Annotated in this window: 49 protein-coding genes and 3 pseudogenes (1 of these 52 only partly in view); 31 read left to right on the forward strand and 21 right to left on the reverse strand. The window is 63.1% G+C overall.

Translation table 11 applies throughout. The annotated features are described in order from the left end of the window. Positions 1-195 precede the first annotated feature (195 nt). Entirely contained in the window at positions 196-942 is a 747-nt protein-coding gene (locus AC2W7L_RS07065) for an MgtC/SapB family protein (protein WP_062241758.1), read from the forward strand. A gap of 31 nt (positions 943-973) precedes the next feature. Here AC2W7L_RS07065 and AC2W7L_RS07070 read toward each other — a convergent pair whose 3' ends face one another. Beyond that, a complete protein-coding gene (locus tag AC2W7L_RS07070) occupies positions 974-1,576 on the reverse strand; it encodes a TetR/AcrR family transcriptional regulator (RefSeq protein ID WP_083532605.1) in 603 nt (200 codons plus the stop codon). Positions 1,577-1,667: 91 nt separating this feature from the next. Between AC2W7L_RS07070 and AC2W7L_RS07075 the strand changes: the two genes are divergently transcribed. Both AC2W7L_RS07075 and AC2W7L_RS07080 read left to right on the forward strand, forming a co-directional pair. After that, on the forward strand, positions 1,668-2,852 hold the full coding sequence (locus AC2W7L_RS07075; RefSeq protein WP_486003879.1) for an ABC transporter permease: 1,185 nt from the start codon (positions 1,668-1,670) through the stop codon (positions 2,850-2,852). A gap of 105 nt (positions 2,853-2,957) precedes the next feature. Next, on the forward strand, positions 2,958-3,785 hold the full coding sequence (locus AC2W7L_RS07080; RefSeq protein ID WP_486003880.1) for an MBL fold metallo-hydrolase: 828 nt from the start codon (positions 2,958-2,960) through the stop codon (positions 3,783-3,785). An 84-nt stretch (positions 3,786-3,869) separates the two neighbouring features. On the opposite strand, the gene AC2W7L_RS07085 is transcribed toward AC2W7L_RS07080, so the two are convergent. The 4 genes and pseudogenes from AC2W7L_RS07085 to AC2W7L_RS07100 form a co-directional block, all read right to left on the reverse strand. Beyond that, the gene (locus tag AC2W7L_RS07085; protein WP_486003881.1) at positions 3,870-5,027 is read right to left on the reverse strand and encodes a fatty acid desaturase family protein; all 1,158 of its coding nucleotides are present in this window, start codon (positions 5,025-5,027) and stop codon (positions 3,870-3,872) included. Positions 5,028-5,149: 122 nt separating this feature from the next. Beyond that, positions 5,150-5,799 (reverse strand): annotated as a pseudogene (locus AC2W7L_RS07090) (response regulator transcription factor). Continuing rightward, positions 5,796-7,061 carry a sensor histidine kinase gene (locus tag AC2W7L_RS07095; protein WP_486003882.1) on the reverse strand — a complete coding sequence of 422 codons (1,266 nt, stop codon included), beginning with the start codon at positions 7,059-7,061 and terminating at the stop codon, positions 5,796-5,798. The pseudogene AC2W7L_RS07090 and the gene AC2W7L_RS07095 overlap by 4 nt, the downstream one beginning before the upstream one ends. Positions 7,062-7,205: 144 nt before the next feature. Beyond that, positions 7,206-8,579 (reverse strand): purine-cytosine permease family protein, encoded by a 1,374-nt coding sequence (locus AC2W7L_RS07100; protein WP_486003883.1) that lies wholly within the window; start codon positions 8,577-8,579, stop codon positions 7,206-7,208. Between the two features lie 307 nt (positions 8,580-8,886). Here AC2W7L_RS07100 and AC2W7L_RS07105 point away from each other — a divergent pair, with 307 nt between their 5' ends. Continuing rightward, a complete protein-coding gene (locus AC2W7L_RS07105) occupies positions 8,887-10,152 on the forward strand; it encodes an SLC13 family permease (protein ID WP_486003884.1) in 1,266 nt (421 codons plus the stop codon). Between the two features lie 30 nt (positions 10,153-10,182). On the opposite strand, the gene scpC is transcribed toward AC2W7L_RS07105, so the two are convergent. The 3 genes from scpC to AC2W7L_RS07120 form a co-directional block, all read right to left on the reverse strand. Beyond that, positions 10,183-11,688 (reverse strand): succinyl-CoA:acetate CoA-transferase ScpC, encoded by a 1,506-nt coding sequence (gene scpC / locus AC2W7L_RS07110; RefSeq protein WP_486003885.1) that lies wholly within the window; start codon positions 11,686-11,688, stop codon positions 10,183-10,185. Between the two features lie 113 nt (positions 11,689-11,801). Beyond that, positions 11,802-12,713, reverse strand: a complete 912-nt coding sequence (locus AC2W7L_RS07115) for a formylglycine-generating enzyme family protein (RefSeq protein ID WP_486003969.1) — start codon at positions 12,711-12,713, stop codon at positions 11,802-11,804. 199 nt (positions 12,714-12,912) lie between these two features. Beyond that, positions 12,913-13,200 (reverse strand): GPGG-motif small membrane protein, encoded by a 288-nt coding sequence (locus tag AC2W7L_RS07120; RefSeq protein WP_486003886.1) that lies wholly within the window; start codon positions 13,198-13,200, stop codon positions 12,913-12,915. 30 nt (positions 13,201-13,230) lie between these two features. Between AC2W7L_RS07120 and AC2W7L_RS07125 the strand changes: the two genes are divergently transcribed. Both AC2W7L_RS07125 and AC2W7L_RS07130 read left to right on the forward strand, forming a co-directional pair. Beyond that, positions 13,231-13,605 (forward strand): 3-keto-5-aminohexanoate cleavage protein, encoded by a 375-nt coding sequence (locus AC2W7L_RS07125; protein ID WP_486003887.1) that lies wholly within the window; start codon positions 13,231-13,233, stop codon positions 13,603-13,605. Positions 13,606-13,650: 45 nt separating this feature from the next. Then, positions 13,651-14,439 carry a fructosamine kinase family protein gene (locus AC2W7L_RS07130; RefSeq protein WP_062241695.1) on the forward strand — a complete coding sequence of 263 codons (789 nt, stop codon included), beginning with the start codon at positions 13,651-13,653 and terminating at the stop codon, positions 14,437-14,439. 2 nt (positions 14,440-14,441) lie between these two features. Here AC2W7L_RS07130 and AC2W7L_RS07135 read toward each other — a convergent pair whose 3' ends face one another. Further along, positions 14,442-15,257 carry a DUF4352 domain-containing protein gene (locus AC2W7L_RS07135; protein WP_486003888.1) on the reverse strand — a complete coding sequence of 272 codons (816 nt, stop codon included), beginning with the start codon at positions 15,255-15,257 and terminating at the stop codon, positions 14,442-14,444. A gap of 159 nt (positions 15,258-15,416) precedes the next feature. On the opposite strand from AC2W7L_RS07135, the gene AC2W7L_RS07140 reads away from it, so the two are divergent. Beyond that, a complete protein-coding gene (locus AC2W7L_RS07140) occupies positions 15,417-16,838 on the forward strand; it encodes a sensor histidine kinase (RefSeq protein ID WP_486003889.1) in 1,422 nt (473 codons plus the stop codon). Between the two features lie 68 nt (positions 16,839-16,906). Next, positions 16,907-17,572, forward strand: coding sequence for a response regulator (locus AC2W7L_RS07145; protein WP_410710382.1), 666 nt, complete (start codon positions 16,907-16,909; stop codon positions 17,570-17,572). Positions 17,573-17,793: 221 nt separating this feature from the next. Here the strand turns inward: AC2W7L_RS07145 and AC2W7L_RS07150 are convergent, their stop codons facing one another. Further along, a complete protein-coding gene (locus AC2W7L_RS07150) occupies positions 17,794-18,591 on the reverse strand; it encodes a PaaX family transcriptional regulator (RefSeq protein WP_486003890.1) in 798 nt (265 codons plus the stop codon). 149 nt (positions 18,592-18,740) lie between these two features. Between AC2W7L_RS07150 and AC2W7L_RS07155 the strand changes: the two genes are divergently transcribed. The 6 genes from AC2W7L_RS07155 to AC2W7L_RS07180 are packed head-to-tail and all read left to right on the forward strand — an operon-like array spanning position 18,741 to position 26,470. Next, positions 18,741-20,114, forward strand: coding sequence for an MFS transporter (locus tag AC2W7L_RS07155; protein WP_486003891.1), 1,374 nt, complete (start codon positions 18,741-18,743; stop codon positions 20,112-20,114). Beyond that, a complete protein-coding gene (locus AC2W7L_RS07160) occupies positions 20,111-21,688 on the forward strand; it encodes an acyl-CoA synthetase (RefSeq protein WP_486003892.1) in 1,578 nt (525 codons plus the stop codon). Before AC2W7L_RS07155 ends, AC2W7L_RS07160 begins: the two co-directional genes overlap by 4 nt. Beyond that, a complete protein-coding gene (locus tag AC2W7L_RS07165; RefSeq protein ID WP_486003893.1) occupies positions 21,685-22,509 on the forward strand; it encodes a crotonase/enoyl-CoA hydratase family protein in 825 nt (274 codons plus the stop codon). Before AC2W7L_RS07160 ends, AC2W7L_RS07165 begins: the two co-directional genes overlap by 4 nt. Before the next feature lie 2 nt (positions 22,510-22,511). Beyond that, positions 22,512-24,578 (forward strand): acetoacetate--CoA ligase, encoded by a 2,067-nt coding sequence (locus AC2W7L_RS07170; protein ID WP_369865352.1) that lies wholly within the window; start codon positions 22,512-22,514, stop codon positions 24,576-24,578. Continuing rightward, complete coding sequence (locus AC2W7L_RS07175) at positions 24,575-25,543, forward strand: 3-hydroxyacyl-CoA dehydrogenase NAD-binding domain-containing protein (protein ID WP_062241679.1); 969 nt, start codon at positions 24,575-24,577, stop codon at positions 25,541-25,543. Before AC2W7L_RS07170 ends, AC2W7L_RS07175 begins: the two co-directional genes overlap by 4 nt. A gap of 42 nt (positions 25,544-25,585) precedes the next feature. Continuing rightward, on the forward strand, positions 25,586-26,470 hold the full coding sequence (locus AC2W7L_RS07180; protein WP_062241730.1) for an amidohydrolase family protein: 885 nt from the start codon (positions 25,586-25,588) through the stop codon (positions 26,468-26,470). Positions 26,471-26,527: 57 nt separating this feature from the next. Here the strand turns inward: AC2W7L_RS07180 and AC2W7L_RS07185 are convergent, their stop codons facing one another. The 4 genes from AC2W7L_RS07185 to AC2W7L_RS07200 form a co-directional block, all read right to left on the reverse strand. Further along, positions 26,528-27,109 carry a PadR family transcriptional regulator gene (locus AC2W7L_RS07185; RefSeq protein WP_486003894.1) on the reverse strand — a complete coding sequence of 194 codons (582 nt, stop codon included), beginning with the start codon at positions 27,107-27,109 and terminating at the stop codon, positions 26,528-26,530. 78 nt (positions 27,110-27,187) lie between these two features. Continuing rightward, the gene (gene ligM / locus AC2W7L_RS07190; protein WP_486003895.1) at positions 27,188-28,591 is read right to left on the reverse strand and encodes a vanillate/3-O-methylgallate O-demethylase; all 1,404 of its coding nucleotides are present in this window, start codon (positions 28,589-28,591) and stop codon (positions 27,188-27,190) included. Positions 28,592-28,726: 135 nt separating this feature from the next. Beyond that, positions 28,727-29,602, reverse strand: a complete 876-nt coding sequence (gene purU, locus AC2W7L_RS07195) for a formyltetrahydrofolate deformylase (RefSeq protein WP_486003896.1) — start codon at positions 29,600-29,602, stop codon at positions 28,727-28,729. A 12-nt stretch (positions 29,603-29,614) separates the two neighbouring features. Further along, complete coding sequence (locus AC2W7L_RS07200; RefSeq protein WP_157070531.1) at positions 29,615-30,520, reverse strand: methylenetetrahydrofolate reductase; 906 nt, start codon at positions 30,518-30,520, stop codon at positions 29,615-29,617. A 258-nt stretch (positions 30,521-30,778) separates the two neighbouring features. Between AC2W7L_RS07200 and AC2W7L_RS07205 the strand changes: the two genes are divergently transcribed. Continuing rightward, positions 30,779-32,095 carry an MFS transporter gene (locus AC2W7L_RS07205; RefSeq protein WP_486003897.1) on the forward strand — a complete coding sequence of 439 codons (1,317 nt, stop codon included), beginning with the start codon at positions 30,779-30,781 and terminating at the stop codon, positions 32,093-32,095. Positions 32,096-32,147: 52 nt separating this feature from the next. Here the strand turns inward: AC2W7L_RS07205 and AC2W7L_RS07210 are convergent. Continuing rightward, positions 32,148-33,167 (reverse strand): annotated as a pseudogene (locus AC2W7L_RS07210) (acyl-CoA dehydrogenase family protein); the annotation flags it as partial. Positions 33,168-33,635: 468 nt separating this feature from the next. On the opposite strand from AC2W7L_RS07210, the gene AC2W7L_RS07215 reads away from it, so the two are divergent. Then, positions 33,636-34,370: a phosphatase PAP2 family protein gene (locus AC2W7L_RS07215; RefSeq protein WP_486003898.1), complete on the forward strand. Its 735-nt coding sequence runs from the start codon at positions 33,636-33,638 to the stop codon at positions 34,368-34,370. Positions 34,371-34,376: 6 nt separating this feature from the next. Here AC2W7L_RS07215 and AC2W7L_RS07220 read toward each other — a convergent pair whose 3' ends face one another. After that, positions 34,377-36,203 (reverse strand): acyl-CoA dehydrogenase, encoded by a 1,827-nt coding sequence (locus tag AC2W7L_RS07220; protein ID WP_486003899.1) that lies wholly within the window; start codon positions 36,201-36,203, stop codon positions 34,377-34,379. A gap of 204 nt (positions 36,204-36,407) precedes the next feature. Between AC2W7L_RS07220 and AC2W7L_RS07225 the strand changes: the two genes are divergently transcribed. From AC2W7L_RS07225 to rraA, 6 genes and pseudogenes are all read left to right on the forward strand, one after another. Beyond that, positions 36,408-36,635: a hypothetical protein gene (locus AC2W7L_RS07225; protein ID WP_167194996.1), complete on the forward strand. Its 228-nt coding sequence runs from the start codon at positions 36,408-36,410 to the stop codon at positions 36,633-36,635. 167 nt (positions 36,636-36,802) lie between these two features. Beyond that, a pseudogene (locus AC2W7L_RS07230) lies at positions 36,803-37,522 on the forward strand (dicarboxylate/amino acid:cation symporter); the annotation flags it as partial. A gap of 71 nt (positions 37,523-37,593) precedes the next feature. Further along, the gene (locus AC2W7L_RS07235; RefSeq protein ID WP_486003900.1) at positions 37,594-38,121 is read left to right on the forward strand and encodes a dicarboxylate/amino acid:cation symporter; all 528 of its coding nucleotides are present in this window, start codon (positions 37,594-37,596) and stop codon (positions 38,119-38,121) included. A gap of 202 nt (positions 38,122-38,323) precedes the next feature. After that, positions 38,324-38,764: a hypothetical protein gene (locus AC2W7L_RS07240; protein ID WP_486003901.1), complete on the forward strand. Its 441-nt coding sequence runs from the start codon at positions 38,324-38,326 to the stop codon at positions 38,762-38,764. Positions 38,765-38,847: 83 nt separating this feature from the next. After that, positions 38,848-39,870 carry a D-cysteine desulfhydrase family protein gene (locus AC2W7L_RS07245; RefSeq protein ID WP_486003902.1) on the forward strand — a complete coding sequence of 341 codons (1,023 nt, stop codon included), beginning with the start codon at positions 38,848-38,850 and terminating at the stop codon, positions 39,868-39,870. A 38-nt stretch (positions 39,871-39,908) separates the two neighbouring features. Further along, positions 39,909-40,376: a ribonuclease E activity regulator RraA gene (gene rraA / locus AC2W7L_RS07250; protein WP_486003903.1), complete on the forward strand. Its 468-nt coding sequence runs from the start codon at positions 39,909-39,911 to the stop codon at positions 40,374-40,376. Between the two features lie 12 nt (positions 40,377-40,388). On the opposite strand, the gene AC2W7L_RS07255 is transcribed toward rraA, so the two are convergent. Next, positions 40,389-40,898, reverse strand: a complete 510-nt coding sequence (locus tag AC2W7L_RS07255; RefSeq protein WP_486003904.1) for a hypothetical protein — start codon at positions 40,896-40,898, stop codon at positions 40,389-40,391. Between the two features lie 184 nt (positions 40,899-41,082). Here AC2W7L_RS07255 and AC2W7L_RS07260 point away from each other — a divergent pair, with 184 nt between their 5' ends. Further along, the gene (locus AC2W7L_RS07260) at positions 41,083-42,042 is read left to right on the forward strand and encodes a VOC family protein (protein WP_486003905.1); all 960 of its coding nucleotides are present in this window, start codon (positions 41,083-41,085) and stop codon (positions 42,040-42,042) included. Positions 42,043-42,134: 92 nt separating this feature from the next. Here AC2W7L_RS07260 and AC2W7L_RS07265 read toward each other — a convergent pair whose 3' ends face one another. After that, on the reverse strand, positions 42,135-44,294 hold the full coding sequence (locus AC2W7L_RS07265; RefSeq protein ID WP_486003906.1) for a heavy metal translocating P-type ATPase: 2,160 nt from the start codon (positions 44,292-44,294) through the stop codon (positions 42,135-42,137). A 172-nt stretch (positions 44,295-44,466) separates the two neighbouring features. On the opposite strand from AC2W7L_RS07265, the gene AC2W7L_RS07270 reads away from it, so the two are divergent. Continuing rightward, positions 44,467-45,528: a 2,3-butanediol dehydrogenase gene (locus AC2W7L_RS07270; RefSeq protein WP_486003907.1), complete on the forward strand. Its 1,062-nt coding sequence runs from the start codon at positions 44,467-44,469 to the stop codon at positions 45,526-45,528. A 123-nt stretch (positions 45,529-45,651) separates the two neighbouring features. Here AC2W7L_RS07270 and AC2W7L_RS07275 read toward each other — a convergent pair whose 3' ends face one another. Beyond that, positions 45,652-46,365 carry a CPBP family intramembrane glutamic endopeptidase gene (locus AC2W7L_RS07275; protein ID WP_486003908.1) on the reverse strand — a complete coding sequence of 238 codons (714 nt, stop codon included), beginning with the start codon at positions 46,363-46,365 and terminating at the stop codon, positions 45,652-45,654. A 77-nt stretch (positions 46,366-46,442) separates the two neighbouring features. Next, positions 46,443-47,279 carry a MerR family transcriptional regulator gene (locus AC2W7L_RS07280; protein ID WP_486003909.1) on the reverse strand — a complete coding sequence of 279 codons (837 nt, stop codon included), beginning with the start codon at positions 47,277-47,279 and terminating at the stop codon, positions 46,443-46,445. A gap of 309 nt (positions 47,280-47,588) precedes the next feature. Between AC2W7L_RS07280 and AC2W7L_RS07285 the strand changes: the two genes are divergently transcribed. The 6 genes from AC2W7L_RS07285 to AC2W7L_RS07310 all read left to right on the forward strand — a co-directional run bounded on the left by AC2W7L_RS07285 (position 47,589) and on the right by AC2W7L_RS07310 (position 55,838). Then, the gene (locus AC2W7L_RS07285; RefSeq protein ID WP_486003910.1) at positions 47,589-49,034 is read left to right on the forward strand and encodes a GntP family permease; all 1,446 of its coding nucleotides are present in this window, start codon (positions 47,589-47,591) and stop codon (positions 49,032-49,034) included. Next, complete coding sequence (locus AC2W7L_RS07290; RefSeq protein ID WP_486003911.1) at positions 49,031-50,440, forward strand: four-carbon acid sugar kinase family protein; 1,410 nt, start codon at positions 49,031-49,033, stop codon at positions 50,438-50,440. The genes AC2W7L_RS07285 and AC2W7L_RS07290 overlap by 4 nt, the downstream gene beginning before the upstream one ends. 65 nt (positions 50,441-50,505) lie before the next feature. Further along, positions 50,506-51,552, forward strand: a complete 1,047-nt coding sequence (pdxA, locus tag AC2W7L_RS07295; protein ID WP_025777715.1) for a 4-hydroxythreonine-4-phosphate dehydrogenase PdxA — start codon at positions 50,506-50,508, stop codon at positions 51,550-51,552. 69 nt (positions 51,553-51,621) lie between these two features. After that, the gene (locus AC2W7L_RS07300; RefSeq protein ID WP_486003912.1) at positions 51,622-52,347 is read left to right on the forward strand and encodes a DeoR/GlpR family DNA-binding transcription regulator; all 726 of its coding nucleotides are present in this window, start codon (positions 51,622-51,624) and stop codon (positions 52,345-52,347) included. A gap of 360 nt (positions 52,348-52,707) precedes the next feature. Beyond that, the gene (locus AC2W7L_RS07305; protein ID WP_486003913.1) at positions 52,708-54,090 is read left to right on the forward strand and encodes an MFS transporter; all 1,383 of its coding nucleotides are present in this window, start codon (positions 52,708-52,710) and stop codon (positions 54,088-54,090) included. Positions 54,091-54,221: 131 nt separating this feature from the next. Further along, positions 54,222-55,838: an NERD domain-containing protein gene (locus AC2W7L_RS07310; RefSeq protein ID WP_486003914.1), complete on the forward strand. Its 1,617-nt coding sequence runs from the start codon at positions 54,222-54,224 to the stop codon at positions 55,836-55,838. A 69-nt stretch (positions 55,839-55,907) separates the two neighbouring features. On the opposite strand, the gene AC2W7L_RS07315 is transcribed toward AC2W7L_RS07310, so the two are convergent. After that, positions 55,908-56,879, reverse strand: a complete 972-nt coding sequence (locus AC2W7L_RS07315; protein ID WP_062241624.1) for an NADPH:quinone oxidoreductase family protein — start codon at positions 56,877-56,879, stop codon at positions 55,908-55,910. Between the two features lie 174 nt (positions 56,880-57,053). On the opposite strand from AC2W7L_RS07315, the gene AC2W7L_RS07320 reads away from it, so the two are divergent. Continuing rightward, positions 57,054-57,231, forward strand: partial view of a phosphotransferase family protein gene (locus tag AC2W7L_RS07320; RefSeq protein ID WP_062241622.1) — the beginning only. Its footprint extends 845 nt past the window's final position; 178 of the gene's 1,023 nt are visible here — the first part of the coding sequence; its start codon is at positions 57,054-57,056; its stop codon lies beyond the right edge, outside the window.

Genomic DNA, 57,231 nt, shown 5'->3' on the forward strand with positions numbered 1-57,231 from the left:
GCGTTTGGCTAGTGAGAGGGCTTCAGGCATGGCCCGAAGTGTGTCAACAACGTATTGAGACATACTGTCAGCAACGTAATGAGTCAGGTTGTCAGCAACGTAATGAGACAACACAGCCCAGCAACCTGACGCGAGGTTGCTGGGCCGCCGTCAGGTAGTAACTAGGGGGTTGGGTGGGGCTATGGTGAAGTGACTATGGTCAACTCCTCGTCGTTTGAGAACATCCTGGGCAGCGCAGGACTGCTCCAGGCCGGTCTGCTGCTGGCCAGCTTCGTCCTGTGCTCATTCATCGGCTTCGAACGACAGTTCAGGCAGAAGGCTGCTGGTTACCGCACCCACGTGCTCGTCGGCATCGGCACCTGCGCCTTCACGCTGATCTCCGCCTATGGGTTCGAAGGCGTGCTCGACAATGACGTCCGCCTCGATCCTTCACGGATCTCCGCGCAGATCGTCTCCGGCATCGGCTTCCTCGGCGCCGGAGTGATCTTCAAGGGACGCAACATGGTCCGCGGGCTCACCACTGCCGCGACGATCTGGGTCACGGCCGCCGTCGGTATGGCCTGCGGCGCCGGGATGCTGCTCTTGGCGACGATGCTCACTGCCCTCCACCTGTTCACTCTCTTCGTCATCGCTCCCCTGATCCGCAAGATCCCCAACAGCGACCACCGCAAACTGCTGCGGGTGTCCTACCGCGACGGAGCGGGAGTCCTCCGCGAGATCCTCGCCCTCGCCGGCCAAATGGGATTCCAGAACACCATCGTCGATTCGCGGCGGTTCGAGTCCGCCGACGGGACGCGGATGGTCCAGGTCGACGTGAGATTCGACGGAAAACGACCCCTGCACCTGCTTGTGGCCCCGCTCATGGAGCTGAACGGAGTCGAAACGGTGAGCATGCGCGAAGACCGCGTCCATTCGGTCGATGACGACGGCGACTCCGTCTGAGCAGCGGAGGAACGAAGAAGTCGACGCTGACTCAGAACTCGATGCTGGAGAGCACGGCTTCGATTCCGGCACGGACTCGCACTCTGGAGGGTTCGCCGAAGACGGTCGACTGGACGACTGCGCCCTGGATCATGGCCAGCAGGCCGGGCACCAGAACCGCGGCCCGAGCCCGCGCGGTCTCTGCATCCACTCCCCGTTGGTCCTGCAGGTAGAGAGCGAGGTAGTCGGTGAACTCTGCGATGAGCGTTTCGAAGGTACCCCTGGCGAAATTCGCGAACTCCATGTCGTAGGAGGACTCACCCCACACCTGAACCATCACCGGTGAGAACGGGTTGTCGATGAGCAGTGAATCGATGATCTCGACGAACACCTCCGCAGGAGCCGTCACCTCACCACCGGATGTGGCTGCATCGAGCACCGCCATGCGCGGCCCCATCACCCGGCGGGCGACGTCGATCATCAGGTCGGCCTTCGACGCATAGTAGACATAGACGGCTCCGGCCGACAGCCCCGCCTCCTTGACGATATCGGCCATCGACGCACCGGCGAATCCTTTGCGGGCAAAGCATGTCAGAGCCGCATCCTGGATCCTGGTACGCATCGCGGCCTTGTGCTCCTCGGTGACCTTCGGCACTTCTCCCCCTAAAAACGAATGGCCATTCTTGATATATCCTAGCCGACGGTTTCATAATGAACGAGTATTCGTTTTCGATGATTGGACAGACATGCCGACTCAGATACTCAGCCGAGAAGACGCGGCCGACCGTTCGGCCGCGAGCACGACACCGGCGACGACAGCCCAGGATGCTCCCCCGCAGTTCGGACGGGCCGTCCTCGTCGCCGCCCTTGCCGCAGCCGTCGTCAGCCTCGTACTGCTCGCCTTCAGCTGGCCGACCGTGACCTCGGATCCCAAGGATCTGCCGATCGCCGCCGTCGGTGATGAAGAGCAGATCGACCGGATCTCCGGCAACGCCCCCGACGGCATGCTCGATCTCAAGCGCGTCGATTCCCGCGCCGAGGCGGTGCAGCTCATCAAGGAGCGTGAGGTCTACGGAGCCTTCGTCCTCGAGGACGAACCGGAGATCCTCATCGCCAAGGCCGCCTCCCCAGCAGTCGCGCAGCAGCTCAGCGGAATCGGCACCCAGATGCAGCACAACATCGACCAGCAGGCGATCTCGGGCCTTCAGGAAGGCACGAAGAAGATGCAGGAGCAGATGCAGAAGGCCCTCGAAGCCGCGGCCGCCGGCCAGGCCCCACCCCAGGGCAACCCGGCGGGAGAAGGCGCCGATCCGGCCGCCTCGGCGATGGAGATTCCGCAGGTGAAGATCACCGACGTCGTTCCGCTCTCCGATGACGATCCCTCCGGCGCGGGACTGGCCATCGCGGGACTGCCCCTGACCCTCGGCGGAATCGTCGGAGGTGTGCTCACCAGCATGGGCATCCGCTCGCGGCGGATGCGCCTGGTCGGCACCGTCGTCTACGGAATCGTCGGCGGACTGGCTCTGGCGCTGATCATGCAGACCTGGTTCGGGATCCTGCAGGGGAATTTCGGCCCCAACGCACTGGCGATCGGGCTCTCGATCGCGGCGACGGTCGGGCTGATCAACGGCTTCGTTTCGCTCATCGGTCCTGCCGGCATCGCCATCGGTGCGGTGCTGACGATGCTGATCGGCAACCCGATCGCCTCGCTCAACCAGCCGAAGGAGTTCCTCGCCGGTTCCTGGGGTGACATCGGCCAGTTCTTCGTCCCGGGCGCGGCCGGCACGCTCCTGCGCAATCTCTCCTACTTCCCGGACGCGTCCATGTCGCTCCAGTGGTGGGTGCTCAGCGCCTGGCTCGCCGGCGGCATCGCGCTCATCCTCGTCGGCCATGTCATCGCCCACAGGAAGGCGCACGCCGCCGCACACTGACGGGCCGCGCAGCGGTGGGACTCCCACCGATCCTGGTCTTCACTTCATGTGAGGACTAGGCTCGGTGGGAGTCTGTGGTTTCACGTGTGGGACCGAGAGGATGACATGGTGGCATTATCCGATGTGACGATCTGCCGCACCTGCGGGGTGGAGACGACGACCCCTCTGCCCGACTTGTGCCCGATCTGCGAGGATGACCGGCAGTGGGTCCCTGCCTCCGGCCAGCAGTGGACGACGCGGACGGAACTCGAGTCCGAGGGCCACCGCCTCACCATTTCCGAACGCGAACCCGGCCTCTTCGCCATCCGCGTCGAACCGAAGCTCGGAATCGGCCAGACCTGTTATCTCGCCTGCACCGATGCCGGCAATATGCTCTTCGACGTGCCCGCCTATATCGACGCCGAGGCGGTTACAGCGGTCCGTGACCTCGGCGGAGTCGCCGGCATCGCCGCCAGCCACCCGCATATGTTCGGCACCCAGTTGGAGTGGAGTGCCGCTTTCGACGATGCCCCCGTCTTCGTGTGCCGAGCCGATCTCGACTGGGTGCAGCGGACTGGGCGGGCCATCTGCCCCTATTTCCACGAGGCGGAACCGGTCCCCGGAGTGAGGCTCCGACGCACCGGCGGTCATTTCCCGGGCAGCGCTGTAGCGGTATGGACGGGCGCCGACGGCACCGGGGTCATGCTCAGCGGAGATTCCATCGGTCCGGTGGCGCGGTCGGGATGGGTGACATTCATGCGCAGCTTCCCGAACTACCTGCCGCTGTCGGCGGCAGTCGTTCGGCGCATCGCAGCCTCGGTGAACGATCTCGACTTCGACCGAATGTACGGCAACTTCGGCCAGTCGATCGCCTCCGAAGCTCACTCAGCGGTGCAGACGTCGGCCGAGCGCTATGCCGAATGGGTCTCCGGTGAACACGATCGGCTCACCTGAGCTTCTTTCTCGTCCGGCCCGCAGCGCTGGAGGTGACTGTGAGGCCTTCAGCCTGCGGGACCGCAACTGAATGTGCCTCGCCAGTCAGCGAGACCGGAACTGCGCGGTGACGGGGCAGTCGAAGGGATCGGCTTCCCCGAGGCCCACTCGGTTGAGGTAGGCGATGATGATGCGGAAGGACTCGAGCAGAGTCGTCTCCGTGTAGGCGATGTCCTTCTGGCGGCAGTATTCGCGCACCATCGGCTGGACCTTGTGGAGGTTGACGCTCGGCATGCTGGGGAACAGGTGGTGTTCGATCTGATAGTTGAGTCCGCCCATGAGGAATCCCATCGGGCGCCCTCCGGAGATGTTGCGTGACATCAGCGTCTGCCGGCGGAGGAAGTCGATCTTCACGTCCTTGGGAACGATCGGCTGACCTTTGTGGTTCGGAGCGAAGGACCCGCCCATGTGGACTCCGAAGACCGCGACCTGAACGATGACGAAGACGCTGCCGATGAGTGGGCCCGCCGCCCAGATCGCCACCAGCGGAAAGCCGATGAGGCGGACGGCGATGAAGACGCCCTCCATCCACCGACGTTTGATCGAGGACTGCCCTTTGACGATGGCCTTGACCGAATTCACGTGCAGCTGCAGGCCCGCCAGCGTGAGCAGAGGCAGGAAGAACCAGCCCTGGCGGGCGGCGAACCATTTGGCGATGCCGGTGCGTTCCCTCGCGTCTTCAGGGGTGAAGACGAGCGCACCGGGAGCGATGTCCCCGTCGACTCCGGCCTTGTTCGGATTGGCATGGTGAAGCGCATTGTGCTTCTTCAGCCACCATCCGTAGCTCAGACCGATGAAGAGGTTGCCGATGATCGTCGACACCCACTCCCCTGTCTTTCCATTGGTGAAGATCTGGCGGTGCGCCGCGTCATGGGCGACATAGGCGGTCTGAGTGAACAGTGCACCGAAGACGACCGCAGTCGCCATCTGCCACCAACTCTCACCGATGAGGAAGAGCATTCCGAAAGCCACAACGTAACCGAGCCCGAGGAGGACGAAGCGCAGCGTGTTCCAACCCGGCCGCCTGGCCAGCAGTCCCGCTTCCTTGACCTGAGCCATCAGCGCGCTGAAGTCGCTGGTGAATTCCTGTTCGGCGGTTCCCCTCTTCGCTCGCCTGCGTTCGAGCACCTCGGCCCGGGACGCGCGATCCGGTGCCGGAGTCGACAACGGCGTCGCAGCTGGGGAAGTCGGTTCAGATGTCATGAGGTCAGACGGGTTCATGGTTCCCACCGTATGGAGATCCGCCCGGTTTTTCGTCACCCCAGGGAGCCGTTCTTCACCCCCTACTCGGGTAGGGGGTGCGAGACGAAGACAAGCGCTCGGACTCAGCTGTTGGGAATGACGAGACCGGATTCGTAGGCGGCGATGACTGCTTGGGCACGGTCGCGGGCATCGAGTTTGTACAGGATCCGGGAGACGTGGGTCTTCACGGTCTGCACCGCGATGTGCAGGCTCGACGCGATCTCTGTGTTCGAAGCTCCGCGTGCGACTTGGATGAGGATCTCGCGTTCCCGGTCCGTGAGTTCGGGCAGCGCTGTGCGGTTGGCCGTCTTCCCACCGGTAGCGAAGTGCTCGATGACTCGCTTGGTCACGCTCGGGGCCAGCAGCGCTTCGCTCCCGCGACGATGCGGACCGCCTCGGCGAGTTCAGCGGGCGGAGCATCCTTGAGGAGGAATCCGCTGGCCCCGGCACGGATGGCGTCGAAGACATAGTCGTCGATGTCGAAGGTGGTGAGCATGATGATCCGGGTCGCGGCATTCGCGGCGACGATCGTGCGAGTCGCTTCGATTCCGTCCATGAGCGGCATCCGGACGTCCATGAGGACGATGTCGGGGGCAAGGTCGGCGACGAGATCGACGCTTTGTGCACCGTCTTCGGCCTGTCCGACGACCTCGATATCGGCATGGGCGTTCAGCAGTGCGGCGAAACCGGCGCGCACCATCGTCTGGTCATCGGCGATGACGATTCTGATCATGGGGTCTCCTTGTCCGTCACCGGTGCGTCGGTGGTCGATTCGCTGCCGTCGGTGGGGCGTTCGCGGGGCGCGAGCGGCAGCACCGCTTCGACCTCGAATCCTCCGTCGGCTGTGGCCCCGGTGCGGATCTCCCCGCCTACGGAGGCTGCGCGTTCGCGCATGCCGATCAGTCCCTGCCGGTCGTGCTTGTCGTGCTTCGCCGCTTCGCTGGGACCGTCGCCGTGGTCGTTGGTGACGCTGATCCAGACGGCTGAGCTGGCCCCACGAATGCGGATGGCGATGGCGGAGTTGCGGGCGTGGCGTATCGCGTTGCTCAGGGCCTCTTGGATGATGCGGTAGCCGGCGAGTCCGGTGCTGTCGCGCATGAGGTGGTCGATCGGTTCGCCGCTGCGTTCAACGCTGACCTGCACTCCGGCCTGTCGGGCCTTCTCGATGAGAGCATCGATCTCGGAGAACTTCGGCTGCGGTGCCAGTTCGCCTCCGCCCTCATCGTTGCGCAGGACGCTCAGCAGTCCGCGCATCTCTGTCAGCGCGGTGCGGGCGGAAGTGGAGATGTCTTCGAACTCTTTGGCCACCTCCGCGTCGATTCCGGAGTGGCGGAACGGTGCGCTGGAGGCTTGGATGTTGATGATCGACATGCTGTGGGCGACGATGTCGTGGAGTTCCCGGGCGATGCGCGCCTTCTCCTCGATGGTCACGCGTTTGGAGTGCTCCTCCGCGGTGTTCTCCTTCTCCTGGACCAGTTGGGAGCGGATGAGCTGCCATTGCTGGACGATGACTGCGGCGAGATACACGCCGCCGGCGATGCAGGAGTAGATGAGGATGTTGACGATTGCGCCGTCGGTACGGGTGTCTGCCACCAGCAGATGAGTGATGAGCACCGCAGCTGCCGAGCCCCCGATGCTGCCGAGCAGTGCGGCCAAGGCCACTCCCCAGTGGGCCCGGAGTCCGATGATGAGGATGATGACGATCTGCGTGATCATCATCGGAACCATCCACGGCCACGGCACACCGGACACGTGAGGCCCCAACAGCGGCAGCACCGTGCAGGCGCCGATCGACATGAGCGTGCCGAAGAGCGGGCGCAGCATCGACAGCGGCATGGATCCGACGTGGACGATCGTGACGACGAAGGCCAATGCGACGGGAGCCTCGTTGACCGAGACGGCGATCGACGATTCCACCGCGAGCATGACGATGGCGAGAACGATCACCGCAACCCAGGCCAGCGCCTCGGGATTGAGTCGACGGTTCGGTGGCATGAACCTGTCGAAGATTACCATCACAGACACCGGGTTCCCTTCTGTGATTCCGGCCGACCGGTGCGATCATAGCGTGTGGACTGCTTCATCACCTGGGAACGGCACATGGTGGTCAGGCCACGACCGTAAACAGACAGGCCGCGTTCAGTCTCCGCGGATCCCTTCGGACAGGTGCGCGTGTTCCGTTCTCGCGAACTTCTCCCGACTGCTCCAGGACAGCGCGAGGTAGAGCACGAAGGAGCTGGCGAAGGACGGGATCGTCGCTCCTATCGGGCTCGGATAGGCGTAGGTGAGCACGTAGGAAGCCAGTGCCCCGAGGACCCACACGCCGACGGCCACCCAATTGATTCCGCGCGTGTAGGAGTAGATCCCGCCGGAGTCCTTGAGGATGTCGGGTGAGTAGGCACGGCGTTTGATGATGTAGTAATCGACGATGAGGATGGCGAACACGGGGACGAAGAACGCTCCGATCATCACCAGGAAGTCGGTGTACTGGTCGAGCAGGGCCAACCATGTCGAACCGATGATCGAGATCGCGCCGAGGATGAGCGCCGTGGGCAGGAACTTCAGCTTCGTTCGGCTCTGTGCGCCGACGACGGAGTTGACCATTCCGTAGACGACCATCGTGTTCGTGGCCATGACGGAGAGGAAGATGACGATGGCCAATGCCCACCCGAACTCGGCGGCCAGCGCAGTCGGGTCGAACGCGGCCGGGTCTCCCCCATCGAGCAGGATGAAGCTGAAAGCGGTGAGCCCCAGCAGCATCGCCAGCACGGTCGAAGTCAGGTAGCCCAACCCCGATCCGACGATTCCGGCTTTCTGGGTGCCGGCCAAACGGTTGAGGTCACCGGAGAGCACGGTCCAGGAGATGGCCGTGGAGATGACGATGTCGAGTGCGAGGACCGGAGTGAACTCGAGTGCCGGGAGGCTTTCGATTCCCGCGTACTCGCTCGGTGCATGTCCGGTGAAGGCGATGACGAAGACATAGGCCATGACCAGCAGGATGAGAAGAGCGAACCACGGTTCGGCCTTCTCGATGCCCTCATGGCCGAGAATCGCCAACCCGACAACGAGCGCTTGGCAGAGCACCGAGAAGAGGATCGGATTGGAGAACCCCGTCGTCTGGGCGACCACATAGTTGACGCTGATTCCCGCCAACATGGCCTGCACCCAGCTCCAGCCCATGAGGATGATGACATTGGCGGCGACCGGCAGGAAGCTGCCCTTGGCGCCGAATGCACCGCGGGTGATGGCCATGGTCGCCAAGCCCGTACGGGTGCCGATGTTGCCGATGAGCGTGAGCACGATGGTGCCGATGACCGTCCCGAGAATGATGACGATGACCGCTGTGGTGAAGTCGATGCCGGGAACGAACAGAGTTCCGGTCAGCAGGGTCGTGACGACGAGGTTCGCGGCCAGCCAGATCATGAACATCCGTCCCCCGCTCAGGGTCCCGCGGATGACTCCGGAATCGTGCCCGGATTCCAATCGCTGTTCAAGACGGCGGTACCAGTTCACAGTGCGGCCTCCTGGGTGTCGTTTGTGCCCCCTGCGGCAGCAGGTTCAGTGTCGATGATCGTCAGCGACCAGGGCTGAATGACACACTAGCGAGTCTGTGGCCCGGCGCACTATCCATGATGGACGCTTTCGAAGCACCTCTGTACACGCCGGCCGGTCAGCGGTCATTTCGCTCCTCATTGACGACCTGATCAGCTCATATGCCGAATGCGGCCGATCCTTCCAGATGGCATGCACTAGCTTAAGGTGCGTGTCCCAGTTGCCGGCGAGAAGAGACCGGCGGTGGATCCAAGGAGGAGCTGAGCCCATGAGTGCGGAACTGATCTGCGTCGTCGTCCTCGGACTGATGTTCATCATCGGAACCTGGCGAGACATCAACATGGGACTCCTCGGCTTCCTCGCAGCCGCCGGAGTCGGCGGCCTCGTCCTCCACCAAGCACCCGACGCGTTCCTTGCAGGATTTCCCGTTGATCTCTTCCTCACCCTTGTGGGCCTGACCTACCTCTTCGGATTCGCCCAGAACAACGGTGCCATCGAAGTGATCGTCCATTGGTGTGTGAAGCTCGTCGGCGGGCGCGTCGGACTCATGCCGTGGATCTTCTTCGCACTGACGGCTGTCCTCATCTCGCTGGGGGCGCTCTTTGCGGTGGCCATCATCGCCCCGCTGGCGCTGACATTCGCACGCCGGCACCGGATCAATCAGTTCATGGTCGGTCTGCTCGTCGTGCACGGAGCATTGGCCGGCGCGTTCTCCCCGATCAGCGTCTACGGCATCTTCATCAATGACTATCTGACCACGAACGGTCTCACACCGACGCCGCTGACCTTGTTCCTCGCTCCGTTCGTGTTCAACGCCGCCTTCGCTGTCGTCGTCTGGTTCGTCCTCCATCGCAGGCCCGGATTGCGCGCCGAAGCCGACGACGCACTCACCCAAACCGAGTCCGTCGGCAACGACGGAACCACCATCCGGCTCACACGCTCTCAGATCCCGACCCTCATCGGGCTCATCGCCATGGCGCTCTCAGTGATCATCTTCAGCTGGGATGTGGGCCTGGTGACCATCACGATCTCGGTGATCCTCGCCGCCATCGATCCCGCCGCAGGCAAAGCCGCGATGTCGAAGGTCTCGTGGTCGATCGTCATCCTCATCTGCGGTGTGCTCACCTACATCGCAGTTCTTCAGGAAGCCGGAACCGTCGAATGGGTGTCGGCCGGAATCTCAGCGATCGGCGTACCGCTGTTGGCGGCGCTGCTCCTGTTCTACATGTCGGGTCTGATCTCAGCGCTGGCGTCGTCTCTGGCGATCATCGGGGTCGTCATCGCTCTGGCGGTGCCGTTCCTCGAATCGGGAGACGTCCATGTCGGCGGATTCGTCGCGGCTCTGGCGATCGCCGCGACCATCGTCGACATCAGTCCGTTCTCCACCAACGGCGCCATGCTCCTGGCGAACGTCCATCCGAGCATTCGCGACCGCTACTACAGGCAGATGATCGGCTACGCCGGTCTCATGTGCCTCATCGGGCCCGGGCTCGCCTGGGTGGTCGCGGCAGCACCGACCATCATCGGCAGCTGAACCGGCGGGGCCGTACGGCCCCGCAGCTGATCACATGTGACCGGTCGTGAGGAAATTCTCGTGCCAGGACAGAGCCTCGGCGAGGATGTGCGGGGTGTGTCGACCGGTCGGGTTCGCCGCGAGCGCCCGCTCGAGGTAATCGGTGAGACGATCTCGGTAGTCCGGGTGGGCGCAGTTGTCGATGATCCTCCGTGCCCTGGCCACCGGCGGCAGTCCGCGCAGATCGGCCAGGCCCTGTTCGGTGACGAGGATCTGAGTGTCGTGTTCGGTGTGGTCGATATGGCTGGCGAACGGCACGATCGCAGAGATCGCTCCCGCTTTGGCCTGCGAGTTCGACACGAAGAAGTTGAGGTAGGCGTTGCGGGCGAAGTCACCGGAGCCGCCGATGCCGTTGATGATCGACGATCCGGTCACGTGCGTGGAGTTCACGTTGCCGTAGATATCGGCTTCGACCATTCCGTTGATGGCGATGATGCCGAGCCGGCGGATGGCTTCTGGGTGGTTCGACATCTCCTGGGTGCGCAGCAGGATCCTGCCCTTGTACGACTCGATCCGGTCGTTGAAATCCGCCGCCCGCTCGGCAGACAGCGAGAACGCCGTCGCCGACACCGAGGCGAGCTTTCCGCTGTCGATGAGGTCGAGCATTCCGTCCTGGATGACTTCCGTATAGGCGGTCAGCCCCGCGAACTCGCTGTCAGCGAGATTGCCCATCACCGCGTTGGCGACATTGCCGACTCCCGACTGCAGCGGCAGCAGCTCCGGCGGCAGCCGATCTGCGGCGATCTCATGACGAAGGAAATCAACGAGGTGGCCGGCAATCTCCTTCGAGTCCTCGTCGGCAGGTTTGAACGGCAGGTTCCGGTCCGGAGCGTTCGTCTCCACCACTGCGACGACCTTCGCCGGGTCGACACGCAGATAGGGGTCACCGATGCGCTGCATCGGCTCGAGCAGCTGGATCGGCAGCCGCTCGGGCGGGCGCCGGGTTCCGTAGTAGACGTCGTGGAAGCCTTCGTACCCACGCGGGTGCCAATCGTTGACTTCGAGGATGACCTTATCGGCCAGGTCGAGCCACGTCTTCGAGTTCCCGACGGAGCTGCCGGGCACCAGCAGACCGTTGGGCAGGATCGCCGCGACTTCGACGACGGCGACGTCGAGGTTGCCGTAGAAGCCGAACCACGCCTGCTGCGCCGCATGGCTGAGGTGAGTATCGACGTAAGCGGTGTCGCCAGAGTTGATCGAGGCCCGCATCGCCGGATCGGATTGGAACGGCAGACGCTTGCTCACCGCGTTCGCTTCGGCCAGCACTCCGTCGAGTTCCGGAGCCGTCGAAGCTCCCGTCCACAGTTCGACGCGGAAGTCTGCGCCCTTCTCGTGTGCGGCCTGAGCGCGTGCGGCCACTGCCCCCGGCACTGCCTTCGGGTAGCCCGAACCGGTGAATCCGCTCATGGCCACACGTTGGCCATTGTCGATATGGCGGGCCGCAATGTCTGCGGTGACGATCTTCGTGCTCAGTTCGGGACAGGTGATTCTCGACATGATTTGAAGTCTATCGGGCGGCAATATGCTCGGCCGAGGCGGTCCCGCTGTCGATCGAGACGAAGCACCTGATGAGCCGCCTCGGTGCGGAGCTCAGGGACTGAACTCAGCGCTCAGAGCGCCTCTCGGACGACGCGGAAGCCGATGTTCGAAGCCGAGGAATCAGGAGTGTTCGACGAGCGGGCGGCCACCCGGTAGCGATTGCAGTAGGAGTCGTGGCACAGGAATGACCCACCGCGCATGATCCGCTTGTCTCCGGTGTCCGGGCCTTGCGGATCGGACTGCGGGGAATGCTGGTAGTAGTCGCGGGCGAACCAGTCGGCGCACCATTCCCAGACATTGCCGACAGTGTTGAACAGGCCCAGACCGTTGGGGGCGAAGTGCCGGGCCGGTCCGGTGCCGACGAACCCGTCGTCGAGGGTGTTCGTGCGCGGGAATTCGCCTTGCCAGATATTGCAGTTCCACTCCCCGTCGATGAGCAGCCGGTTGCCCCACGGATAGCGACGGCCTTTGAGGCCGCCGCGGGACGCGAGCTCCCACTCGGCCTCGCTCGGCAGCCGAGTGCCGGACCACTCGCAATAGGCGCGGGCATCGTCCCAGCTGATGTGGACGACGGGATGGTCTCGTCGGTCGTCGATGGTCGATCCGGGACCCTCGGGTGCCGCCCAGTTCGCGCCGGAGACTTCGACCCACCAGGGCACGCCCGGGGCTTGCCCGAGCACATGAGCGCGTGCTCCCGGATTGGTCTCCAGGAGCATGGCGAACACCGCCGAGGTACCCAGTCGTTCCGCCGTTGTGACGAATCCGGTGTCGGCGACGAACCGGGCGAAATCGTCGTTCGTCACGCTTGTCGTCGCGATGTCGAATTCGGTGAGGTCGACCCGGTGACGTGGTCCCTCCCCATCGGCGGGATGACCGTCGCCGAAAGGATCTCCCATATCGAAGGTGCCGCCGACGGCGACGAAATCGAAGCTGAACTCAAGGTTCGACTCGGAACTCACGGCACGACCAACCGCAAGATCCATTGGTTGGCTGTCCCCCGCCTCGGCGCGGTTGGTCGCTGGAGCGCAGCATGAGTGGCCGTTCTGCGCTTCGGCGGCGCCGTGATCTCCGTTCTTCGTCACGTGTGGGTGCCCCTTTCGTACCGGGTCCGCCTCTGAGCGGTGCGGACTCTGGGAACACCCTATGACGTCGGCCGATGCCGGGGACAGCCCGGTCCGATAGTCAGGCGAAGAGGCTGACTCCGCCCGGTCCCACGAGGCAGCCGACGACGATGAGGACGATGCCCCACAGCAGCTGCTTGCGGAAGAGGGCGAAGATGCCGGAGATGACGAGGATCGCCAGACCTTCGACGACGTGGCGGTCTCGGCCACTCTCCGAGAGGTGCGTGCCGTGTGTCCGGGGATTCCGATCTCCTTGAGCACCTCGGCCGAGATCGAGCCGGATCCGCAGAAGCGCCTGACGCTCATTGCCGGGTGGACGGAGTTGCCCGACCTCGTCAGTGCCAATCAAGGTGAGGCGGGAATTCGCGAGGTGTGCGAGATGCTCATCGGTCGCGGCGTCGGCATCGAGGCGGGTCTGCTCAGTGTCGACGATGCGACGTCATTCGTCGGCTCGGGCCTGACAGACCGCTGCGAACGCGTACTCGTCGAAACCACCGAGACCGATCCGGATCGTGCCCTGACGGACGCCGCCGCGATCGAGCGGGTCATCGCCGAGGCGGACATCGAACTGCCGCAGGTCCATCATGGGGAGGGCATCGCCTCCTGGGTCGTCAATGCCCGAGCCATTCGGCGCGGCCATGGCATCCGCACCGGTTTGGAAGAGACTCCGGTCCTCATCGACGGCAGTCAGGCAGCGGGCAATGGCGAGCTCGTCGCAGTGGCGGCTGGCCTTCTTGCCGAGCCCGGGCCCTGATCTGAGATCACGCGGCCGATCGCGCAATCCGGTTAGCCTGGGGCCATGACTGATTTCCTCAAACTGCGGAAGTCCGCCCCGGACGGGTTCTTCGCCGCCGAGGCCGCCGGGCTGAGATGGCTGGCCGAACCGGGTGTGGTCCCGGTCGTCGACGTTGTCGAACATGGTGCGGATTTCCTGCGGCTGCGCCGCCTCGAAGAGACCGGTCCTTCCGCCGAGGCGGCCGCCGCCTTCGGTCGCGACCTCGCTCGGCTTCACGATGCAGGTGCTCCCGGTTTCGGATGGGCACCGGCTCCGCAGTCGTTCTTCGGCCCCCTCGACAATCCCTTCGAAGTCCCGGCCGAGCCTGTCAGCGACTTCACCGAGTACTGGGTCGAGCAGCGCCTGCGCCCTTTGGTCACGGCGGTTGCCGGGGACCTCACGGGTGCGGATCGGGCCACGGTCGCCTCGGCAATCGATGCGATCTCATCCGGAGCCTTCGCCGGGATCTGCGGCGAAGGCGAGGAGGCACCGGCACGCATCCACGGTGATCTGTGGGCGGGCAACCTCATGTGGACTCCCGACGGCGTCACTCTCATCGATCCGGCCGCGCACGGCGGTCACCGGTTGGAAGATCTGGCCCTGCTCGGCCTCTTCGGAACCGCACATCTCGACGAGATCTATTCCGGCTACGAACAGACCCATCCGATGCCGGACGGGTGGCGGGATGACCTGCCGGTTCACAGCTTCTTCGCTCTGCTCGCTCATATCCGTCTGTTCGGTCGCGGGTTCCTCGGGCAGACGGTCCGTGCCGCCCGGTCGATCATCGCCCGGGCGGACCAGCTGGACCGGTGAGGTCACTTCAAGGAGATCTCCACCGGGTCGGAGAACAGTCCGCCGGCGAAGGTCAGCTTGCTCGGATCGACGTCTTCGGGAACGTCGAAGACGAGGACGCCGTCGGCGGTGTTTCCGGGATTGATCTCTTCGAGGAAGAGGATGTTGTTCTCGGCCGCATAGATACCGGCTTCTGAGTCGGCAGAGTAGGTGTTGCCGGCATCATCACCGAGTTTGATGTCGTCTTCGAAGAAGAAATTCGGTTCCGATCCGGTGTTCTTCACCGACAGTTCGATCTGGACGAACTGTCCCTGAGCCTGCGCGTTGAGGAATTCGTCGCCGACCTGTGAGACTCCGTCTTCGACCTTGGCGACGGTGATCTCCCAGTCATCAGCAGCCACAGTGTCTCCGATTCCATAAGATGCTTCCTCCGCGGCCTTGTCCGCAGCCTCCTTCTCCGCTGGCTTCTTCTCCGCGGACTCCCCCGACTGCTGGGCGTCGGACGAGCCGCTCTCCGAGGTGCCGGTGTCCTCTCCCCCGCCGCCGAGCGCGCTGGCAATGGCGATGACGACGATGACGACGAGCAGCCAGAACCACCAGCGTTTGAGCAGCGGTTTCTTCTGTTTCGGCGGCTTCTGACTGTAGGGCTGCTGCGGGTAGCCGCCAGTCCCGTAGGCCGGTGCGTTCTGTGCCGGTCCCCACTGCTGGGGGCCAAAGTTCTGCGGCGAGGTCTGGTGTTGGCCGTTGTGAGGGGGCTGGTGCTGCGGGGACCACTGATGCTGGGGCTGTGGAGACTGCGGCTGCTGCGGGGTGTTCTGGGGATTCTGGGGATGGGACATGACGCTCCTTCGAAGCTGGATCTGGCTGACTGCTCCAGCTTCGTCCCGTCCGCGCTTCAGCGCGTCCACACTCGGGCTGGATCCTGCCAGCCGATCGGTTGACCTCCTCCAGCCTGAAGGCGGACTACGCGTGTCAGCCCCCGCGGTTACGATTCTCTTGTGTCAGAACAAACCGTCCCTCGCCGCAGGATCCCGCGCGGTGTGCGCATCGCCGGCAGCATCCTCATCGGTGTCATCGCCTATCTCTTCGGGTTCTTCACCTCGTCGATGGCGCTGACCGCGAACGCCTGGGCTTTCTCCGACGGGGAACTCAATGACACGGGGCTCGTGGCCGTCCTGCTGCTGTTCCTCGTGTGGGGACTCGTCTTCCTCCGACACAGATGGCCCTGGGTGCCCTTCGTCGCCGGAGCACTGCTCACAGCGGGGTGGGGCGATGCGCTGATGCTCCTCATTGCGGTCTTCCACCTCGTCATCCGAACACCCCGGCGGCAGGCGATCATCGCCTCGGCGGTGAGTACCGGACTGATGGCGTTCTCCACGGTGAGGATGTGTCTGGCACCGCCGGAGCACAATCCGTTCAGCATCTTCTTCCTGCCCGACCCGGCACAGGTCACGGGACTCGAGGCGACCATCCCTCCGGAGGATTCGCACCTGGCGATCAGAATCATCACGATCGCAGCCGGCGTCATCGGATTGTGTACGGCGCTGGGGGTCGGCGCACTTCTGCGTCGGACGCGGAGGATGAGAGCGGTCGAGTCGATCGCCGAACGGCAAGCACAGCGCAATGAGTCGCTCACGGCCGAGATCGCGCGGCAGTCCGAACGAGAGCTCTTGGCACGCGAACTTCACGACACGCTCTCCCACCGCCTATCGGTGATCTCGCTGCACACCGGCGCCCTTGAGGTCGGAGCACAGACCGACCCCGAGGTCGCTTCGACGGCGTCAGCTCTGCGGGAGGAGGCCCGCGCGTCACTGGAGGATCTGCGTCATCTGGTGGGTGGCGTGAGGAACGGCGATCTGGCTGATCCGCGGCCGGGCCATGAGAACTCGTCCCCTCCGAGCCGCGCAACGATGGCTGCGATTCCCGAACTCATCTCCTCCGTGGCGTCCACCGGCACGGTCATCCGTCCACTCATCGTCATCCAGGACGTGGACTCGTGCCCGCCCGCGCTCGACCGTGCGGCCTATCGAATCGTCCAGGAGGCAGTGACGAACGCGATGAAACATGCGCCGAATCTGCCGGTGACGGTGGACATCGCAGTCTCGGCGGCCCGCGGCATCCGGATCTCGGTGAGCAATCCGCTCCCCAGCGCTCCAGGCCCAGTCGATGTTCCGCCGCGCCCACGATATGCGCCGGGACCGGCGCGAGGAGCCGGTGCCGGCGCGCCCGATCACGGACCGGGACCGGCCGGTCACCGCCCGGGTCCGCAGGACGCTCAGTTGGGATCGACCGGATCGGGATCCGGTCTGGTCGGCATCCGCGAGCGCACCGAGATGTTCGGCGGCGAAGCGTCGATCGGGGTGTTCGGCAATGAGTTCCGTGTCCAGGTGTGCTTTCGATCCCTCTCACCCCAGACCTGAGGCGATGCGGAACAGGGACTTCCGCGCCGCGCCGGTCCGTGTCATGGGCCTCGGGTATTGTGACGATCATGAACCAAGCCGCCCCGATCCGAGTCATGGTCGTCGATGACGATCCCATGGTCATCACCGGGATCCGGGGAATCCTCCAGGCCGCCGACGGTATCGACGTCGTCGTCTCGGCGCTGAGCGGGGAAGAGTCCATCGAGAAGGCGTCTCTGCACTATCCCGATGTCGTGCTCATGGACATACGGATGCCGGGAATCGGCGGGATCGAAGCCACCCAGCGTCTGCTCAACAGCGTCCGGCCGCCGAAAGTGGTGTCCCTGACGAGCATGAGCAGCGACGACTACCTCTTCAGGGCTCTCGAGGCAGGTGCCGCCGGATACCTCCTCAAGGACATCGGCCCTGTGGATCTCGCCGCTGCGGTACGCAAGGTCCACGCCGGTGAGCCCATTCTTGCTCCGCAGTCGATGCGACAGGTCATCGCCAAGGTCAGGTCGAACTCCGATCATCGCCTGCAGCGGGAGGCTGTGGAGCTGTTGGCAGGGCTCACCGACCGCGAGCGGCAGATCGCCGAACTCGTGGCCGACGGCCTGTCGAATCAGGAGATCGCCGAGGAGACGTTCATGAGTCTGGCAACGGTCAAGACTCACCTCAACCGGATCAACGTCAAACTGGACACGAACAATCGCGTGCGCATCGCCACGATGGTCGTCAGAGCTCAGAGGAACTGACGCTCCCCCGGCATGCCCGGCCCCAGCAGGTTCGGCTCGGCCGATTCAGCGTTGCGCGATCCGCCACGTCCCGGCACTCTGCTCATTTTCGTTCGCCACCTGGCCTGCGCATTCCACGATCGCGCCTAGGGTGCAGGCACTCATCGAATTCGCGCTGGCGCAGGAGTGGATCTGACCGGAGACGATAGGACTACATCGGCAGAACCTTCATCAGGGCGCGTCTACTCGAGCGTGCCGGCGAAGAAGTCGTCGAGGACAGGCGCTTCTCTTTTGCCAAGGCGCTGGTCGAGCTCGCCGAACAACTGAGCCTGCATCGTTCCTGGCCAATCCTGCGGCAGGAGGACGGCAGGCAGCTGCGGGTCCAACCGGGTCAGGCCCAGCCATTCACATTGCAGCTTCACTCGCGCCACCAAAGCCTCCACTGGCGCCATAGCGTCGGAGTCGAAAACCTGCCACCGGTCGCCGAAAGCAGCGTATTCAGCGGAGAGAGTATCAAGATCGAAGGCCCCCACAAGGTCGTCGTCAGTCGTAGGAGGTTGAGGTCGGCCGCAGATGACGATTGGGGAGACTTCGAGCTGCTCGGCGTCCAGCACAGACATCAGCTCCCGCTCCCCCGGGGCCACCCAAGTGCCGCCGTCGACCTGACCGAAACCCGCCCACGACAGCTGGGACCAGATCTTCTGCCGCAGTGATCTCCGCGACTCAGGCACCTGAATCCTGACCATCGTCCAAGCGCCATCCCAGTCCTGTGACCGCCATCCCGTGAACATTTTGCGGCCACCTTCACCGAGGATCTGAGACCCGGTCTCGGTCAACGCGTAGAACGTCTTCCTACCCTCCTTGTGACGGGATACAAATCCCTTGGCAGTCATTCGCTGCAGCACCGACCTCGCTGCGGTCTCACCGACGCCGAGCCTATTCATAACGAAGACGATCGAAGCTCCACTGAGGGGACGAGTCGATCCAAGCAGGTGTTCACCGACGAGGGCGAAGAAAAGCGACTGCGGGCGAAAGTCCATACCCCGATTCTATGTGCACCCTCCACTCGAAAGCGCATATATACCGCAATCTATTGACGCTCCGTCTGCACATTGCATAGTATCGAACCGGTTCGATCACCGCCGATCAAACCTTCAGCCAAAAGAGCCGTTCAGTCAGCGAGGATTACATGGCTTCCGCGAACTCCACCTCAAGCAAATCGACACCGATGCTCAAGCGAGCTGCCGCATCGGCGTACCTCGGCAGCGTCATCGAATACTATGACTTCTTCGTCTACTCGGTCTGCGCCGCCCTCGTATTCAAGGACGTGTTCTTCTCCAACCTCTCCCCTGCGGTCGGCACTCTCGCCAGTCTGGCCACATTCGCAACCGGCTATCTGGCCCGCCCCCTCGGAGGCATCGTCTTCGGTCACTTCGGGGACAAACTCGGCCGCAAACGCATGCTCGTGCTCAGCATGTTCACTATCGGAATCGCCTCAACTGCGATCGGCTTGCTGCCGACATACGAACAGGCGGGACTCATCGGTCCCGTTCTCCTCATCCTCATCCGTGTCGTCCAGGGCGTTGCCATCGGAGGCGAATGGGGCGGAGCCATGCTCATGTCCGCCGAGCACTCAACGAAGAACCGCGGCTTCTGGGCCAGCTTCACCAGCGCCGGTGCTCCCACCGGGCAACTTGTCTCCGCGCTCGTCATCGCCGCAGTCCTGGCGCTCATGGGCCCCGAGGCCTTCATCGCCTGGGGCTGGCGGCTGCCATTCCTCGCCTCGATCCTTCTGCTCGTCGTCGGCATCATCGTCCGCTCGGCAGTCGACGAATCTCCTGAGTTCCTCGCTGCAAAGACACGCGCGCCCTCACGGCGCATCCCGATTGTCGCTGCTCTGCGCGACCAACCCGTGACCCTGCTGTTCGCCGTCGGAGTCGGCTTGTCCGCGTTCATGTTCCAGGGCCTGCTCACAACCTATTCCGTGGCCTACGGCGTGCAGATCGGTGTCGAACAGCAGACGATACTCAACGCCTTGTCATTCTCCTCGTTCTTCGCGATCTTCGGGATCATAGGCTGGTCCCGACTGTCCGATACGATCGGTCGGCGACCATTGGTCATCGCCGGCGCCGTGCTCATCGCCGTGTGGAGCTTCGTTCTCTTCCCAATGATCGAGACCAAGGACGGTCTCATCATCACCATCGGCATGATCATCGGCCAGGGCGTCATCCACCCGATGATCTATGGACCTTTGGCCGGTCTCTACTCTGAACTCTTCGACACCGAGCACCGCTACACCGGGGCATCTCTCGGCTACCAGATCGCAGGTATCGGCGCAGGCATTTCACCCGTCCTGTTCGCCGCAATCATGAGCTCGGCCGATTCTCCCTCCACGGTCCCGCTATCGATCGTCATCACGGCCGTCGCCGCCATCAGCATCCTGTGCATCTGGAGGCTCGGCGAGACGAAATCCCGCAACCTGTCAGAACAGTACCCCGGCGAGACACCTACCAACTCCAAGAACGGCACTCCGCCTGCAGTAACGGAAGGACCAACCCTGTGACCTTCTCCCACCCCACTCTGACCCGACTCTCTGAAATCCAGGCCACCGATTACGGCAACAAGGTGGCAATCAGCTTCGACGGCATCCAACACACTTACGCCCAGATGCACGAACGCACCCTGACCTGTGCGGCAGAGCTGCACGCGCAGGGAGTACGTCGTGGTGATCGCGTCGCCTACCTCGGCCCCAACCATCCGGCCCTGATCGTCGTCCTGCTCGCCTGCCTCCGCCTCGGCGTGATCTTCGTCCCGCTCAATTGGCGACTTGCGCCTCCCGAACTCGACTACCAGCTCACACTCGCCGAAGTGTCTCTGTTGTACGTGGCGCCCGAATCGGCCAACACGGCTGACGGTCTCAGTACCGACGTGGCCCAGGAGACGGTGCAGTGGCACGATACGCCCACCTCGCCGACGGGTCCCCTCGTGCCAGCGGCCGACGTCGACGGCGAGCAGCCAGCGCTTCTTCTCTTCACCTCAGGGACGACCGGACGCCCCAAAGGTGCGGTCCTCTCACACGCCAATCTGATGTGGAATTCTTTCAATCTTCTCCTCAACACGGACCTCACTATCGACGACGTCACCCTCGTCGTAGCTCCCCTCTTCCACGTCATCAGCCTCAACCAGCAGGTGATGACCAGCTACCTGCGCGGTGCGCACATGCTCATCGAGTCGAGGTGGGACGTCAATCGAGCCTTCGACGCCATCGAACACGAAGGACTGACCTGGATGGCCGGAGTCACAACGATGTTCGCAGACATGTTGCAGTCGCCGAGGTGGGAGAGCGCTGACCTGTCGTCACTGAGATTCGTCAATTCGGGCGGTGCCCCGGTCCCGGTCTCTCTGATCCAGAGTTACCAGGCGAAGGACATCATGTTCTGCCAAGGTTACGGACTCACCGAGACTTCTCCTGGATGCACTTTCCTGCCAGCTGCACACGCCCTCGACAAAGCCGGATCGGCTGGACGAGCCGTTCCCTTTACCGAAGTCGAAGTCCGCGACGTCGCCGGAAATGCCTGCTCCCCCGGTGTCAAGGGCGAGATCGTCGCCCGCGGCCCCAACGTCACCGATGGCTACTGGAACAACCCGAAAGCCACAGATCAGGCCTTCTCCCCTGGCGGGTGGTTTCATACAGGCGACATCGGCTACCTCGACGACGACGGATTCCTCTTCATTGTCGACCGCCTCAAGGACATGTTCATTTCCGGAGGTGAGAATGTCTATCCCGCCGAAGTGGAGTCTGCTCTCTTCGAGCATCCTGGTGTCAGCGAAGCAGCGGTCGTCGCCGCAGCCGATGAGAAGTGGGGAGAGGTCGGACACGCCTTCGTCGTCTCGGCCGGATCGGACGCCTTGCCAACACCGGATGAACTGAGCGACTTCCTTCTCGCTCGCCTCGCCAAATACAAGGTCCCCAAGTACTTCGACCTCGTCGATGAACTCCCACGCACCGGCTCGGGAAAGATTCACAAGGTCTCCCTGCGCACCGCTGATGCGCTCGGCGCACACTCGAATCCTCCGGCGACGACCACGACCGAGGACAAACCAGCACCAACCGCACCATCAAAGGACCATAAATGACCAACCTCCCCTCGTCCCACCTCACAGACGTCTCCGACCAGCCGAAGACGACCGACATCTCCGAGTCCCTTCGGTTCACCTCCGAGGACGACATCGGCATCCTCACACTCGATCGACCTGCCAAGCGCAACGCCCTCGACGATGCGACGGTTGCTGCTCTCGGCGAATTCTTCCGCACCCCACCTGAGGTCTCCGCCATCGTACTGACCACCGTCGGCGAGCATTTCTGCGCGGGGCTCGATCTCTCCGAGATGGCCGAGCGCGACGCGGTAGGCGGCCTCCGCCACTCACGTTCCTGGCACGCGACGATGAATGCGATCACCGAATCCGAGATCCCCGTCATCGCCGTCCTCCAGGGCGGAGTAATCGGCGGCGGCCTCGAACTCGCGACTGCGGCTCATCTGCGGGTGGCCGAGGAGTCCGCGTATTTCGCCCTGCCCGAGGGCAAACGCGGCCTCTTCGTCGGCGGAGGCGCCTCGGTACGGGTGCCCCGCCTCATCGGACTCAGCCGAGTCCAGGACATGATGCTCACCGGCCGCCGCTTCGACGCCGCTGAGGCCGAGAGCATCGGACTTGTCAACTACCGCGTCCCCTCCGGCGAAGGACAGGCGAAAGCCCTTGAACTCGCAGCCTCGATCGCTTCGAACTCCCCGGTGACGAACTATGCGATCACCCAGGCGCTTCCACGCATCGCCGAAGCCGGCCGCGACGAAGGCTACATGTTGGAGGCCCTCATGGCATCCGTCGCCCAGTCGAGTGCCGAGGCGAAAGAGCTCATGCGGGCATTCCTCGATGGCTCCGGGCCCAAAGTGAGGAAGTGAACATGTCGACGATCATTCGAGAAGTTCCTGCCGGCGCCATCGGAGACAGCAGAATCGGTGACTTCCTGTCCTGGGTCAACGAAAAACACGGAATGTCTCTCACCAGCTGGACCGAGCTCTACACCTGGTCGGTCACCGACGTCGAGGACTTCTGGGAATCTGTGTGGATCTATTTCGGTGTCACAAGCCACACTCCATATGATTCGGTGCTCGAAGCGCGCATCATGCCCCATGCGAAATGGTTCACCGGTGCCACGCTCAACTATGCCGAGCACTCCCTTGGCGCCCCCGAACAGGCAGACGACCTCGCCGTCACCGCAGTCTCTCAGACCCGCGACGATTTCGCTCTGACCTTCAACGAGCTGCGCTCCGAGGTCGCCCGAGTCCGTTCCGGTCTCATCGCACTCGGGGTGACCAAGGGAGATCGTGTCGTGGGCTACCTGCCCAACCAGCCCGAAGCGCTCGTGGCGTTCCTTGCCGCTGCGAGCCTGGGCGCGATCTGGGCCAGCTGCGCCCCCGAATTCGGCACCCAGTCGGTCATCGACCGCTTCTCCCAGGTCGAACCCACCGTCCTCCTGGCAATCCCCGGCTACAGATACGGGGCCAAAGACGTTGAACGCACCGACGAACTCGCCGAGGTAGTCGCCGCCCTCCCGAGCCTGACCCACCTCGTATCCGTCGACTACGGATCCTTCAGTCTCGATTCGGAGCTGCGCGAGGCATTCACGACAGGGGCTGGACTCGACCATCCGATCGACGTCGTCGACTACATGGACCTCGGAACCACCTCGGCGAGAGATAACGGGACGAATGCGGACGGCAGTGCTCCGGACACAGTACTCACCGAGCTCGAATTCGAACCGGTCCCCTTTGACCACCCTCTGTTCATCCTCTTCTCCTCCGGAACGACCGGGAAGCCGAAAGCCATCGTGCACAGCCACGGCGGCATCCTGATCGAGACGATGAAGAATCACGGCTTGCATTTCGACCTCGGCCCAGGCAGTCAGTTCTGCTGGTTCTCGACGACCGCCTGGATGATGTGGAACGCTCTGGTCGGCGGACTCGTCGTCGGATCATCCATCGTCATGATCGACGGCAACCCGAACTACCCGGATTCGAAGGAACTGTGGCGCATCGCCGCGAGTAGCCGCACCACGCTCATGGGCATGGCTCCCGGAGCGATCATGAGCGCGCGCAAGGACGGCTTTCGGCCTACGGAGGAATTCGATCTGTCCATGGTCGAACAGTTCGGCGCAGCCGGTTCCCCGCTGCCGGCCGAGGGCTTCGAATGGCTTGTCGAGCAGTTCGGGCAGGATGTGTTGGTCAATGTGGGGTGCGGTGGCACCGATGTGTGCACCGGCATCCTCCAGGGCTCACCTCTGGCTCCCGTGTATTCCGGTGAGATGACCGCGCCTTCGCTCGGCTTTGCGGCCACAGCCTTCGACTCGGACGGTCAGGAGATCCTCGACGAGCTCGGAGAGCTCGTCATCACCCAGCCCGTTCCCTCGATGCCTGTGACTTTCTGGGGAGAAGACGGCGACGACCGATTCGAGAAGGCGTACTTCGAGAAGTTCCCAGGCGTTTGGCAGCACGGCGACTGGGTTCGGTTCTCCTCTGACGGCGGAGTCGTCGTCACGGGCCGATCTGACGCCACCCTCAACCGAGGCGGGGTGAGGCTGGGCACCGCAGACTTCTATTCCGTCCTCGACACCCTCGACGAGGTGGCCGATGCCCTGGTGATCCATCTCGAGGATCCCGATGGCGGCATGGGAGAGCTCGTGGTCTTCGTCCAGACCGAATCCGACGTGTCCTTCACCGATGATCTCTCGGCCCGAGTCAGCCATGAGCTCAAGACCCGACTCTCCCCACGGCACATTCCTGACGAGATCGTTCCCGTGGCGAAGGTCCCTCTCGGTCGGACGGGCAAAAAGCTCGAAGTCCCGGTCAAACGCATCGTCCAGGGTGCCGCACTCGACGAGGTCGCGAGTCCCGGTGCTCTGCAGGATCCGCTCTCGCTTGATGAGTACGTCGCTTTTGCCGAAGCGCGGAGGGAGAGGGAGTCAGCATGAGCGCTGGGAAGAACACGAGTCCGTTCAATGATGCGAGTGAAAGACTTGCAATAGCCGTCATCGGCACTGGAGTCATCGGGGCCGCCTGGGTCTCGGGCTTCCTCGCCGCCGGCCACAGCGTCACTGCCTTCGACCCGGCTGACGGAGCGGAGAAGCGGTTGCTCGAGCAGGTGAAGGCCAACCTGGAGGTGACCGCCGGAGTCAATGACTCGCAGCTCAATCGTTTGGCCTTTGCGCCCACCCTTGCCGAGGCAGTTGCCGCAGCCGACTTCGTCCAGGAGAACGGTCCGGAGCGCCTCGAGGTCAAGCAGGCGATGCTTGCCGAGGTCGACGCCATGGCACCCGAGACGGCAATCATCGCCTCGTCGACGTCGGGATTCTCTCCGAGCGAGATTTCAACTGAAGCGACGAAGGCTCCGGGCCGCATCATTGTCGGACATCCTTTCAACCCGGCGCACCTCGTCCCTTTGGTGGAGGTGGTCCCCACCCCCGGGGCTTCCGTAGAGCTCGTCGATCGGGCGATGAAGATCTACCGGTCTATCGGGAAGAAGCCCATCCTGGTTCGAGCAGAGCTTCCCGGCCATGTGGTCAACCGCCTGCAGGCCGCGCTGTGGCAGGAGGCATACTCATTGGTCAATGAGGGTGTGGTCTCAGTGTCTGACATCGACACTGCGATCTCATATGGCCCCGGGCTTCGGTGGGCGATCCTCGGACCCTTGGCTCAGCAGTCGCTGTCGGGAGGTGCCGGCGGAATGCGTCACGTCCTCGACCATTTGGGACCGCCGCAGGAGGTGTGGATGCACGACCTCAAGCAGGTTCATCTCGACGAGGTTCTCAAGGAGAAGCTCATCGCCGGCGTCGACGACGAACTCGCGGGCAGGGACTCCACCGCCATCGCTCGACAACGTGACGAGATGCTCATCAGCCTGCTCGAACTGAAGTCCCGCTACGAGGAGCTTCCCTAAGCTTCGTATCCATTGTTCAACCCATGACTAGGAATTATGACGATGATCTACCAGCCAGCCATCGACACCGAGACGATCACGGCCATCGACGTACACACCCACGTCGAAGCCGACGACCACCATCACACCTCGCTCGACCAGGAGCTCCTCGATGCTTCGGCGGGGTACTTTCGGGCGTCGGTTCCCCGCACCCCTACCGTTGCCGATCTCGCCGACTACTACCGTGAGCGGAAGATGGCGGCAGTGATCTTCACGGTCGACGCCACAACAGCGCTCGGCGGACATCCGCCAGTTTCATCAGAAATGATCGCCGGACAAGCCGCGGAGCACAACGACGTCCTCATCCCCTTCGGGTCCGTCGATCCCCGCAAGCCAGCAGAAGCGGTCGACCGCATCCGCGACCTTGCGACGAACTACGGAGTGAGGGGCATGAAGTTCCACCCCAGTCTGCAGGGATTCGACCCGAGCCACTCCGACTACTACCCGATCTACGAGGTGTGCGCCGAGCACGGACTCGTCGCGCTCTTCCATACGGGCCAGACCGGAATCGGCGCAGGATTGCCAGGAGGCCGCGGGATCAAGCTGAGGTACTCGGACCCGATGCTCCTCGACGACGTCGCTGCTGACTTTCCGGAGCTGACTATGATCCTCGCGCACCCGTCCGTACCCTGGGCGGATGCATCGATCTCGATCGCCACGCACAAGGCCAATGTCTTCATCGATCTCTCAGGATGGTCGCCGAAGTACTTCCCGCCGCAGCTGACCCGGGCCATCGGATCGATGCTCAAAGAGAAGGCTCTGTTCGGCTCCGACTTCCCTCTCATCACTCCCGAGAGGTGGATCAGCGACTTCGAGAAGCTGGACGTCAGGGAAGAAGCAGTGCCGCTGATCATGAAGGAAAATGCGCTGCGCGTGCTGGGCCTGTGAGCGTATGATCGAGCTGGCGTCAGCCCGGACCGGCGCAATCGGTCGAAGAGCGTGTATTCACCCCTCGAGGTGCTCGGTCAGCTTCAGCCCGCGCTGTGCCCACGCGATCTCACTGCGGGCACGGTCAGCGAGTCCTTCGTAGGCGAATCGCTTATAGGTGATTGTCATCTCACGGTCCTTGTCGGCTGTGACGGCGAGTCGACGGTTGAGCATCGGTGATTCGAGCGCATCTATGTTGGCTATCTCGTCTTCGATGTACTCGAGCTCCCCCCTCCATACTTCGATGTGATTGCGAAGGAATGATATCCGCGCTTCGTGGTTCGCGGATTCGAGGTAGGCAGCTTTCAGATGAGCGGCATCGCGTGTGCGCTGATACTTCAGCGGAGAATTCATCCAATCGATGAACGATGATTCCCCCGCATCGGTGACGTGGTAGACCCGACGCATGCCGGCGGTCCCACGCGCCTGCTCCTCAGGAAGGATGAGTCCTTCTTCGGCCATCTTGCGCAGTTCGGGATAGATCTGCGAGTCGGGGGCGTGCCAGACATGGCCTACAGACTGTGAGAATTGTTTGGCCAGGTCATAGCCCGACATCGGTTCGATCCGGAGAAGCGCGAGGATGGCACTTCGTAGACTCATCTCGTTGGTCCTGTTCTGTTTGTCTGAAGACGAGGAGGGTCCGGGCTGTGCAGCCCGGACCCTCTCACATTACCGTTCTCAGGCTTTGTAGCCGGTACGCCATCCTCCCTGGTAGGTCTGGCGCGCAACAGTCGAGTACGGCACGGGGCTGACTACCGCGCGAACCTCGGTCTGCTCGTGAGGCTCGACGGATGCTTTCTTGGTTCCGCCACCCGGCTCGCCCCAGACGACCTTGAGTTCGGCACCCTCGGGAACGTCAGGATCGACGACGGCCAAGGAAAGCCCGCGACGCTCGTTCGCTGAGTAGCCTGTGAACATCGAGAAGCCGACCGTATTGCCATCGGCGTCGACGACCTTGTCGTAATTTGCCGAACCGTAGTTCGCCAGCGGAAGGTCGAAGTACTTGTAGTTCGGGCCGTCGACATTCAGAGGTGAGGAGAGCACCTTGCCGAGGTCGTCTGCATCCCACGCGAGAGTGACCTTTCTGCGCTGCGCGGCCGGATCCATCTTCTCCAGGGAGCTGCGGCCGATGAAATCGTGGTCGAACCTGATGAAAGATCCGTAGCCGAGCTCCCAAGGTGTCAGGTAGTAGTCCTCGATGTTTTCGGAGACGAACGAACCTGCAAGAGTGCCGGTCGCCTCGTAGCTGTCGGCTCCGAGCCATTCGCGGAATGTCCGTTCTTCCTCGCCGGTGTAGATGGCGGGCAGCGGAGAGGGAATCCATCCCGATTCGAGGGTGTTCGATGGGTAAGCGCGCGAACCGACCTGGAGCATGCCGAATTGACTGCCGGCCTCGACGATTGCGTCACGGATGACTTTGTGGTCATCATAAGGACCCCAAAGCTCTAGGCCAGGAGCACCCGCCATGCCGTGACGCAGTGTGCGCACCTGCTTGCCGGCGATGGTCATCGACGCCATGTTGAAGAAGCCGATCTTCTCCAGCGGACCGCCGTTGAGCTTCTCGATGATGTCCCATGCCTTGGGGCCTTGGATCTGGTAGCGGTAGTACCGACGGCTGACCGGATCACCGTAGGGGCGCGAAGGCGAACGACGGTCGACCTCGATGTCGAGGTCCTTGTAGTCGCCCGTCTCCGCGTGGAACATCAGCCAGTTCGAAGCTGGCGCACGACCGACGTAGACATACTCGTTTTCAGCCTCGTGGAAGAGGATGCCGTCACCGATCACATGTCCCGACGCCGTAGTCGGCACGTACTGCTTTGCCTTGTTCACAGCGAACTTCGCAACCGAGTTGATTGCGGTGTCGGAAATCAGTTTGATGGCGTCCGAACCGCGCAGGAAGACATTGTCCATGTGGTGCGACTGGTCGTAGAGGACTGCCGTCTCTCGCCAAGCGCGCTGCTCCTTGATCCAGTTCGAGAAGTCCGCAGGCACAACAGGATAGATATAGGATCCGATCTGCGAGTTGCGGAGGAGTTCGACAGGATTGCTCTTGTCGAGAATCTGCTGGAGATTGTCAGTCATCGTCGATGAACCTCTCTTGTTGTCAGGGATGCTCCGCTCTGAAACATCCGGTCTTGTGTGATGCTGGTCGGGAGTTGATGCATTGATGCGGCCGACTTTGACGTGTAGGTGAAGCACTGGAGATAAGACGCCGGATCAGTCGAATACGATGGTTTGGTTACCATGCCGGATGACTCGGTCTTCGGCGTGCAATCGGACTGCCTTCGAGAGCACCGCCCGTTCCACGTAGGCTCCTCTCGCCTGCATGTCGCCGGCGGACATCTTGTGGTCGACTCGGGTGACGTCCTGCTCGATGATCGGACCTTCGTCGAGATCCCTCGTCACGTAATGGCTGGTCGCTCCGATGAGCTTCACGCCGCGTTCCTTGGCTTTCCGGTATGGCCCTGCACCGATGAAGGCGGGTAGGAACGAATGGTGGATGTTGATCACTGGAACTTGGACGTCATCGAGGAATTTCTCGGACAGGATCTGCATGTACCGGGCGAGGACTACGAGATCGACGTTGCCGGCCAGCAGATCGATGATGCGGGCTTCTGCTGCGGATTTGTCTGGCCCCTGTGAAGGTACGTGGAAGAACGGGATTCCGAACTGGCGCACTGCTTCCGCGACGTCTGTGTGGTTCGAGATCACCAGGGGAATCGATACTGGCAGTTCGCCGCGCTGGTGCCTCCACAGCAGTTCGAGCAGGCAGTGATCACTCTTCGAGGCGAGCACCGCCATGCGTTTGAGAACCTTCTGCTCCTCGAGGCGGAAACGCATTCCGAGGGGTTCGAGAGTTGACGCGATGTCAGCCCGGATATCTGGAAATGTGGCAGAGAGACCCTCCTTGCGGAAGACGACGCGCTGAAAGAAGTCTCCTCCTTCCGGATCGGTCGTGTACTGGTCGAGGGAGACGATGCTGCCGCTGTTCCGAGCAATGAGCGAAGTGACTGTCGACACCAGTCCCGATTGATCAGGGCCAGTGACGATCAGGGTTGCGCAGTCTTTGCGCTGTTCGGCGAGATCGGTCATTTCATCGCCACCTCACTTTCGGGCAGTGAACTTCTGCGTCCACTCGGCAGTGGCCAACAATCCACCGAAAGTGTAGAAATGTGTTTTCAGGGTCTCCGGTGATTCCGGTTCACCTGCCTGGTCAGTCAGGTCTCGGACGAATCTGTCTGGCCCGGCGGTGCCGACGAGATTCGTCAGTGAGAATCCGTATTTCTTCACGATTCCGGCGCTCGTGCCCACACCGAACCGTCGGGCATAGCCGAGAAGTCTTTTGATACCCGCCGGGCCTGGTGTGCCAATCCGGATCACCGATTCGATGCCACGGTCGCGAACCTCACTGACCCATTCACTGACTCGCTGCGCGTCGAATGCGAACTGGGTGAGAACGACCTGGTCCAGATTCTGCTCTGCCAACGCAGAGACCTTGGCACTCAGGTGATACCAGAGATCGTCGTCACTGATATCGGGATGGCCCTCGGGATAGCCGCCGACTCCCACTTCGGCGACCCCGTAGTCGTGCAGGATTCCGGTGCGAATGACCGACAGCGAATCTTCGTACGGCCCCTCCGGCGTCGCAGGATCGCCGCCGACGACGAAGACGTGTTTCGTCGCATCAACTTGCTGCAGTGCATCGAGAAATTCTCTGAGCTCCCGTTCGGACTTGAGCCGACGGGCGGAAATGTGAGGAACCGGAACGAAACCCAGATCAGCTACAGCTTTCGACGCTTCGACTCGCATCGGGAGGTCTTCATTGCCGAGGAAGGTGACATTGATCCGCGTCCCCGGCGGGATCGCATGTGCTGCTTCTCTGAGATTGGGAATGTCCTTTCCGGTCATCTCGAGTGAGAAGTCGTCCAGTAGGCCCGTTGCGGTAAGTGACGCCACGGTCAGATTCCTTTCGTAGACACTGCTTTGTGCTCTCCAGATGACTATATGCATAGGTACTTGCCTATGTCCATAGGTAAATTACCGGGCGAACGATTCCTGCTTGGTTCACACACAAATGGGGGCCTGCCGTCACCGCTCGCCGTCGCATTCAGGCGAAGGGAAGGCATTGCCTACACGACAGGACGCTGATAATGTGCAGCACATCACCATTTACCTATCGATATAGGTATGCCGCAGCGAGGCGGCCCGGCCGACACATCTGAATCGGAGAAATGCGTGGATCTACGAGAACGAATCAACACTTCCCATATGTCGTCCTATCAATGGCTGATCGTCGGCATCTGCACTTTCCTCAATGCACTAGACGGGTACGACGTCCTGGCTATCTCATTCACATCGAATGAGGTCAGCGATGAGTTCAGCCTGTCAGGGACCACGTTGGGACTTGTCATGAGCGCGGCGCTCCTCGGCATGGCGGTCGGCGCACTGGTTCTCGGGCCGGTAGCCGATCGGATCGGACGTAAGAAAATGATGATGATTGCGCTCATCGTCAATGCCGTCGGGCTGTTCTTCACCGCAACCTCGACATCGGCTGCCGAACTCGGCCTCTGGCGCGTCGTCACAGGGTTGGGAATCGGCGGCATCCTGGTCAGCACCAATGTCATCTCGGCCGAATACGCATCACGCCGCCGTCGCGGACTGGCCATCAGCATCTACGCCGCCGGTTATGGAATCGGCGCTGCCGTCGGCGGCAGCGTGATGATCAGCCTCATCGGAGCATTCGGATGGCGGTCAGTCTTCGTCTTCGGCGGCAGTCTGACCGTAATGTCCTTGTTCCTTGTCATTTGGCTGATTCCAGAGTCCGCTTCGTACCTCTACAACCGGAAGCCGACCAACGCGCAGAAGCGCCTCGACGCCATCGCCGCGAAGCTCGGACACAATGAACCGGTCGACCTCTCTGCAGCAGAATCGGACATGGAATCCGGTGCAGGCACCGGCAAAGGCGTGAGCTCACTGCTTAACCGCCGCAATCGTCGAGTCACCCTCGTCGTCTGGGCTACCTTCTTCATCGTCATGTTCGGGTTCTACTTCGTCAACTCGTGGACTCCGCGCCTGATGAATGAGACAGGACTCAGCGAGTCACTGTCGATGGTCGTCACTGTGGGCCTGACGGTGGGCGGGGCCATCGGCTCTGTGACATTCGGACTCTTCACCTCGCGCTGGTCGACCCGTTCCGTCCTGATGAGCTTCTCTGTCCTGGCCGCGATATTCATGGCAGTCTTCGTCTTCACCGCTCAGTGGCTGGCGATCGTCATCATCTTCGGAGTGCTGGTCGGAATGTTCACCAACGGCTGCATCGCCGGTCTCTATGTCCTCACGCCACAGTCCTACTCAGCGTCGATGCGATCGACAGGGTCAGGCTGGGGAATCGGCATCGGACGCTTCGGCGCCATCATCGCCCCGACAGCCACCGGTGCCCTGCTCGACGGGGGCTGGAGCCCGCAGGCGATCTACGTGCTCGTCGGCGTCATCCTACTCCTGGCAGCGCTCGCACTGCTCGGCATGCGCGGCATCGATGTCGAAGCGAACCGAAAGCCGGAGCCTGTGACCAGCCCTGCCCTATAAGCAGGCCCTCTTCATCGGCACCCAGGTGCTGAGGGGCGAACTCGTCGGCGACTCAGACGAATGCGGATTCTCCAGTCAATGCCGGGCCGACGATGAGCGCAATGACTTCATGTGTGCCCTCATAGGAGTAGACGGCCTCGGCGTCGGCGAAGAAACGCGCCGCGTCGTTCTCTAGCAGAATTCCGTTGCCGCCGTGGACCTCACGAGCCAGCGACACTGATTCACGCGCCATGCGGGCAGTCTGCATCTTTGCCAAGGCAGAATTCGCATCGACGTAGTTTCCGGCGTCCTGCTGTGCCGACAGCTGGACGACCATGCCCAACGATGCAGTGAGATTACCCAAGATCCGCGCAAGCTTCTCCTGGACAAGTTGGCAGCTGCCGATCGACCGGCCGAACTGCTCACGCTTCCTCACATACGCCAGGGCCGCGTCAAGGGCTCCCGCCTGCAGGCCGGTGGCGATCCATGCTACGTCGGATCGCATCACGCGCAGGATCCGATTGACGTCACGCCAGGAGTTCATCTCGCGCAATCGGGCCGATTCGGGGACTGCGACTTCCTCGAACCTGATCACAGAGTTCTGCATCGGACGTAGGGCGGCTTTTCCAACCATGGTGTCCATGCTCAGGCCGCTGCTCTCACTCGGAACCAGGAAGACCTTGACCTGGGAGTCTGCAACGTCGCGAGCGAAGACCGCGATAATGTCAGCCCTCGACGCGCCTCCGATCCATCTCTTAGCGCCGTCGATGATCCAGTGCCCTTCGCCGTCGCCGGCTGCCTCGTCGAATCGCGCCGTGGTGGCGAGGCCTCCGGCGATGTCAGACCCATGGCCAGGCTCGGTCAGCGCGAAGGCTCCCGCGAGGGCGAAGGATCGCACCTTCGGGTCGAGGACTGCGACCTGTTCGGGCGCGCCGCCGTGTCAGACGGTCGCCCGGAAGAGTCCGGACTGGCCGTTGTGCATCGTCGCCACCGACGCATCCGTGCGTGCGAGAACATAGTTGCGGAAGCCCGAGAACATGGTCGAATCGGCTTCCACTTCGGCTACGCCTTCGGGCCGCATCAGGTCAAGGTCGTCTCTGCATCGATGATCGGCATTCTGCGGCACTTCCCTTCCTTCGGTCTATGTTTCAGTGTGGTTGGGACCACATGAAACCAAAAGCAGAATAATCCTTATAACTAATCCGGAATCGCGAACATGTGCACCTGAAGGGTCTCGGATCTCAGCTTGCGTCGGGCGGCGACTCGCCCGGTGTCCTTGGTCAACACGCCCACTCGATGCTCGACCAGCAGAGACACCGCCGGCAACCCGATACCGCACCTCCAAGCATGAGATGGTCGGAACTGTCGCGGGACACAGAGTCAGCTGCGACGCGCTGGTGCAGCAGTGGACTCGGGCAGGAGCGACGGGCAGCCTGAATTCGCCACCGGGCAGAGTCAATCCCTGCATCCGAGGGACAACCACGGAGTGCAAGACAGAATTCACCGTGTCTTTATCCCCCACAGCAGAAGTGATTGCCCATTCCGTCTAAAATCGACTCTGATGGTTGCTGAACGCTATGTCGAATCCGAGAAGACGATCAGCAACCCCTCAGATCGCAGTCAGTGGACAGAACGAGCACAGGGGTTGCTGTCTTGGGCAACCTCATTCTGGGTCTTGGCGATCGGCTTCGTCATCGTCACACTCGCCGCGGCCGGCCCCCTGCGAGTCTGGGACTACAAGCTCAATCGACGATGGCTCTACCTCTTCGAACCCGACCTCGTCTGGTTCTTTCAGCACATCCTCGATCCCATCGCAGGCCAGGCCGTCTGTCTTCCCGTCCTGGCGATCACCGCAATCGTCCTGGCACGCAAACGTCGGTCCTGGCGCCCGATCGTCTTCGCGATCGCCGTCGAAGCAGCTTTCTACCTCGGCGTCGGTTCGCTCAAGGTCCTTTTCGCCCGACCGTCGACCACCCTTCACGACCCGCGGTTCTTCCACGGCGGTCTGATCGAAATCGGCGGCCGTGGAATCAGCTACCCGTCCGGGCACGCGGCCGAAGCAGTACTCATCTACGGCGCGGTCGCCTACCTCATCGCCACCTACAGCGACGTCTCCACCAGAACCGCGCAGCTGCTGTGGTGGGGCGTCGCCGCCGTCAGCGTAAACTCCGTGGTCGTGTCCTTCACCCTCGGCTGGCACTGGGCCACCGACCTCATCGGAGGTCTGCTGATCGGCGGGGTCTTCCTGCGACTGCTCATCATCGCCGACAGGCGAATACCCGATCTCAGTACCTGAAGTCGTTCACAGCCAGGTGTCGTCGAGGTCGGCGAACGTCGTCGCCCTGCTTTCGACGAGGTCGAACCACGGCCCGGTCTGCGGCAGTTCGTGAGCGAAGAAGTACCGTGCCGCCGCGATCTTTCCCTTGAGGAACGCCGAATCGCCGCGTTCACCGGCGGTCGCTCCGGCAGCCATCCCCTGCTGCAGCCACAGCCACGCCATCACTGTGTGTCCGACCGCTTCGAGATAGGTCCAGGCATTGTCGAGAGCCACCGTAGGATCTCCGCTCGCCCACACTGCGGTGGTCACGGATTCGATGCGATCCACGGCTGACTCCAGGGCAGCGGTCTCGGCGGTCCATTCGGAACGGTCGGCCGCCTCGGCGAGGGTCTCTCGCATCTGCTCCAGCAGCACCTGCAGTCCGGCCGCACCTTTCATAATGACCTTGCGGCCGAGGAGATCCTTGGCCTGAATGCCGTGCGTGCCCTCGTGGATCGGGTTGAGTCGATTGTCGCGATAGAGCTGCTCGACATCGTGATCGCGAGTGTACCCAGCACCGCCGAGCACCTGGATAGCGTGATCGTTGGCCTTCAGACACCACACGCTCGGCCAGGTCTTGACGATCGGAGTGAGCACATCGAGCAGCAGTGCGGCGCGCTCACGCTCCGCCTCGTTATCTGCGGTCTCGGATTCGTCGAGCAGACGCGCGGCATAGAGGATGAGTCCGAGTCCGCCCTCGACATAGCTCTTCGACGACAGCAGCATGCGCCGGACATCGGAGTGCTCGACGATCGGGACCGGCGGACCATCAGATCCCTTGGCGCCGTCGGGCCGACCTTGACGCCGGTCGCGAGCATAACGGAGGGCATCGAGGTACCCGTGGTAGCCGAGCCCCACGGCACCGGCGCCGACCCCGATGCGAGCCTCATTCATCATGTGGAACATGCAGGCCAGCCCCTGGCCCCGCTCTCCCACGAGGAAGCCGACCGCACCCGCGGAGCCCGCCGGAGTGTGCGCACCCTCACCGAAGTTGAGCAGCGTGTTCGTCGTTCCCCGCCATCCCATCTTGTGGTTGAGCCCAGAGAGGACGACATCATTGCGCTCACCGAGGCTGCCATCGTCGTTGACGAGGTACTTCGGCACGAGGAACAGGCTGAGACCCTTGACTCCCGGCTGGTCGCCGTCGGCACGTGCCAGGACGAGGTGGACGATGTTCTCCGAGAGCTCGTGATCGCCACCGGAGATCCACATCTTCGTTCCATGGATGCGGAAGGCGTCGTCCCCGCCGTCGGGGTCCGGAACAGCTTTCGTCGTGACGTCGCCCAAAGAGGAGCCAACATCGGGCTCGGACAGGCACATGGTGCCGAAGAAGCGGCCGTCGAGTTCGGGCAGCACGTACTTCTCGATCTGTTCCTCGGTGCCGTATTCGAGCAGCAGATTGGCGTTGCCCATAGTCAGCATCGGATAGCTGGCGGTGCCGATATTGGCCGCCTGGAACCAGGCGAAACAGGCCTTCGCGACCGTCTGCGGCAGCTGAATGCCGCCGACGCTCTCATCCATCGTCGCCGACAGCAGGCCGATTCCGGCGAACTGGTCGAGCGCAGACTTGATTTCGGGGATCAGCGTCACCGCCGTGCCGTCGAATGTCGGCTCGTTGAGGTCGGACTTGCGTGCGTGAGTGGCGAAACGTTCTTTCGCCAGTTCCTCGCTGGCTTCGAGCACGGAGTCGAAGACCTCACGCGAATGGTCGGAGAAGCGAGGCCGCTGACAGAGTTCGTCGACCTTGAGCCAGTCATAGAGTTGGAAGTCGATGTCCTCGGCGGAGAGGATGGATTCTGTCGCAGTCGTCAAGACGCCATTGCCTTTGCTCTGTTCAGTCACGAGTCCAAGCTATGGCTAATCGTTCGTTAAGTAAAGTCGTTTGCTCCCTCGCGCTGCAGAAGTTCGGCGATTGGACAGCCGCGAGGTCCGCCAGGCGCTCCTCACCCCTGGGATTCCCCACTCGAGAGGACTATAATTCTCTCTACAATCTGCGTGGGAATGGGGCGAAGGATCATGACCGCAGAAATGAATCGATCGTCGAAGCTGGCCGACATGATCGAGCAGATCTCGAAGGCGTTCAAGAGCGCCAACATCGGCCAAGGACAGAAAGTCGGCTACCGCGAAGACAGCTCCGAGGAACGGCTGCAAGCCACAGCTGAGCACGAAGGAGTGAAGCTCTATCGCAATCCCGACGGATCACATCTCGCCGTCGACGAATCCCACTCGAGTTACGATGACTGATCACGATCAGCCTGAGAGCTGATTCGTCTGCTCGAGCGAACATTAACAGCCCGGCACACGGCTATCCGCGTGCCGGGTTTCGCTGTGTCCCAGGTAGGATCGCCAGGGCCCTGATGCCACGCCGACAAGTCGGCGGAACAACGATGCTGAAATGAAAGGCAGAGCCTATGCCCTCCCCCACTGCCTCGCCGGCGCAGACGTCTGATTCGAGGCCGCAGCCATCGGGTGTCCTGCGGATCCTCCGCAATTACCGCTTCCCGCTCTTCATCCTCACCGGCGTGGTCGTCGGTGCCGTCATCGGCCTAGTCTTCGGGGAACGCGCCACTGTCATCAAGCCGTTCGGCACTCTGTTCATCAACATGATGTTCACCCTCGTCGTGCCGTTGGTGTTCTTCTCCGTCTCCTCCGCGGTCGCGGGAATGTCCTCGGCCGCACGGCTGGGCAAGATCATGGGCAGCATGCTCGGCGTCTTCGCCGTCACCGGCATCATCGCCTCCATCGTCATGGTCGCCGCGCTGCGCATCTTCAACGCCACGGACGGCGTCCAGGTGGAGATGCAGGAGCCGGAGAATGTCGAGGAAGTCGGGTCCATCGGTGATCAACTCGTGCAGACCGTCGTCGTCGACGACTTCTCGAAGCTCATGTCCGCCGAGCACATGCTCGCCCTCATCGTCTTCGCCGTCATCGTCGGCTTCGCCACCAGCAGGATCGGCGACGCGGGCAAGCCGTTCGCCAAGTTCCTCAACTCCGGCACCGAGGTATTCCTCAAGTTCACCTCGATCATCATGTACTACGCCCCGATCGGTCTCGGGGCCTACTTCGCCGCCCTCATCGGCGACCTCGGATCCCAGCTCGTCGGGGATTACGTTCGCGCCTTCCTCGTCTACTACCCGGTGGCGATCGCGTACTTCATCCTCGCGTTCACGTTCTACTCCTTCCTCGCCGCGGCCGCCGAGGCGTGTCTCGGTTCTGGGGCAATATCCTCGAGCCCACGGCGATCTCCTTGGGTACGTCGTCCTCGGTGGCGGCGATCCCGGCGAACCTGCGAGCGGGAGAGAAGATCGGAGTCCCCCGCGACATCCGTGAGACGATCGTGCCGATCGGTGCCACGATCCACATGGAAGGATCGAGCCTGTCCGCGATCCTCAAGATCGCCTTCCTCTTTGCTGTGTTCCAGCGCGACTTCTTCACCCTGGAGAACATCCTCATCGCCATCGCCGTGGCTCTGCTGGCCGGAATGGTCATGGCCGGCATCCCGTCCGGTGGCTTCATCGGTGAGCTCATGATCATCACCCTCTACGGCTTCCCGGCAGCGGCACTGCCGATCATCCAGATCATCGGGACCGTCATCGATCCCCCGGCCACCACGGTCAATTCCGTCGGCGATCAGGCGAGCTCGATGATGGTCGCGCGCATCCTCGACGGCAAGGACTGGATGGACAAGGCCGACGAGGATGATCACGATTCGGTTCCGTATGCTCAGTGAATCTGTCACACTCCCGAGCTCGTAGATTCGGACAAGGCTCCTTCTGGCCGAATGTCTCGGAGATGTCATAGGAACGCAATAGAACTTCCGCATTTGCGACTCGGCATCTCAGCTTCTGTTCAGATTCGGGCAAAAGGCTCTCACCTGGGCTGACGATACTCGATTCCAGCAATGTTCCTGATCTGTAAGAGGAGATGCCACCATGCCCGCCATCCTCAGCACTCACGCCGCAAAGTGGGGCGTCGCCGCATTAGCCGGCCTCGCTTCCCTGGGTCTCGCAGTCGGGCCGGCAGCCGCCTCCGCCGATTCCGCGCCCGCATCCAGTGCCGCTCAGGCACCCCAGAGTTCGGGACACCCGAAGGGAGCTGTCAAGTACGCGGACAGACTGATCACTGCCTACGGCATCGGTGATGCCGTGGTCGTGGATCAGCTCGCCACGAAGCACGTCGTCGCTGCCCTCGCCGAGCACAACCTCAGGCACGCCGAACGTTGGCATCGCACGTCAGCCGATTCCGGCGAGGGATACACCTGGGTGTCCTACACGAACCTGGACACGCATGAGGTTATGAATCTGACAGTGAGAAACGCGCTCGCCGCGAACAAGGGCCGCGATGCCGTTCGTGAGGTCGAGTTCGTCGGCTGAGAACGACCCATTGACATCCCGTTGACCAGATTCTGGTCGGCGTCTTGTCAGCACGGCTGACCAGCTCGGTAGACTCGGGAACCATGGTCGCCCTGAATGAAGTCCCGCGCCGCCGCTACACCGCGGGGCCGACGCCTCTCCAACATCTGCGGAGCCTGCCCGCCGAACTCGGCGGACCGCAGATCTGGATCAAACGCGATGACCAGCTGGGACTGACTCAGGGCGGGAATAAGACGCGCAAACTCGAGTTCCTCATCGCCGACGCCCGGAATCAGGGCGCGGACACGCTCATCACCATCGGCGGGGTGCAGTCCAATCACTGTCGACTGACCTTGTCCGCTGCACGAGTCGAGGGCCTCGACTGTCACCTGATCGTCGAAGAGGACCTCGGACCTGAAGGCAGCGCCCTCGGACCGACAGGGTCGAACCCGCCGGAGTACACGGGAAACTTCCTGCTCTTCGACCTCCTCGGCGCGGATTCGGTCACGGTGCTCGGCCACGGGGCCGACCTCCTCGGCGAGGCTGAAGAACTGGCTGAGAAGCTGCGCGGCGAGGGCAGGAAGCCTTACGTCATCCCGGTGGGCGGGTCGAACCCGATCGGTGCGCTCGGGTACATCGACTGTGCCGTTGAGATGCTCGACCAATTCGCCGAGGCGGGACTGGATTCGCCCACGATCGTCACTCCCAGCGGTTCGGCCGGAATGCAGGCCGGACTCGTCGTCGGCCTCCACAGTGCAGGAAGCGATGCTCCGGTCATCGGCATCAACGTCAGCCGGACACAGGCGGAGCAGGAGCCGAAGATCGTCGACCTGGTCGATTCCACGGCGCACTTCCTCGATCTGCCCCCGGTCCCTCGCGACGCCACAGTGGGACTCGGCGACTATGTCGGGACGGGATACGCTCTGCCGACTCCCGAGATGGTCGAGGCCGTGCGTCTCTTCGCCCGCACCGAGGGCATCGTCCTCGACCCGGTCTACACCGGCAAGGCAGCGGCCGGCCTCATCGACCTCATCAGCTCCGGCCGTTTCTCTCCCGAGGACGAGGTAGTCTTCATCCATTCCGGGGGAGTCCCCGGACTCTACGCCCGTGCCCAGGCGTTTGCCTGAGCACCACTCAGCTCCCACCCCCAACGGAAGGCACACAGATGACAGTTTCGACAGCAGACCTGTGGGACGAACGCGGCGACGAACTCTATTCGATCGCCCTGAACTTCGGCGACTTCGGAGCCAAAACGGCATTCTCCGGACCGGCTCGCACCATCCGCTGCTTCCAGGACAACGGACTGGTCAAGCAGACCCTCAACCAGCCCGGCGACGGCGCCGTGCTCGTCATCGACGGTGACGGATCGATCGCCACCGCCCTCATGGGTGACATGATCGCCGAGGCAGGAGTTCGAAACGGCTGGAACGGTGTCGTCATCAACGGTGCCGTCCGTGACCGTGAGGCTCTGGCCGAGATGGAGTTCGGCATCAAGGCTCTGGCCAGCAACCCGCGCAAGAGCGCGAAAGACGGTGCCGGCGAGATCGACGTGACCGTGGAGATCGGCGGCGCGACGATCCGCCCGGGAGCGATGGTCTTCGCCGATGCCGACGGCGTCGCCGTCGAGAAGTAGGTCGGCAGAGACTCAGCGGTGAATGGTGTCGAAGCTTTGTTCGGCTGAGTCCCAGATGTCGGCAACATCGATCTGACCATCGGCGGTGAGTTCTTCGACAGTCGACCGGTCGTAGAGGTATGTCCACTCCCCTGCCGACACGATTCCGGTGACCACGAGGATGTCATAGTCGAAACCTGCCCGTGACGTCGCCTGGACGATGAACGCCGTGGCTTCCAAGTCTTTGACTCTGTCCTCGGTCGAGGCGAAGTGGACATGAAGGCGTTCGGGTTCGGTCTCCTGGTTGAAGTCGGGGTTCGTCTCCGATTCGAGACTCACCTCGACGCCGTCCAAGGACTGCGCCACATAATCCGAGAGCTCGCCGAGGGAATCGAAGCCCTGCTCCACGACATCCAGAGTCGCCGTCGGCGTCGTTTCGGGTTCCGACGATGAGCCGGAATCGGAGCCGCAGCCGCTGAGGGCGATGAGTGCGGCGATCAGGAGCCCGGCGAGAGCAGGGGCGGACTTCGAATCGAACCTCATGGCACCAGCCTATCGGCGGACGCGTGCTGGTACCGCATCGCCTCGATTGCATAGAGCGTGGTGCTCCGTTGGGATTCGGATCACCTCGGCGCGAAACGGGAATAGATCCATCACCTATCTAGTTGAACTTTAAACTAGATTGATCTACACTGATACCAACAGCCGATCCGTTCAGGAGAACAGCATGACCACCACCCCCATCCAGGCACCGACCTCCATCGACCGGCAGACTCCCGCCGTCAATGAGAAGCGACTCAGTGCCGCCACCGGAATGGACGCCGTGACTCTGCTCGTCGGCGATCTCGAGAAGATGTCGAACTACTACTCGAACGCCCTCGCCATGGAGCCCCTCGAGGAGACCACCCGCGACGGCGAGGTCCACCGCGTGCTCGGCCGCGGCACCACACCCCTGGTCAAACTCGTGGCTACCCCGGACCTGCCCGGCGTCGACCCCAAGCAGGCCGGGCTCTTCCATACCGCGTTCCTGTTCGACACCAAGGAAGCCCTGGCAGCCACGGTCGCCCACGCCGCGCAGAACACCAACAGCACCTTCGTCGGCTCCAGCGATCACCTGGTCAGCCAGGCCTTCTACTTCACCGACCCCGAAGGCAACGGCATCGAGCTCTACATCGACCGAGCCCGCTCGGAATGGACTCACTCACTCGACGGTGAGGTCCAGATGGATACGCTCTACCTCGACCCGAACCGCTTCCTCGAGCGCCACCTCAACCAGGACGTCCTCGCGGACACTGCCGCCGAGCCCGGCATCGTCGGCCACGTCCACCTGCAGGTCGGCAACATCCCGCAGGCCCGCGAGTTCTACGTCGACGCCCTCGGATTCGAACCGTCACTGTCGTCGATGCCCGGAGTCCTCTTCGCAGCGGCCGGCGGATACCACCACCACGTGGCCATGAACACCTGGAACAGCCGCGGTGCCGGTCCGCGGGCGGCCAGCCTCGGCCTCGGGGATGTGGCGATCACCGTTCCCGGGCGCGAAGACCTCGATGCACTGGTCGCTCGCCTGCGTGCGCACAACCTCGATTTCGCCGATGACGGACGTTCGGTCCGCGTCGTCGACCCGTGGGGCACGCAGGTCACTCTGGCCACCGGAACCAGCTCCATCGACGAGACGCTGGCACGCTGACACTCCGCCGGTGCGAATAGCTCCACCGGCCAGAACGCGCTGATGCGGGTGATGCTCAACGTCATCACCCGCCTCAGTCGCCTCCGCCGAGATCAGCTCTTGGAATGCACTCGCTCGACAGCCGCCTGCGGATGAAGGTCGAGTCGGCGCAGCAGCTGAGCGTTGAGTGCGACGACGATCGTCGAGATCGACATCAGGATCGCGCCCACGCTCATCGGCAGAACGAACCCGATGGGAGCGAGGATTCCTGCCGCCAACGGCACCGACAGCAGATTGTATCCGGCCGCCCACCACAGGTTCTGCTTCATCTTCCGGTAGGTCGCGCGAGAGAGCTCGACGATCGAGAGCACTGAACGCGGATCATCGGAGGCGAGGATGACTCCGGCAGAACCGATGGCCACATCGGTTCCGGCGCCGATGGCGATGCCGACATCGGCCTGCGCCAGAGCGGGCGCATCGTTGACCCCGTCACCGACCATCGCCACGCGACGGCCCTCCCCCTGCAATTCGGAGACCTTCGCCGCCTTGTCAGCGGGATGGACACCGGCAAAGACACGGTCGATGCCGAGCTCGGAGGCAACGGACTGAGCAACCGCCTCGGCGTCTCCGGTGATCATCACGATCTGCGCACCGATGGCATGAAGCGCATCGACGGCCTCGCGAGACTCCGGGCGGATCTCGTCGGCCAACCGCAGTGCACCCACAACGGCTCCGTCGACGAGCACATGGAGGATGATGGCGCCTTCAGCGCGCCAGGCCTCCGCGGCCTTCGCCTCGGGGACATCATTCGCCTCAAGCAGCCTGGGTCCGCCGACCTCGACCGTCTCGCCCGCGATGACGGCTCTGACGCCGACCGCAGGAGACGAGGAGAAGTCGGATGCACTCGGCACGTCGATCCCTCGCTCAGCGGCTGCCTTGACGATGGCGGTGGCCAACGGGTGTTCACTGTCGGCTTCGACTGCGGCGGCCAGACCGAGCAACTCATCCTCGGTCCGCGCGGTCCCGTCGGTCGGTACGGCCTCGATGCCGATGACCGTCGGCTCACCTTTCGTCAGGGTGCCGGTCTTGTCGAAGAGCACGGAATCGACCGTGCGCATCGTCTCGAGTGCGAGCCGGTCCTTGACGAGGACACCAACACGGGCGGCGCGCTCGGTGGCGATGGACACGACCAGAGGAATGGCCAGGCCCAGGGCGTGAGGACAGGCGATGACGAGCACAGTGATCGTGCGCACGACCGCCGAGTCCGGCATACCGATGAGCGACCAGACGACCGCGGTGATCACGGCAGCGCCGAGAGCGAACCAGAACAGCCACGCCGAGGCCTTGTCGGCGATGCGCTGCGCACGCGACGAAGAGTTCTGAGCATCGGAGACCAGCTTCTGGATTCCCGCCAACGTTGTGTCATCACCGATCGCGGTGATCTCGACCCGGAGCCCGGAATCCGTGGCGACGGTGCCAGCCACCACGGCATCGCCTTCGTCCCGTCGGACCGTGGCGGACTCTCCGGTGACCATGGATTCGTCCATATGGGCCGAACCGTCGATGATCCGACCGTCCGCGGGAACCGAGGAACCGGGACGGACGAGGACGATGTCACCGACGACAAGCTCGCCCGGAGCGATACTCACCGTGTCCCCATCGACGATCTTCTCCGCCTCATCGGGCAGCAGTGCGGCGAGGCTGTCCAGCGCCGAGGTGGTCTGCGCCAGTGAGCGCATCTCCATCCAGTGACCGGCGAGCATGATCACGACCAACAGGGCCAGCTCCCACCAGAAGTCGAGCTGCGGGTCGAGCAGACCCAACGACGAGCCCCAGGAGGAGATGAAAGCGACCGTGATCGCCAGTGCGATGAGCAGCATCATGCCGGGGCTGCGCCCCTTGATCTCGTCGAGGCCGCCGGTCAGGAAGGGTTTGCCGCCCCAGACATACATGACGGTGCCGAGGATCGGCGCGAGCCATCGGAGTGCACCTAGGATGCCGGTTTCGGGAACCTCATAGCCGACGAGGTGGCCGAACATCGGGCTGAATGCGACGACGGGCACGGCGACGACGAGCATGATCCAGAACAGGCGGCGGAACTGCGCGACGTGATCGCCGTGACCCGCATGCCCTGCGTGCCCGCCGTGGCCCGAATGTCCGGAATGTCCCTCGTGACCGGAATGCCCGCCGTGAGCGTCGTGGTCGTGGTGAGCGTGATCGGTATGGTCCATGGCCTCAACATGCCCGGAATGGCCCGCTTCAGCAGGCCGCATATGCTGATGATTCTGCTGGTTGTCCATAACTCGAATATATACCCCCTAGGGGTATAAATCAACAGTGAATCCCCTCACGTGCAATCCCATGCAACCCTGGCTCTCATGGCGAAGGCGCCCTAGCGTCGAAGAACGCCGAACGGCTCATATAGGCCTGACGAAAGGACTCGACATGAGAGCAGCACGGTTCCACTCACGCAAAGACATCCGGATCGACGATATTCCAGAGCCCGAACTGCAACCGGGCACAGTAGCCATCGACGTGGCATGGTGCGGGATCTGCGGAACTGATCTTCACGAATACCTCGAAGGACCGATCTTCGTCCCACCGGCGGGCCACCCCCACCCGATCTCCGGCGAATCCGCGCCGGTGACCTTGGGACATGAGTTCTCCGGCACGATCACCGAACTCGGTGAGGGTGTCAGCGATCTGGAGGTCGGTCAGAACGTCGTCGTCGAGCCCTACATCATCGCCGACGACGTCGACACCGGCCCCGGCCAGAGCTATCAGCTGTCCGAGAATATGAACTTCATCGGCCTCGGCGGCCGCGGTGGCGGGCTATCGGAGAAGATCGTCGTCCAGCGTCGCTGGGTGCATCCCATCGGCGACATTCCACTCGATCAAGCTGCACTGATCGAACCGTTGTCAGTCGCACACCACGCAGTTGTGCGATCTGATGCTGGAGCCGGCCAGATCGCCGTCGTCGGCGGCGCGGGCCCGATCGGCCTCCTCACCGCCGCCGTCCTCAAAGCCAAGGGGCTGACCGTCTACATTTCCGAACTCTCTGAGGCGCGGAAGGAGATGGCACTGTCGACTGGCGTTGCCGATGAAGTTCTCGATCCGCGAGAATCCGATGTCGCAGAAGCCGTTCGCGAGCGCACGGATGGGCGAGGAGCCGACGTAGGATTCGAATGCTCGTCCGTTCCCGCGGTTCTGGACATGCTCATCGACGCCACCCGCCCCGGCGGCGTCATCGTCAACGTCTCCATCTGGGGGCATAAGCCCGAAGTCGATATGCCGAAGCTGGTCCTCAAAGAGATCGATCTCAGAGGGACGATCGGCTACTCCGGTGACCACCCCGAGACGATCCGACTCGCCGCCGACGGAACCATCGATCTCTCCGCATTCATCACCGCACGCATCGGCCTGGACGACCTCGTCTCGGGCGGGTTCGACGAACTCATCAACAACAACGAGCAACACGTGAAGATCATCGTCGATCCGCGCGCCTGAGCTCCCACCCAGGTGAGCACCAGTCCAACATCAGAAGGAGGCCGGTAAGGATCCTCCGCCGACACCCGGCCCCGGCCGGACTCTCGAGTCCGGCCGGGGCACCGCCTTCGTAACGACACTCCTTCAGCCCAAGAAAGCGGCAAGAACAACGGGAACGAACGCCGCGCAGGCATTGTTGAAGCCATGAGAGACGACTCCCGGCCAAACCGATCCGGTCCGGTGGAACAGAATCCCATTGATGATTCCGACGATGAACGCAACGGGAAGGACGGGGTTGATTCCGTGAGCGAGGGCGAAGATCGCCGCGCTGACGATGATTCCGACCCACGGCCCGAAACGCAGCAGCCCCGATGTGAGCACACCACGGAAGAAGAACTCCTCGCCGAGAGGCGTAAGTATCGAGCCCATGATCACGGTGCCGATGACCGCGAGCACTCCCCCGGCGGCAGCAGCCTGATAATCGCCCTGCACGTTCTCAATTCCGCCGTTGACCGAATAGGCGATCAGCGAGACGATCGTGCCGAGGATCCAGCAGACCACGCCGAGCCCGGCGCCGAGGAGAAGCGACTTCCAGGATGCCTTGCGCAGCCCGAAGGCGGCGAGTCCGCGGCGCTTGATCACATAGGCGGCAGCGAATGCGGCCAGTCCCATGATCCCGGACAGCGCAAGCTGAATGACGCCGCCCAGCTCGGAGAGACCATCCGGAATCATCTTGAGGATGAGGAAGACCGCACCGAAGGCGAGCACATAGGCGATGAGGCCGACGATCATCTCCGACCAGCCGGGACGGTCGGCCCGGCTGGGCGATTGAACTGAGGTGTCGATCTGGAGTTGCATGACTCGGTCCTTCCGTAGAGCTCCGAACTGCTTGACACCCTCAGCTAAAACTGTGCCCTAAGGGCAGGGTCAAGGGCTCAGTCAGAAGTTTCTTCGGATTCGGCCGGTGCTCGATCCTCACCCGCCGTCCCATTGATCCCCTCGACCCGCACCAGCACGTCGATCTGGGCGCGATTGTAGAGCCGGACCATGGCCTCGCCGATCGTCTGCTGCATCCGCCTGCGCTTCCGACGCGGAACTTCGTCGAGGAGATCCGCCCAACCGTACTTCTCGCCGATGGCCTTGACCTGCGGAGCATATCGTCGAGCCAGACCGTCTCTCACTTCTGCGGAGGCATTCGGGGAGATCGATTGAAACTCCCGCGACGCCTCGGTCGAGTTCACCTCGGCGAGCATCGCGCGCAGGGACGCCACCGACTTCGCGTCAAGGACCTGGGAATAGACGAGGAGCAGTCCACGATCTGCTTCTGTGAGGGTGCCCCGCACCTCTCCGAACCCGCTCGGCAGATCCATTGCAGTGCCGTGATCGAGAATGGCCGCGATGTCCTCGCGCATCTGCTGCCGACGAGAGATGTCAGCTGCCAGCTCGGCATCCAGTGCCCTCAACGCCGAGTGCATCTCTCCCACCTCTTCGGCCCGCCCGCCGTCGCGAGCGACCGCACCGTCGCCCTGACCACTTCGACCCCGAGCGTCGGCCATGAGACCGGGCTCGAAGTCACGGATCTGGCTGAGCGAGAAGCCGAGTTCGCTCAGTCGCCTGATCTGCAGCATCCGCACAAGATGCTCGGCACGGTACTGCTTGTAGCCGTTCGCGGCGCGTACCGGCTCGGCCAGCAACCCGCGATCGTGGTAGTGCCTCACCGTCTTGACCGTCGTACCGGCCAGATCCGCCAATTCACGCGTACTCCATGTCATCGCCGACGGCCTCCTCCCCACTGCCCGACTGCGCGAAGTTCGAACGGTTCGATGTTAGAGCGCCGCGACGCAGTCCCGCGCCCTCGTGACGAAGCCTATCCGGACCGTGCCCCTCTGCGCATTCACCGAACCAGAAGGAACGCACCAACACTCGACATTGCATAAATGCGCAGTTATGACACATACTTGCTCATACTGTTCAACTTCGATGCTGATCGTCGACTGCCCAACGGGCATCGCACATCAGATCGAAGCCAATGCGAACCACACACCCTGGCTCTCTGAGCCGGCCTCACTGCGGAGGACCATATGGACCTGCAACTCATCCTGGCGCTGATCGCCGGAATCGCGACGATCGTCGTCATCGTGCTCGCGACCCGACTCGACGCCTTCATCGCCCTGCTTCTGGCAGCCGTCGTCACCGGCATCGTCGCCGGCCAGGACCTGCTGGCAATCATCGACTCGATCACCACCGGCTTCGGCGACACTCTGGCCAGCATCGGCATCGTCATCGGACTCGGTGTCGGCATCGGCAAGATCCTCGAAGTCTCCGGTGCCGCCGACTCCCTCGCCCGCGCCTTCCTGCGCGCCTTCGGCAAAGGCCGTGAGCCCTGGGCGATGGGCACCGTCGGCTCCCTCGTCTCCATCCCGGTCTTCTGCGACTCCGGATACGTCATCATGAACCCGCTGGCCCGCTCGATCGCCCGTGTGAAGAAGGGCGGCTATGTCACCCTCGCCCTGGCTCTCGGCTGCGGAATGACGCTGACCCACCATATGGTGCCGCCGACGCCCGGTCCGCTGGCAGCCACCGGCATCCTCGGCGCCGACATCGGATCGGTCATCCTCGCCGGACTCGTCTTCACCGTCATCCTCCTCCCCGTGGTCGTCGTCTACGCTCGGTGGATCGGACCGAAGCTCGAACCCGTCCTCAACGCCCAGGTCAAGCAGGACGTCTACACCGAGGCGGTCGCCGAAACCGCATCCGGTTCTGCCGGAGGCAGCGTTTTCACCGACGAAGGCGGAGACTCCGCCGACACCGGATCCACAGCGAACACCGGCAAGAAGCCGGGCGCCTTCCTCGGCTTCCTTCCCCTCATCGTCCCGCTCCTGCTCATCGTCGCCAACACCGTGAGCACTGCGATCGACAAGAACGCTCAGGGCGAACTCGCCGGAGACGCCTACGAGCCCTCGGCCTGGGTCGCACCTCTGGCCTTCCTCGGCAACCCCGTCGTCGCTCTGATCATCGGCCTCGTCCTCGCCGTCTACACACTGCTGCCTCGCGTAACCCCACGCAACCAGGTGCAGAGCTGGCTGGCCGACGGCGCCGCCTCGGCCGGACTCATCCTGCTCATCACCGGTGCCGGGGGAAGCTTCGGGCTGGTGCTGCGCGAATCGGGCGTCGGTGATGCCCTCGCCGAGGCGATCGCCTCGATCAGCCTGCCGGCCCTCCTCGTCCCGTTCCTCATCGCCTCGCTCGTGCGCCTGGCGCAGGGGTCGGGCACGGTCGCAATGATCACCGCTGCCTCGGTGACGGCTCCGCTCATCGCCCCGCTGGGACTCGACCCGCTCGTGGCCGTGATGGCTTGCACCGCCGGTTCGATGGTCTTCTCCTACTTCAACGACTCCTACTTCTGGGTCGTCACCCGATTCGCCGGCCTCGACGGAATCAATGCCATCAAGGGCTGGTCGGGGATCACCACCGCCGTGTGGATCTGCTCCCTTCCGCTGCTGTTCGTGCTCGACTTGGTCGTATGAGCGCCTCCCACATGTCCGACTACGAAACGACCGCAGCCGCCTCCACGACGCAGGCGAGTCCACGCATCCTCATCGTCGCCGACGATCTCACCGGCGGAAATGCGTGCGGAGCCCTGTTCGCCGAGGCGGGGCTGCGGACGATCACCGTCACGGATACCGGCCCGGCCGGCGGCGTCGACATCAGCGGACTGCTCGATGACTTCGACGCGGTCGTCGTCAACACCGATTCCCGGCACCTGCCTACGCAGCAGGCAAGCGAGCTCTACGCCGAACTCATCGAAAACGCCGGGACCGTCGACCTCGTGGCATGCCGAATCGACACCACCCTGCGCGGCAATGTCGGGCCCGCCGCGGCCGCCGCCATCTCGGCCCGCAGACGGTCTCTCGCCGAGACCGATGGTCCGCCGCATCGCGTGCTGGGCCTGTGCGCGCCGGCGTTCCCTGCCGCAGGCAGAACCACCGTGCAGGGGCGACAGCTGCTGGGCGGCCGACTGCTCGAACACACCGAGCTCGCCCATGACGTCCGCTCCCCCATGCGCACCTCCGTCATCGAGGACATCCTTGCCGCCGGCACGGATCTCGACAGCCGCCTCATCGATATCGCCACGGTGCTGGCCGGTCGGGGTGCCGTGCGCACTGCCGTACTCGACGCCATCGGCGACGGAACGGACGTGCTGATCGCCGATGCCCTGACCACCGACCACATCGACCTCGTCGGGTCCGTCATCGCTGAAATCAGCCACGAGCTCGCGGAGGCGGCTTCCCCCGACATCCGCGACCGGGCAGGTCTGGCCGACGGTGAGCGGTTGGACTGGGTGACCATCGACCCCGGACCCGGCAGCCTCGCCCTGACTCAGTCTCGGCTGCCGGCTCGCGCCGACGGCATTCTGCTCGGCATTTCGGGATCGGCCACTGAGGTCACCCGTGCACAGCTTGCAGCAGTGGCCGAGGACCCCACGATCACGGTCCTGCGCGCACCTTCGGACGACGCGGGACTGCCCGATGTCGAGGCCGCACTCGGCCTCATCGATCGGACCGCCTCGGCGCGGGCGATCATCATCGCCACCGTCCTCGAGACCAGCGACCTGCGCGAACTCACCGACGCTGAATCCGAAGAGACGACACGGCGCCTGGCACTGATCGCCTCGGCGGTCATGTCCGCCATCCCGGTCTCCGGCCTCTACACCACCGGCGGGGACGTCACCGCCACGGTGATGCGCGAGCTCGGTGCGATGGGGATGGAGATCGACAAGGAGATCGTGCCTCTGGCCGTGGGCGGTCGCCTCGTCGGCGGAAGCGCTGACGGACTGCCGATCGTCACGAAAGGCGGGCTCATCGGTGACACCGGCACCGCCGTCGACTGCCTCGAATTCCTGTCGACGACTGCTCGCGTCAGGCGAGACTGAATCGTGCACGACGACCCCAGCACCCAACCCACCGACATCCATCCGAACCATCTGAGGAGACAGAAATGACAGCACCAGCACTCGCAGTGACCGTGGGTGACCCGGTCGGAATCGGACCGGAGATCACCGCCACGGTGCTTGCGGAGTTCGCCGGCAGAGACGATCAGCATGGAATCGCTGTGGCGGATCTGGCCGTGATGAAACGGGCCGTCGACGTCCTCGGACTCGACGTCGAACTGCGCTCCATCTCCGACTGGTCGACCCCGTCAGCCGGTGAAGGCGTCATCGACGTCTTCGATATCGGTGTTCTCGGGGATGACCTTCCTGACTGGGGAGTCGTCGATGCCCGCGCCGGCAGGGCTTCGGTGGCCGCGATCGAGCTCGCCACCAAGGCGGCCATGGATCAGCAGGTCGCCGGCATCGTCACCGGCCCCATCAACAAGGAAGCCGTATGGAAGTCCGGTTCGCAGCACCTCGGGCACACCGAGATGCTCGGTGAGCTGACCGGAGTGACGAAGCAGGACACGATGTTCGTCGTGGAGAACACGAAGGTCCCCGACCACAAACTCCAGATCTTCTTCGCCACCCGCCACATGTCCCTGCGCAAGGCTCTCGACGCCCTGACCGTGGACACTCAGGTCGACTCCATCGAACGCGCCCATCGTGCCCTCCAGCTCTACGGCGTCGCCTCGCCGAGACTGGCCGTCGCCGCTCTCAACCCCCACGGTGGCGAGAACGGCGCCTTCGGCGACGAGGAGATCGAGATCCTCCGCCCGGCCGTTAAGAAGGTCAATGCCGCAGGCGCCTTCGAGGTCGCCGGGCCGATCCCGGCCGACTCCGTCTTCCACCAGGGACTGACCGGCCGCTATGACGGCATCCTCTCGCAGTACCACGATCAGGGGCACATCGCGTCGAAGACCTTCGACTTCGACGGCACCATCTCCGTCACCGTCGGCCTGCCGATCCTGCGCACCTCCGTCGATCACGGCACTGCCTTCGACATCGCCGGACAGGGCATCGCCGACGCGGGCACCATGCGCTCGGCCTACCGCGCTGCTATCGGCTACGCACCGTTCGTCGACGGCATCCGTGCGGAGTACCTGCCGAAGTAGGCTTAAGACGCATGTCCGACCGCGGCGATTCCGCTGCGGTCGGAGGTGCGAACGACGAGAGGGAGACAGATGGCGATCCGATCGGGGACCCAGAAGCGGCGTGACGCCATTCTCGGTCTGCTCAAGACCGGCTCATGGAGCATCCCCCGATTGGCCGGGGAACTCGAGACCTCGGAATCGACTATTCGCCGCGACCTGCGCGAGCTGGCCGCAGACGGAGAGATCATCCGCACCATCGGCGGCGCCGCCGCTGCCGGCTATGTCGAACCGCCGTTGGGCGAGCGGATGGAACAGCAGGCCGAGGCGAAGGACGCCATCGCAGCAGCGGCACTCGAGCGGCTCGACGAGGTCGGAGTGCGCACCGTCTTCCTCGACGCCGGTTCGACGACCGTGCGCCTGGCCGAGCGGATCAGGGACCGCAGCGAGCTCACCGTGTTCACCCGCGGCCTCGAGATCGCGTTGGCCCTGGCCCATCCCGCCGGCCCCAAGGTGGTCATGGTCGGCGGCGAAGTTTCGACCCTGTCCCACGGCACCACCGGTGCGCTGTCCGAGCATGCGCTGTCGCGCATCCACGTCGACATCGCCTTCCTCGGCGCCGATGCTGTCGATCCGACGCAGGGACTCGGCGAACCGAGTCTCGACGAGGCCCGCACGAAGGAGCTCATCGCCGAGCGAGCCGGAACAGTCATCGTCCTCGCCGACAGTTCGAAGTCCGGCCGTGAGGTCGCCGCTTGGGCGCCGATGCCAACCGGCTGGACGTGGATCGACGAGCACAGCGAGCACCCACGAAGCTGAGTCGTGGCCGGAGGGGCCAAAGGGGTTCGGCCGCCGAATTGAGAAGTGGTTCGGATAACCCGAACGCGGACCTTACTCCTCAACGAGGTTGAGACAAATTCGGCCATTGTTTCAATTTTCTGTCAACACGCTTCCGATAACGATGACTTCACTGTTCCCTGTGAAGCAGACTTGCCGTTCAAATTCCAAATAGGCAGAGCATTCCTCCTGGTCAGACACGTCGACGACGAATATTTCGCTAATGATACGCCGACGATTTGACACGATTCCTCGATTGAGAAGCTGAACACGTGCTCGTAACGTGGCTTCGGTTCGAAAGATGGATCACTTCGACAGTGGTCCACATGACTGGAGGAATTCATGAGTATCCCCAATACTTCAGGATCCGCATCACCCGCTTCCCCACCCCAGCCCGATCTCAAGACGGTGCGCAAAGCCGTCGCCGCCTCGGCGCTGGGCAATGCGACCGAATGGTTCGACTACGGTCTCTACGCTGTCTCGGTCACCTATCTCGCGCAGCACTTCTTCCCCGGCGAGCATGCGCAGCTGATGGCGCTGCTGACCTTCGCCGTATCCTTCATCTTCCGCCCCCTCGGCGGAATCATCTGGGGACCGATGGGCGATCGCCTCGGCCGCAAACGCGTTCTGGCGCTGACGATCCTGCTCATGGCAGGCTCGACCTTCTGCATCGCCCTGTTGCCCAGCTACGACACCATCGGCGTCGCCGCACCCATCATCCTCGTCCTGCTCCGCGTCATTCAGGGCTTCTCCTCCGGCGGTGAATACGGCGGTGCCGCCACCTTCATGGCCGAATACGCCCCTGACAACCGGCGCGGAGTCTTCGGCAGCTTCCTCGAATTCGGCACCCTGGCAGGTATGGCCGCCGGTTCGCTGTTCGTTCTCCTCCTGCAACTCGGACTGGGCGAGCAGACGATGACGGACTGGGCCTGGAGGATTCCGTTCATCTTCGCCGGAGTCCTCGGCGTCGTCGGTCTCTACCTGCGCAATCAGCTCGATGAATCCCCTGTCTACGAAGAGCTCGACAACAGCGATCAAGACAAGTCGGTCAAGGAAGTCTTCGCGACCCTCTTCGCGAACTACAAGAAGCAGCTGCTCGTCCTCGGCGGCATGGTCGTCGCGGTCAACGTCGTCAACTACACGCTGCTGTCCTACATGCCCACGTATCTGCAGGACCCGGTCGGCATGAGCCCGAACGCGTCACTGACCGTGATGTTCCTCGCCCAGGCGTTCATGATGATCCTCATCCCCTTCGGCGGAATGCTCTCGGACAAGGTCGGACGCAAGCCGGTCTGGTACTTCTCCCTCATCAGCCTCTTCGTCGCGGCGATTCCGATGTTCATGCTCATGGCCAACGGTTTCGTGTGGGCGCTCATCGGACTCGCTGTGCTCGGAATTCTCTACATTCCGCAGATCTCCACGATTTCCGCGACGTTCCCGGCGATGTTCCCCGGACCTGTGCGCTTCGCCGGATTCGCCATCACCTACAACGTCTCGACCGCACTGTTCGGCGGCACTGCCCCGTCGATCAGCGATGGACTCATCGGCGCAACCGGAAACACGATCATTCCCGCCTACCTGGTCATGGCGGCATGTGCGATCGGCTTGATCGCCACGATCTTCATGAAGGAGACCAACGGCGCCTCGCTGCGCGGGCGTGGACTTCCGGAGACGGGCGCGGACGTCGTCCTCGACGAATCGGAGCTCGTCAACGACGCGAAATGATCGTCCCCGCCACCGGCGACCACCGCTGAGAGGCACGGTCACTCCAATGAGTCGGACCGGCGACACCGCATCGGTACTTCCGATGCAGTGTCGCCGGTCTTCTGCGACTGTGTCTGCGTTAGTCTCAGACCATGGTCACGTTGATTCCCGAACAGCCTGATTTCAACGATTCCACCGCCGAGGAGGTCGTGTGGAATGCGCTGCGCCGGCAGCTTCCCGACGGGGTGACGATCATCCACGGCGAACGGCTGACCGGCGATGACAAGGACGTCGAGATCGATCTCCTCATCCTGTGGCCGGGAGTCGGGATCGCCGTCATCGAGGTCAAGGGCGGACGCGTCGACGTCGTCGACGGCAAATGGTTCACCTCCGGTGCCCAGGGAAAGCGCAGCCATCTGCCCGAACCACCTCTCGAGCAGGCGATGATCGCCAAACATACCCTCGTGGGCTATCTGCGCCCACGGCTTTCCCGTGTTCCCGGGCCGATCAGCCATCTTGCGGTCCTCCCCTACACGGAGCTGCCGAGAAGCTGGGACCAGCCGGATGCGCCGAGAAGGCAACTCGTCGATGGCACCGAGATCGACTCACTGGCATCGAAGATCGCTGATCAGCTGCGCTTCGACTTCGACCCCGAACGCCACGACCTCACCGCCGGCCACGAATTCGTCTTGAAGAACCTCCGCAGAACGAACCAAGCGGTCGAGAATTTCGCACTCAAAGCCTCCGAGATCTCCCACCGCGCCGATGCCCTCAGCCGTGAACAGGCGAAGCTCATCCGCATCCTCCGCCACCAGAATCGCGCCGAGATCAGCGGCGGTGCCGGGTCGGGCAAGACCTATCTCGCTCTGCTCAAGGCCAAGGCGCTGACCCAAGAGGGCAAAAAGGTCGCGCTCATGTGCTGTTCCCGCGGACTCGGCCGCTTCCTCCAGCTCCACACGAGCCAATGGCCCGACGAAGACAGACCCGCGTTCGTCGGCCTCTTCCACGACCTGCCCATCAGCTGGGGTGCCCCCACGGGCAGCGACGACGACTCTGACTATTGGGAACGGCGGCTGCCCACGATGCTCAAGGACCTCGCCGATGAGCGCCCACGCAAGAGCCTCTTCGACGCGATCGTCATCGATGAAGGCCAGGACTTCAGCCTGCTGTGGTGGGAGGCGGTGCAGTCGTGTCTGCGCAACCAGTTGGCAGGCACCCTCTACGTCTTCACCGACGAACGCCAGCGGATCTTCGACCGCCAGGGTGAATCACCCATCACGATGAGCCCCATCCAGCTCGACGAGAATCTGCGCAACTCCGCCCAGATCGTCGCCGGCATCGCCGACCTCGCCCTCGAGCCTCCCATCGCCCGCAACGGGCCCGGCGAAGAGATCGAATGGATGGACGTCGACGCCGACTCGGCAGTCGCCGCAGCGGATGGCGTGGTCGAAGCGCTCATGGACGACGGTTGGGTCGCCGGTCAGATCGCACTGCTGACCACCGGTTCGAGGCACCCGGTGCAGAAGGAGATCGTCGAGACCGAGGGAATCGCGGCCTACTGGGACCAATTCTTCGCCGCCGAGGATGTCTTCTACGGCCACGTGCTCGGCTTCAAAGGACTCGAAAGGCCCGCTGTGGTCCTCTGTCTCAACGGATTCAGAGACCGACAGCGGGCCATCGATATGCTCTACGTCGGAATGTCGCGAGCGACGACGAAGCTCATTGTCGTCGGCGATCTGAGCATCTTCGACGAGGTCTACGACAACTGATCGCTCAGCTCGTCACCGACTCCAGCTCCGGATGGAGCAGATGCCTTATGAGGCGCAGTACGTCTGGGACTACTCCCCCGCGACCTCGAGGAGGACTTTGCCCATCACTGAGCGGCCGTCGAGTTCATTGATCGCCGAGGATGCCTCGGCCAGGGGGTAGGTCGCATGGATGCGCGGATTCAGTCTGCCCGCGGAGACGTGATCGAGGACGACCTCCCACTGCTCGTGGATATAGCTCGGGTGACCCCAGGCCGCCCCACCCCAGGCGACGCCGTCGACGGAGATGTTCTTTAGCAGCAGACGGTTGACCTTGATCGAAGGGATCTCACCGGCGGTGAAGCCGAGAACGAGGAGACGCCCGAACGGAGCGAGCACCCGCGTCGAATCGGTGAAGCGGTCGCCTCCGACGGGGTCCAAGACGAAGTCGACGCCCTTGGGATAGAGCTCCTTCGTCGCATCCTTGAACCCGTCGGCGAGGACGACGTGAGTCGCACCGAGTTCCCGCACCGCTTCGGCCTTCGCCTCGGTCGAGACGACGGCGACGACCTCGAGGCCCATGGCCAGGCCCAGCTGCACTGCGGCCGAACCGAGCCCGCCCGCGGCACCGTGGACGAGGAGGCTCTGGCCGGGCTGGGCGTTCGCCCGCACACGCAGTGCGAAGTCAGCGGTGAGCACGTTCATCGGCATACCGGCGGCATCTGCCAGAGAGACCGAATCCGGGACCTTCACGGTAGCCTCGTCACCGGCGATGAGGTATTCGGCAAAGGTTCCCTTTCCGGTGATCGCGGCGACCCGGTCTCCGACGGAGTAGCGGGAGTCCGCACCCACCTCGGCAACCACGCCGGAGGCTTCGGAACCCAGGGTGAAGGGCAGGTCGTGCTTGACCTGATACATCCCACGGGTCTGCAGCACTTCGGGGAACGTCACTCCGGCGTAGGCGACCTTGATGAGCACCTGGCCGGGTCCCGGAACAGGACGCTCCACATCAAGGTGCTCCACATCATCGGGGCCGGTCAGAGCGGTGACGCGAATGGCTTTCATTGTTTCCTCGCTATCGTTTTGACGCACGCAGAGCCGCGGCTCCGGTGGCGGCGGTCTTCTCACCTCTATCACACCGCGGGGCTATGAGAGTGATCACTCTCACGGCTTGACTCCCCCGTCAGGGATGAATAATGTGAACTCTACTGAACGATTGTTCACTCGGGAAGGTCAAGGATGACACAATCACCGGCAGGGTTCGACGCGGACAGCATCGGCCGATGGATCGAGCAGAGATTCGGAATCAGCGATTTCGACGTCGAAGTGATGTCGGTCGGTCGGTCCAACCTCACGTTCACCATCCTCGTCGACGGCAGCCCCCGCTGGGTTCTGCGCCGTCCGCCGTTGGGTCACG

Source organism: Brevibacterium sp. LAARM3_SD1 (assembly GCF_057364765.1).

What these genes read in the sequence shown, in the direction of transcription:
- AC2W7L_RS07065 (WP_062241758.1), top strand. Translation starts at nt 196, where the DNA reads ATGGTCAACTCCTCGTCGTTTGAGAACATCCTGGGCAGCGCAGGACTG.
- AC2W7L_RS07075 (WP_486003879.1), top strand. Translation starts at nt 1,668, where the DNA reads ATGCCGACTCAGATACTCAGCCGAGAAGACGCGGCCGACCGTTCGGCC.
- AC2W7L_RS07080 (WP_486003880.1), top strand. Translation starts at nt 2,958, where the DNA reads ATGGTGGCATTATCCGATGTGACGATCTGCCGCACCTGCGGGGTGGAG.
- AC2W7L_RS07085 (WP_486003881.1), bottom strand. Translation starts at nt 5,027, where the DNA reads ATGACATCTGAACCGACTTCCCCAGCTGCGACGCCGTTGTCGACTCCG.
- AC2W7L_RS07095 (WP_486003882.1), bottom strand. Translation starts at nt 7,061, where the DNA reads ATGCCACCGAACCGTCGACTCAATCCCGAGGCGCTGGCCTGGGTTGCG.
- AC2W7L_RS07105 (WP_486003884.1), top strand. Translation starts at nt 8,887, where the DNA reads ATGAGTGCGGAACTGATCTGCGTCGTCGTCCTCGGACTGATGTTCATC.
- scpC (WP_486003885.1), bottom strand. Translation starts at nt 11,688, where the DNA reads ATGTCGAGAATCACCTGTCCCGAACTGAGCACGAAGATCGTCACCGCA.
- AC2W7L_RS07115 (WP_486003969.1), bottom strand. Translation starts at nt 12,713, where the DNA reads ATGGATCTTGCGGTTGGTCGTGCCGTGAGTTCCGAGTCGAACCTTGAG.
- AC2W7L_RS07125 (WP_486003887.1), top strand. Translation starts at nt 13,231, where the DNA reads ATGCTCATCGGTCGCGGCGTCGGCATCGAGGCGGGTCTGCTCAGTGTC.
- AC2W7L_RS07130 (WP_062241695.1), top strand. Translation starts at nt 13,651, where the DNA reads ATGACTGATTTCCTCAAACTGCGGAAGTCCGCCCCGGACGGGTTCTTC.
- AC2W7L_RS07135 (WP_486003888.1), bottom strand. Translation starts at nt 15,257, where the DNA reads ATGTCCCATCCCCAGAATCCCCAGAACACCCCGCAGCAGCCGCAGTCT.
- AC2W7L_RS07145 (WP_410710382.1), top strand. Translation starts at nt 16,907, where the DNA reads ATGAACCAAGCCGCCCCGATCCGAGTCATGGTCGTCGATGACGATCCC.
- AC2W7L_RS07150 (WP_486003890.1), bottom strand. Translation starts at nt 18,591, where the DNA reads ATGGACTTTCGCCCGCAGTCGCTTTTCTTCGCCCTCGTCGGTGAACAC.
- AC2W7L_RS07155 (WP_486003891.1), top strand. Translation starts at nt 18,741, where the DNA reads ATGGCTTCCGCGAACTCCACCTCAAGCAAATCGACACCGATGCTCAAG.
- AC2W7L_RS07165 (WP_486003893.1), top strand. Translation starts at nt 21,685, where the DNA reads ATGACCAACCTCCCCTCGTCCCACCTCACAGACGTCTCCGACCAGCCG.
- AC2W7L_RS07170 (WP_369865352.1), top strand. Translation starts at nt 22,512, where the DNA reads ATGTCGACGATCATTCGAGAAGTTCCTGCCGGCGCCATCGGAGACAGC.
- AC2W7L_RS07175 (WP_062241679.1), top strand. Translation starts at nt 24,575, where the DNA reads ATGAGCGCTGGGAAGAACACGAGTCCGTTCAATGATGCGAGTGAAAGA.
- AC2W7L_RS07180 (WP_062241730.1), top strand. Translation starts at nt 25,586, where the DNA reads ATGATCTACCAGCCAGCCATCGACACCGAGACGATCACGGCCATCGAC.
- AC2W7L_RS07185 (WP_486003894.1), bottom strand. Translation starts at nt 27,109, where the DNA reads ATGAGTCTACGAAGTGCCATCCTCGCGCTTCTCCGGATCGAACCGATG.
- ligM (WP_486003895.1), bottom strand. Translation starts at nt 28,591, where the DNA reads ATGACTGACAATCTCCAGCAGATTCTCGACAAGAGCAATCCTGTCGAA.
- purU (WP_486003896.1), bottom strand. Translation starts at nt 29,602, where the DNA reads ATGACCGATCTCGCCGAACAGCGCAAAGACTGCGCAACCCTGATCGTC.
- AC2W7L_RS07200 (WP_157070531.1), bottom strand. Translation starts at nt 30,520, where the DNA reads ATGCATATAGTCATCTGGAGAGCACAAAGCAGTGTCTACGAAAGGAAT.
- AC2W7L_RS07205 (WP_486003897.1), top strand. Translation starts at nt 30,779, where the DNA reads ATGTCGTCCTATCAATGGCTGATCGTCGGCATCTGCACTTTCCTCAAT.
- AC2W7L_RS07215 (WP_486003898.1), top strand. Translation starts at nt 33,636, where the DNA reads ATGGTTGCTGAACGCTATGTCGAATCCGAGAAGACGATCAGCAACCCC.
- AC2W7L_RS07225 (WP_167194996.1), top strand. Translation starts at nt 36,408, where the DNA reads ATGACCGCAGAAATGAATCGATCGTCGAAGCTGGCCGACATGATCGAG.
- AC2W7L_RS07240 (WP_486003901.1), top strand. Translation starts at nt 38,324, where the DNA reads ATGCCCGCCATCCTCAGCACTCACGCCGCAAAGTGGGGCGTCGCCGCA.
- AC2W7L_RS07245 (WP_486003902.1), top strand. Translation starts at nt 38,848, where the DNA reads ATGGTCGCCCTGAATGAAGTCCCGCGCCGCCGCTACACCGCGGGGCCG.
- rraA (WP_486003903.1), top strand. Translation starts at nt 39,909, where the DNA reads ATGACAGTTTCGACAGCAGACCTGTGGGACGAACGCGGCGACGAACTC.
- AC2W7L_RS07255 (WP_486003904.1), bottom strand. Translation starts at nt 40,898, where the DNA reads ATGAGGTTCGATTCGAAGTCCGCCCCTGCTCTCGCCGGGCTCCTGATC.
- AC2W7L_RS07260 (WP_486003905.1), top strand. Translation starts at nt 41,083, where the DNA reads ATGACCACCACCCCCATCCAGGCACCGACCTCCATCGACCGGCAGACT.
- AC2W7L_RS07265 (WP_486003906.1), bottom strand. Translation starts at nt 44,294, where the DNA reads ATGCGGCCTGCTGAAGCGGGCCATTCCGGGCATGTTGAGGCCATGGAC.
- AC2W7L_RS07270 (WP_486003907.1), top strand. Translation starts at nt 44,467, where the DNA reads ATGAGAGCAGCACGGTTCCACTCACGCAAAGACATCCGGATCGACGAT.
- AC2W7L_RS07275 (WP_486003908.1), bottom strand. Translation starts at nt 46,365, where the DNA reads ATGCAACTCCAGATCGACACCTCAGTTCAATCGCCCAGCCGGGCCGAC.
- AC2W7L_RS07280 (WP_486003909.1), bottom strand. Translation starts at nt 47,279, where the DNA reads ATGACATGGAGTACGCGTGAATTGGCGGATCTGGCCGGTACGACGGTC.
- AC2W7L_RS07285 (WP_486003910.1), top strand. Translation starts at nt 47,589, where the DNA reads ATGGACCTGCAACTCATCCTGGCGCTGATCGCCGGAATCGCGACGATC.
- AC2W7L_RS07290 (WP_486003911.1), top strand. Translation starts at nt 49,031, where the DNA reads ATGAGCGCCTCCCACATGTCCGACTACGAAACGACCGCAGCCGCCTCC.
- pdxA (WP_025777715.1), top strand. Translation starts at nt 50,506, where the DNA reads ATGACAGCACCAGCACTCGCAGTGACCGTGGGTGACCCGGTCGGAATC.
- AC2W7L_RS07300 (WP_486003912.1), top strand. Translation starts at nt 51,622, where the DNA reads ATGGCGATCCGATCGGGGACCCAGAAGCGGCGTGACGCCATTCTCGGT.
- AC2W7L_RS07305 (WP_486003913.1), top strand. Translation starts at nt 52,708, where the DNA reads ATGAGTATCCCCAATACTTCAGGATCCGCATCACCCGCTTCCCCACCC.
- AC2W7L_RS07310 (WP_486003914.1), top strand. Translation starts at nt 54,222, where the DNA reads ATGGTCACGTTGATTCCCGAACAGCCTGATTTCAACGATTCCACCGCC.
- AC2W7L_RS07315 (WP_062241624.1), bottom strand. Translation starts at nt 56,879, where the DNA reads ATGAAAGCCATTCGCGTCACCGCTCTGACCGGCCCCGATGATGTGGAG.